This is a genomic window from Salinivibrio sp. SS2 (assembly GCF_001722075.1).
Classification (GTDB): Bacteria; Pseudomonadota; Gammaproteobacteria; order Enterobacterales; family Vibrionaceae; genus Salinivibrio; species Salinivibrio proteolyticus.
Map to the genome: position 1 here is coordinate 1 of NZ_MEBP01000012.1, position 44,587 is coordinate 44,587.

Annotated in this window: 40 protein-coding genes; 29 read left to right on the forward strand and 11 right to left on the reverse strand. The window is 50.6% G+C overall.

Annotated features, from left to right (window positions below; genetic code table 11):
- Window positions 1-40: 40 nt before the first annotated feature.
- Window positions 41-628, reverse strand: a complete 588-nt coding sequence (locus tag BGK46_RS00660) for a LysE/ArgO family amino acid transporter (RefSeq protein WP_069586577.1) — start codon at window positions 626-628, stop codon at window positions 41-43.
- Between the two features lie 155 nt (window positions 629-783).
- Between BGK46_RS00660 and BGK46_RS00665 the strand changes: the two genes are divergently transcribed.
- Together BGK46_RS00665 and BGK46_RS00670 are read left to right on the forward strand one after the other, a co-directional pair.
- On the forward strand, window positions 784-1,674 hold the full coding sequence (locus tag BGK46_RS00665) for a LysR family transcriptional regulator ArgP (protein WP_069586542.1): 891 nt from the start codon (window positions 784-786) through the stop codon (window positions 1,672-1,674).
- A 91-nt stretch (window positions 1,675-1,765) separates the two neighbouring features.
- Window positions 1,766-2,464, forward strand: coding sequence for an oxidative stress defense protein (locus BGK46_RS00670; protein WP_069586543.1), 699 nt, complete (start codon window positions 1,766-1,768; stop codon window positions 2,462-2,464).
- 67 nt (window positions 2,465-2,531) lie between these two features.
- Here BGK46_RS00670 and BGK46_RS00675 read toward each other — a convergent pair whose 3' ends face one another.
- The 3 genes from BGK46_RS00675 to BGK46_RS00685 form a co-directional block, all read right to left on the reverse strand.
- Window positions 2,532-4,079, reverse strand: a complete 1,548-nt coding sequence (locus BGK46_RS00675) for an alanine/glycine:cation symporter family protein (protein ID WP_069586544.1) — start codon at window positions 4,077-4,079, stop codon at window positions 2,532-2,534.
- A 230-nt stretch (window positions 4,080-4,309) separates the two neighbouring features.
- A complete protein-coding gene (srmB, locus tag BGK46_RS00680) occupies window positions 4,310-5,539 on the reverse strand; it encodes an ATP-dependent RNA helicase SrmB (protein WP_069586545.1) in 1,230 nt (409 codons plus the stop codon).
- 113 nt (window positions 5,540-5,652) lie between these two features.
- Window positions 5,653-6,384, reverse strand: coding sequence for a tRNA1(Val) (adenine(37)-N6)-methyltransferase (locus tag BGK46_RS00685; protein WP_254659631.1), 732 nt, complete (start codon window positions 6,382-6,384; stop codon window positions 5,653-5,655).
- 283 nt (window positions 6,385-6,667) lie between these two features.
- Here BGK46_RS00685 and brnQ point away from each other — a divergent pair, with 283 nt between their 5' ends.
- Window positions 6,668-7,972 carry a branched-chain amino acid transport system II carrier protein gene (gene brnQ / locus BGK46_RS00690; protein ID WP_077640931.1) on the forward strand — a complete coding sequence of 435 codons (1,305 nt, stop codon included), beginning with the start codon at window positions 6,668-6,670 and terminating at the stop codon, window positions 7,970-7,972.
- A gap of 62 nt (window positions 7,973-8,034) precedes the next feature.
- On the opposite strand, the gene fldB is transcribed toward brnQ, so the two are convergent.
- On the reverse strand, window positions 8,035-8,562 hold the full coding sequence (gene fldB / locus BGK46_RS00695; protein ID WP_069586546.1) for a flavodoxin FldB: 528 nt from the start codon (window positions 8,560-8,562) through the stop codon (window positions 8,035-8,037).
- 192 nt (window positions 8,563-8,754) lie between these two features.
- Between fldB and xerD the strand changes: the two genes are divergently transcribed.
- The 5 genes from xerD (at window position 8,755) to BGK46_RS00720 (ending at window position 15,646) form a co-directional block, all read left to right on the forward strand.
- Window positions 8,755-9,603, forward strand: coding sequence for a site-specific tyrosine recombinase XerD (gene xerD / locus BGK46_RS00700; RefSeq protein WP_240531951.1), 849 nt, complete (start codon window positions 8,755-8,757; stop codon window positions 9,601-9,603).
- Window positions 9,604-9,622: 19 nt separating this feature from the next.
- The gene (recJ, locus tag BGK46_RS00705) at window positions 9,623-11,353 is read left to right on the forward strand and encodes a single-stranded-DNA-specific exonuclease RecJ (protein WP_069586548.1); all 1,731 of its coding nucleotides are present in this window, start codon (window positions 9,623-9,625) and stop codon (window positions 11,351-11,353) included.
- A gap of 91 nt (window positions 11,354-11,444) precedes the next feature.
- Window positions 11,445-12,543, forward strand: a protein-coding gene (gene prfB, locus BGK46_RS00710) for a peptide chain release factor 2 (RefSeq protein WP_139130702.1) whose coding sequence is annotated in 2 segments (ribosomal slippage) — window positions 11,445-11,519 and window positions 11,521-12,543 — 1,098 coding nt in all. Because the reading frame shifts where the segments join, the coding sequence is not laid out codon by codon here.
- Between the two features lie 26 nt (window positions 12,544-12,569).
- Entirely contained in the window at window positions 12,570-14,078 is a 1,509-nt protein-coding gene (gene lysS / locus BGK46_RS00715; RefSeq protein WP_069586549.1) for a lysine--tRNA ligase, read from the forward strand.
- Window positions 14,079-14,308: 230 nt separating this feature from the next.
- Window positions 14,309-15,646: a sigma-54-dependent transcriptional regulator gene (locus BGK46_RS00720; protein WP_069586550.1), complete on the forward strand. Its 1,338-nt coding sequence runs from the start codon at window positions 14,309-14,311 to the stop codon at window positions 15,644-15,646.
- A gap of 37 nt (window positions 15,647-15,683) precedes the next feature.
- Here the strand turns inward: BGK46_RS00720 and BGK46_RS00725 are convergent, their stop codons facing one another.
- Window positions 15,684-16,112 (reverse strand): PACE efflux transporter, encoded by a 429-nt coding sequence (locus BGK46_RS00725; protein ID WP_069586551.1) that lies wholly within the window; start codon window positions 16,110-16,112, stop codon window positions 15,684-15,686.
- A 177-nt stretch (window positions 16,113-16,289) separates the two neighbouring features.
- Between BGK46_RS00725 and BGK46_RS00730 the strand changes: the two genes are divergently transcribed.
- Together BGK46_RS00730 and BGK46_RS00735 are read left to right on the forward strand one after the other, a co-directional pair.
- A complete protein-coding gene (locus BGK46_RS00730) occupies window positions 16,290-17,186 on the forward strand; it encodes a LysR family transcriptional regulator (RefSeq protein ID WP_069586552.1) in 897 nt (298 codons plus the stop codon).
- 434 nt (window positions 17,187-17,620) lie between these two features.
- Window positions 17,621-17,851, forward strand: coding sequence for a hypothetical protein (locus BGK46_RS00735; RefSeq protein ID WP_069586553.1), 231 nt, complete (start codon window positions 17,621-17,623; stop codon window positions 17,849-17,851).
- An 87-nt stretch (window positions 17,852-17,938) separates the two neighbouring features.
- Here BGK46_RS00735 and BGK46_RS00740 read toward each other — a convergent pair whose 3' ends face one another.
- Window positions 17,939-18,973 (reverse strand): NADP(H)-dependent aldo-keto reductase, encoded by a 1,035-nt coding sequence (locus BGK46_RS00740; RefSeq protein WP_069586554.1) that lies wholly within the window; start codon window positions 18,971-18,973, stop codon window positions 17,939-17,941.
- A gap of 139 nt (window positions 18,974-19,112) precedes the next feature.
- Between BGK46_RS00740 and BGK46_RS00745 the strand changes: the two genes are divergently transcribed.
- Window positions 19,113-19,415 carry a DUF6482 family protein gene (locus BGK46_RS00745; RefSeq protein ID WP_069586555.1) on the forward strand — a complete coding sequence of 101 codons (303 nt, stop codon included), beginning with the start codon at window positions 19,113-19,115 and terminating at the stop codon, window positions 19,413-19,415.
- A gap of 9 nt (window positions 19,416-19,424) precedes the next feature.
- Here BGK46_RS00745 and mutH read toward each other — a convergent pair whose 3' ends face one another.
- Window positions 19,425-20,090, reverse strand: a complete 666-nt coding sequence (gene mutH / locus BGK46_RS00750; protein ID WP_069586556.1) for a DNA mismatch repair endonuclease MutH — start codon at window positions 20,088-20,090, stop codon at window positions 19,425-19,427.
- Between the two features lie 631 nt (window positions 20,091-20,721).
- On the opposite strand from mutH, the gene rppH reads away from it, so the two are divergent.
- The 5 genes from rppH (at window position 20,722) to BGK46_RS00775 (ending at window position 26,061) form a co-directional block, all read left to right on the forward strand.
- Complete coding sequence (gene rppH / locus BGK46_RS00755; RefSeq protein ID WP_069586557.1) at window positions 20,722-21,234, forward strand: RNA pyrophosphohydrolase; 513 nt, start codon at window positions 20,722-20,724, stop codon at window positions 21,232-21,234.
- A gap of 18 nt (window positions 21,235-21,252) precedes the next feature.
- Window positions 21,253-23,514: a phosphoenolpyruvate--protein phosphotransferase gene (gene ptsP, locus BGK46_RS00760; protein ID WP_069586558.1), complete on the forward strand. Its 2,262-nt coding sequence runs from the start codon at window positions 21,253-21,255 to the stop codon at window positions 23,512-23,514.
- Window positions 23,514-24,320, forward strand: coding sequence for a sulfite exporter TauE/SafE family protein (locus tag BGK46_RS00765; RefSeq protein ID WP_139130703.1), 807 nt, complete (start codon window positions 23,514-23,516; stop codon window positions 24,318-24,320). The genes ptsP and BGK46_RS00765 overlap by 1 nt, the downstream gene beginning before the upstream one ends.
- A gap of 12 nt (window positions 24,321-24,332) precedes the next feature.
- Window positions 24,333-25,136: a prolipoprotein diacylglyceryl transferase gene (gene lgt, locus BGK46_RS00770; protein WP_069586560.1), complete on the forward strand. Its 804-nt coding sequence runs from the start codon at window positions 24,333-24,335 to the stop codon at window positions 25,134-25,136.
- A gap of 85 nt (window positions 25,137-25,221) precedes the next feature.
- Complete coding sequence (locus BGK46_RS00775; RefSeq protein ID WP_069586561.1) at window positions 25,222-26,061, forward strand: thymidylate synthase; 840 nt, start codon at window positions 25,222-25,224, stop codon at window positions 26,059-26,061.
- Window positions 26,062-26,212: 151 nt separating this feature from the next.
- On the opposite strand, the gene BGK46_RS00780 is transcribed toward BGK46_RS00775, so the two are convergent.
- Entirely contained in the window at window positions 26,213-27,361 is a 1,149-nt protein-coding gene (locus BGK46_RS00780) for a Na/Pi symporter (RefSeq protein WP_069586562.1), read from the reverse strand.
- 420 nt (window positions 27,362-27,781) lie between these two features.
- Between BGK46_RS00780 and nhaA the strand changes: the two genes are divergently transcribed.
- The 4 genes from nhaA to BGK46_RS00800 all read left to right on the forward strand — a co-directional run bounded on the left by nhaA (window position 27,782) and on the right by BGK46_RS00800 (window position 30,553).
- The gene (nhaA, locus tag BGK46_RS00785) at window positions 27,782-28,981 is read left to right on the forward strand and encodes a Na+/H+ antiporter NhaA (RefSeq protein WP_069586563.1); all 1,200 of its coding nucleotides are present in this window, start codon (window positions 27,782-27,784) and stop codon (window positions 28,979-28,981) included.
- The gene (locus BGK46_RS00790) at window positions 28,950-29,225 is read left to right on the forward strand and encodes a hypothetical protein (RefSeq protein WP_069586564.1); all 276 of its coding nucleotides are present in this window, start codon (window positions 28,950-28,952) and stop codon (window positions 29,223-29,225) included. Before nhaA ends, BGK46_RS00790 begins: the two co-directional genes overlap by 32 nt.
- Window positions 29,226-29,297: 72 nt before the next feature.
- Complete coding sequence (gene nhaR / locus BGK46_RS00795) at window positions 29,298-30,191, forward strand: transcriptional activator NhaR (protein ID WP_069586565.1); 894 nt, start codon at window positions 29,298-29,300, stop codon at window positions 30,189-30,191.
- Between the two features lie 65 nt (window positions 30,192-30,256).
- Window positions 30,257-30,553, forward strand: a complete 297-nt coding sequence (locus BGK46_RS00800; protein WP_069586566.1) for an ArsR/SmtB family transcription factor — start codon at window positions 30,257-30,259, stop codon at window positions 30,551-30,553.
- Between the two features lie 78 nt (window positions 30,554-30,631).
- Here the strand turns inward: BGK46_RS00800 and rpsT are convergent, their stop codons facing one another.
- Window positions 30,632-30,892 carry a 30S ribosomal protein S20 gene (rpsT, locus tag BGK46_RS00805; RefSeq protein WP_069586567.1) on the reverse strand — a complete coding sequence of 87 codons (261 nt, stop codon included), beginning with the start codon at window positions 30,890-30,892 and terminating at the stop codon, window positions 30,632-30,634.
- Window positions 30,893-31,179: 287 nt separating this feature from the next.
- Here rpsT and murJ point away from each other — a divergent pair, with 287 nt between their 5' ends.
- The 9 genes from murJ (at window position 31,180) to carB (ending at window position 44,386) form a co-directional block, all read left to right on the forward strand.
- Window positions 31,180-32,751, forward strand: coding sequence for a murein biosynthesis integral membrane protein MurJ (gene murJ / locus BGK46_RS00810; protein WP_069586568.1), 1,572 nt, complete (start codon window positions 31,180-31,182; stop codon window positions 32,749-32,751).
- 90 nt (window positions 32,752-32,841) lie between these two features.
- Window positions 32,842-33,783, forward strand: coding sequence for a bifunctional riboflavin kinase/FAD synthetase (ribF, locus tag BGK46_RS00815; RefSeq protein WP_069586569.1), 942 nt, complete (start codon window positions 32,842-32,844; stop codon window positions 33,781-33,783).
- A 30-nt stretch (window positions 33,784-33,813) separates the two neighbouring features.
- Window positions 33,814-36,639, forward strand: a complete 2,826-nt coding sequence (ileS, locus tag BGK46_RS00820) for an isoleucine--tRNA ligase (RefSeq protein ID WP_069586570.1) — start codon at window positions 33,814-33,816, stop codon at window positions 36,637-36,639.
- Window positions 36,639-37,142: a signal peptidase II gene (gene lspA, locus BGK46_RS00825; RefSeq protein ID WP_069586571.1), complete on the forward strand. Its 504-nt coding sequence runs from the start codon at window positions 36,639-36,641 to the stop codon at window positions 37,140-37,142. The genes ileS and lspA overlap by 1 nt, the downstream gene beginning before the upstream one ends.
- Before the next feature lie 49 nt (window positions 37,143-37,191).
- A complete protein-coding gene (gene fkpB / locus BGK46_RS00830; RefSeq protein WP_069586572.1) occupies window positions 37,192-37,623 on the forward strand; it encodes an FKBP-type peptidyl-prolyl cis-trans isomerase in 432 nt (143 codons plus the stop codon).
- A gap of 9 nt (window positions 37,624-37,632) precedes the next feature.
- Window positions 37,633-38,577, forward strand: coding sequence for a 4-hydroxy-3-methylbut-2-enyl diphosphate reductase (ispH, locus tag BGK46_RS00835; protein WP_069586573.1), 945 nt, complete (start codon window positions 37,633-37,635; stop codon window positions 38,575-38,577).
- Window positions 38,578-38,736: 159 nt separating this feature from the next.
- A complete protein-coding gene (dapB, locus tag BGK46_RS00840; RefSeq protein WP_069586574.1) occupies window positions 38,737-39,540 on the forward strand; it encodes a 4-hydroxy-tetrahydrodipicolinate reductase in 804 nt (267 codons plus the stop codon).
- A gap of 466 nt (window positions 39,541-40,006) precedes the next feature.
- The gene (carA, locus tag BGK46_RS00845; RefSeq protein ID WP_069586575.1) at window positions 40,007-41,146 is read left to right on the forward strand and encodes a glutamine-hydrolyzing carbamoyl-phosphate synthase small subunit; all 1,140 of its coding nucleotides are present in this window, start codon (window positions 40,007-40,009) and stop codon (window positions 41,144-41,146) included.
- Between the two features lie 15 nt (window positions 41,147-41,161).
- The gene (gene carB, locus BGK46_RS00850) at window positions 41,162-44,386 is read left to right on the forward strand and encodes a carbamoyl-phosphate synthase large subunit (protein WP_069586576.1); all 3,225 of its coding nucleotides are present in this window, start codon (window positions 41,162-41,164) and stop codon (window positions 44,384-44,386) included.
- A gap of 9 nt (window positions 44,387-44,395) precedes the next feature.
- Here the strand turns inward: carB and BGK46_RS17695 are convergent.
- Window positions 44,396-44,587, reverse strand: a 192-nt coding sequence (locus BGK46_RS17695; protein WP_217492712.1) for a hypothetical protein, incomplete at its 5' end; no start/stop codon positions are given.

Consider the following 44,587-nt stretch of genomic DNA (forward strand, 5'->3'; position numbering starts at 1 on the left):
CGTCAGCAATCTGAAACGGCACCCAATGGGTGCCGTTTTTTTATCCTGCGACGAGGCGCGTGTATAAACCTAAAGCGAGTTTTATCGCGACAAAAAGCATCATACTGGCCATTAAGATATCGAGCAGGCGGCGAATCGACGGGGTAGATAGCCAAGGAGATAAGCGCGCCGCCCCTGCGGATAAGCCATAAAACCATAAGCAAGAGCCGAGTAATGCGCCCACCGTAAAGGCAACACGCTCATCAAAGGCAAACTGTCCACCAATGGCACCTAGGACAACGACTGTATCCAAATAGACATGTGGATTGAGTAGCGTCACGGCTAGTGCGCCGATAATCACGGCACGTCGACCTCGGCTCATCGTGGGCGTGGATACATCGTTCTCGACAGGCTGGCGAGCATTTTGAATAAATTGCCATGCATACATAGTTAAAAATGCGATGCCGGCTAATGTAATGGTGTTGAGCAACACCGGATAGCTAGCCAGTAGTGCGCCTCCGCCAAAAATACCACTTGAAATCAGTATGATATCGCACAAAAAGCAAATGGAAGCGGTGATCATATGATGTTCACGGCTGATCCCTTGGTTAATCACGTAGGCATTCTGTGCGCCGATAGGAATAATCATGGTTAGGCTTAGCCCCAAGCCTTGGAATGCCACAAAAAAACTACTCACGGTTTGATCCTTTTATCACGAGGTATGACTCCCACTTTAAGCAGGGATGGCTATTAAGTGAACTTAATTATATTTATGGTTAATTAGTCTAACTTATGGGGGTGTGAATGGACTATCGAGGCGTAGAAGCGTTAGACGCGGTGATCACCTTAGGGGGATTTGAGCGTGCCGCTGCGGCGTTGTTTATTACCCAATCGGCGGTCTCGCAGCGGATCAAACAACTGGAGCGACAAATTGCGCAGCCTGTGATGGTTCGCGAGCAGCCGCCTCGGCTGACACCGATTGGGCAGCGTTTACTGGGTTTGTACCGGCGTGTTCAGCTTTTGGAGCAAGAGACATTGCCAGAGCTTGCTCCAGACGCGGATGGCTCCGTACTCTCGGTATCAATTGCCACCAATGCTGATAGCCTCGCGACATGGTTGCTACCGGCTCTCGCCCCCTTGTTAGCCTCGCAAGCGATTGATCTCAATTTGCTAGTTGAAGATGAGAGCCGCACCTTGAAACGGATGCGAAGTGGTGAGGCAATTGCAGCCATTAGCACAGACTCCACACCCATGCATGGATGTGATTGCCTGTATTTGGGTCGCATGGACTATAGCTGTGTGGCAACCCCTGCATTTTCACAGCGATATTTCTCCCAAGGGATTGATAGGGAGGCCTTAATGGCGGCACCCGCCGTCATTTTCGATGCACATGATGATATGCACGCGGACTTTCTTGCGTCCTATTTTGCGATGCCTGCCGCTGGGTGGCGGCGTCATATTGTTCGCTCGTCTGAGGCCTTTGTCGCGATGGCAAGTAAAAGCATGGCGTACTGTTTAATACCCCGTTTAATGGTATCAAAGCAGCTCGAGGAGGGGACTTTGATCGATGTGATGCCGGGTAAAGTCGAGGCCCGTCATCTCTATTGGCACTATTGGGCAATGGAAAGTGGTGTGTTATCGGAAATGACCCATGCTTGCCAACAAGCGGCACAGCGTGCATTAGTGCAATCTTAACCGGAAATTGACTGAACACAGGGAGCCTTTTGGCTCATCGAGAGTCTTACCTGAGTGTCAGTAAAATCGTGAACCCATTTAAGGAGACCGTATGCGTAAACTCAAAGCAATGGTGCTGTTGACCAGTGCACTGGTGATGGCGCCTGCCGCCATGGCTAGTATCGATTTTCCCCATCTTGAAATCACAGGGGTCGGTGAAGTGACAGCCAAGCCAGATATGGCGATGATCCATGTTGCTGTAGTATCAGAAAGAAAAAGCGCCAAAGCCGCTAAACTCGCTTCGGATAAGGCGGTGGCTGAGTTTATCAACCGACTGAATAAGCAAGGCGTTGCGCGTGAACAAATAGAAAGTGCGCATATTAACTTGTCACCACGTTATCAGTATCCCAAAGATAAAGCCCCAGAATTAACGGGTTACCGCGCTGAGCGTCAAGTGACGGTGACCTTAAATGATCTCACTAATCTAAACGCGGTGCTGGATGGTGCGTTAGGCGATGGTATAAACCGTATTAGCCATATTCAACTGACGAGCAGTGATTATGCCGCGTTAGAAGCGAAAGCCCGAGAGGCTGCGGTGAAGGATGCACGTGAAAAAGCAGCCGCACTGGCCGAGAGTTTAGCGTTGAAGCTGGACGGCGTATGGCAGATTCGCTATCGCTCAAGCTCGCCTCGCCCGGTCATGATGCAGGCTGAAATGCGCGGCGCCAACGCGGATGTGGCAGCCAGTTATCAAGATGCAACGATGGAAGTGCGTGATCAAGTAGATATTATTTTTCGTCTTGACGATTAATCCTGCCTCTCTTCATTAATACAAAGGGCGCCGATGGGCGCCCTTATTGCGGCTAACTAAGCGGTGGTTACGCGGTGGGATTCACCGGCTTACCTTTTCCATCTTCTGCTTGGTCGCTTTGCGTTTGTTGGCGACGAGCAAGGCGTTGTTCCCAATAGTCTGCATTCTTAATCCCTAGTTTCACAGGATCGAACGTGTAGGTCTCAACCCCTTTCGCTTGTTGTTCTTCATAGTCTTTAAGTGCTTTGAGTGCCGGTTTACCAATAAAGAAGATAATGATAATACCGACAATGTTGAGCCATGCCATCAGACCGACACCAGCATCACCAAATGCCCACGCCAGGTTCGCGCTACGTACGCACCCATAGAACACTGCTGACATCAGCACAATTTTAAGCGCAAACATCATACCGGGCACTTTGAAGGTACGGCGCAAGTAGGCAACGTTAGTTTCGGCAATATAGTAGTACGCCAAGATAGTTGTGAATGCGAAGAAGAACAGTGCAAAGGCGATAAAGGGTTTACCTAGGCCTGGCATCGCTTGTTCAATCGCTAGCTGTGTAAACTCAGGGCTGTTTGCTGCGACAGATGACGCGAGGTTTTGCACGATAAAGGCGTCACCCGCACCATGTACGTTATAAGCTCCGGTAATGATGATCATAAACGCGGTGGCAGAACAAACTAGCAGGGTGTCGATATAGACGGAGAATGATTGCACTAAACCCTGCTGTGCTGGGTGCTCGACGTTGGCAGCGGCGGCGGCATGAGGGCCTGTTCCTTGTCCGGCTTCGTTAGAGTAGACACCACGCTTTACACCCCAGCCAATCGCTGCACCGGCACCTGCCATCGGTGTAAAGGCATCGCCAATGATCATAGCAACTACACCAGGGATCTCGCTGATGTTCAGCAAGATGATCACGAACGCAATGATGATGTAAGCAAGCGCCATAAATGGCACAACGATTTGAGTAAAGTGGGCAATACGCTTTACACCACCAAAAATGATGAAGCCAAGTACAACCGAAATAAAGGCACCGGTGATGACTTTCGACACCTCTAGGGCGCCAAACATCGCGGTATCAACCATAGCCCCAGAACCAAAGGCGGTTTCTACTGCGTTACCAATGGCGTTGGATTGCACGCCCGGCAGCATCACACCACATGCAAGTAGGGTCGCGAACGCAAATAAAATGGCGTACCACTTTTGACCTAACGCTTTTTCAAAGTAGTAGGCCGGACCGCCGCGAAACTCACCGTTATCCTCTTCTTTATAAATTTGTGCGAGGGTTGACTCTGTATACGCGGTCGCAGCACCGAGAAAGGCGACGACCCACATCCAGAACACCGCACCTGGGCCACCAAATCCAATTGCGGCAGCAACCCCTGCGATATTACCGGTACCGACACGTCCCGAGAGTGAGACGGCGAGTGCTTGGAAGGACGAAATCCCTTTTGCTGAGCTTTTATTGGAGAAGAGTAAGCGCCACATTTCTGAAAAGTGACGGACTTGTGCGAAACGCGTCAAAATGGAGTAGAACAGGCCGGCACCTAAGCAGGTATAGATCAGCGCTGGACTCCAAATGATGCTGTTTAAGAAATCGACAAACGATTGCATAGTGAGTTCCTTCTACTGTGTTTGCATCATGTTGTTTTTTTATCCACCCGCATCTTAAACTGATTTGGTGCTCAATTGTTAATATTTTGTGTCATTTGACTTTTTGATGTGTGAATCTGATCGTTTTGTGTTCAGAAAAATAGGCGGGATAACAAAACAAAAGGAGGCCTTATGCGGCCTCCTTCATATAAGCGATGGACAATCAAGCAGTCTCAGCAGGTAAGGGCTGTCTAGCTCTTTTTACGCTTTTTCGGCTTTTTAGCAGAAATAGCTTTTTTACCGGTTTGCTTCTTCTTTTTCTTCTTATGCTCTGCTTTTTTATGTTTTGGCTTCAGGCCATCAATGGTGCGCTCTTTAACATCTTCATCCATGTAGCGCGAAATACGTTCCATCATCGGCTGATCATGGGCTTCTACCAATGATAAGGCCGAGCCTTTTTTACCCGCGCGTGCGGTGCGACCAATGCGGTGTAAGTAGACATCCGCGGTACGCGGTAAGTCGTAGTTAATCACGTGAGTAATATCTGGCACATCAATACCGCGTGCGGCGACATCGGTGGCCAGTAAGACGTTCACTTTACCTTCACTAAACCGGCTAATTGCATTGTTGCGTTTGGCTTGCTGCATTTCACCTTGGATCCACGCACAATCCAGTTGTTGTGACTGCATGTAATCACGCAGATCGGCTAAACGCTCGCGTGTTTTGACAAACACAATGGCGCGCTCGGCTTGCTCGGTAAGAATATGTTTCAGCAAGGCGCGTTTATGCGCGAGATCGTCACAGCGGTGATACCACTGGGTGATTTTTTTGCGCTCTCGGCGGGGTGGCTCCACATTGATAAGCTCAGGGTCGGTCAACAAGCTTTCGGTAAATCCAGTGACGCCGCGACCTTCAAGTGTGGCGGAAAACAACATGGTTTGACTGCGACGCTGACATTCATCGGAGAGACGGTTTACCGCACTGGCAAATCCCATATCGAGCATGCGGTCGGCTTCATCTAACACTAAACACTCGATGGCGCGACAGTCGAAGCGCTCTGCCTCGATGTACTCCATGAGTCGCCCCGGTGTGGCGACAACGATATCCTGTGTTTTGCCTAACTGTTCTGCATGATCTTGATAAGAAATACCACCGGTGATGGTGAAAATCTTGAGCTCTGTGTTGACTGCCAAGGCACGCGCTTCGTCAGCGACCTGAATCGCGAGCTCTCGAGTGGGGGTCAAAATCAGCACGCGCGCCGGTCCAGGCTTTTGGCGAGGAAAGTCGAGCAAGTGCTGTAGCATAGGCAACAAGAAGGCGGCGGTTTTGCCTGTACCTGTTGGCGCAGAGGCTAAAATGTCGCGTCCATCCATCCCGTGGGGGATAACCTCGGATTGGATAAGCGTTGGACGTTGATAGCCCATATCGTCGAGGGCACTGAGCAATTCAGGATCGAGCTCAAGTTCGGCAAAGCTTCGCACAGGGTTGTTCTCCAAGGACAGTTAAGAGCGGCATTATATACGTAAATCGCGTCGATATGCAGAGTATCAGTAAATAGATCATACCGAGTGACCACCAGAAAGGTGTGTACTGACTAAGGCAATTTTAGGTAAAAATCGCGCGTTAATGCAGCAAACGCGGGGGTAAAGTGGTTATGGTCATCACGTAACACTAGCGTATCAGAGATCAATGGATGCGTCGTGGGGCTGAGGGTGAAAAGTAATCGTGATGCGGATTTGCTAGGGGTCGGGTGAACGTACACCTGACGATGTAGGTGCAGACCATATTGTGTCGCATCGGCAATCAATCGCTCGCCTTCGGTAACGGGCAAGATAAGATCGGCACATCCGCTTGGGGTTAACCGCTCCGCGAGCACGTGAAGCAGCGCCTCATGCGTCAATGTGTGTGCATGCCTAGCCGTGGCACGCTTGGCATCGCGTGCGGTTTGTCCGCTGGTAAAATAGGGAGGGTTACATACGATGTGCTCAAAGCGTGTGCACGTGTGCCACTGTGTAATGTCGCCTTGTCGTAGTTGAATTTGCGCTGCAAAGGGGGAGGCACTTACGTTTTGGGTTGCACAGGCATAAGCGGCGGGATCGTATTCGATGGCGGTGAGCGATAAATGTTGAAAACGCTGCGCAAGCATCAAGCTCAGAAGGCCGGTTCCTGTGCCAATATCGAGGCTATTTTTCGCTTGTTTGGGGTCAGCCCAAGCGCCCAGCAATACCCCATCGGTACTGACTTTCATCCCACAGTTGTCTTGAGTCACGCTAAATTGTTTGAATCGAAATTCGCTCACTGGGTTGCCTTTATCCGCTTGATTCATCCTGCCCACAGAGCAGTGTTTTTTACTATTTTGTAATCAATCTGTTACTGGTTGAGGCTGTTAAAAAATATCGCTTTTAACATCACAGCCAGTTTATTGAGCTAACTGTTACTTTTAAAACAGAAGATCACAAGGTTTTGCTGCTATGGCTTTACTGTGATGGCGATCTTGTTCATTATTCTAAATTCTGCCCGTTGTATGAAACAAAATATTATAAATCTAGGTTTCAGCTGGGCGAATCATTACTCATTGCAAACACCATCTAAAGCTGTAGGAATTAATCGTGACTAAGCGTTTAAAATTAGTTGATATTTTAGCGTTAGGTTTTATGACCTTCGCCTTTTTCTTAGGCGCAGGGAATATCATCTTCCCGCCTCAAGCTGGCATGCTAGCCGGTGAACACTTCACATCCGCCATGACGGGCTTTTTGATCACGGCTGTTGGTCTCCCGCTGGTTGGTATCATTGCGGTTGCCATCGCTGGCGGCGGCTGGAAAGGCCTGACGCGTGATTTACCCTCTGGACTCGCCACGTTAATGGCGGTGCTGATTTTTATCATTATCGGTCCTGCTTTTGCTGCGCCTCGTGCTGGGCTCGTTGCTTACGAAATTGGCTTTAAGCCCTTTTTGCTCGAGCCAGGCCAAGTCGAACTGACCGCTTTCTCTATCGTCTTTTTTGCCGTTGCTATGTTTTTCTCACTCTCTCAGGGCAAATTAATAGACTCGATTGGTAAGCTACTGACTCCACTGCTATTCGCGGCGTTGGCAATTCTCGCGATTGCTGTAATTGTCAATCCTCAGGGTGACGTGGCAGCTGCGCAAGGCGCCTATGTGAACAATGCGCTGACCACAGGTTTCCTCGAAGGTTACAACACCATGGATACCTTTGCGGCCCTGATGTTCGGTATGCTGATTGTCGATGTGATTCGCAAAAAAGGCATCGAAGACAATAAAACTACCTGTATGTATCTGATTTACGCAGGCGTGATTGCGGCAGCCGGCTTGGCGTTTGTTTATATTTCTCTGTTCTATTTGGGGTCGACTGCCAGTGAAGTGGCTGCTGGGACCCAAAATGGTGGCGAAATCATGGCCGCCTACGTCAATGCATTGTTTGGTCCTGTGGGGCAAATGATTTTGGCGGCGATTATTGGCTTGGCCTGTCTCACTACAGTGATTGGCTTGGTAAGCGCCTGCGCCGATTACTTTAGCACCTTGACCCGTTGGACCTATCGCCGCTGGGTGGTTGTGGTGTCTTTAGCCTGTGCAATTGTTGCAAATGTGGGCCTTAAACAACTGATCGCGATCTCAGTGCCGGTATTGTTTGCCCTGTATCCGGTTGCGATTGCCTTGATCGGTTTGACCTTTATCCGTCGTTGGTTGCCAAACCCAGCATTGGGTTATCGTGTCGTACTTGGCGTGGCCTTGTTATTTAGCCTACTCGATGCGGTGAAAGTGATGGGTGTGGATATGAGCGCCTTTAACTTCCTGCCATTGTTCGATGTCGGCATGGCATGGTTGCTCCCGACCGTGGCGGCCATGATCGTGGCGAAATGGCTTGGGACCAGTTCGGACAAGTTCGCGCAAGCGTAACGACCTTATCCAATAAAAAAACCGCGCTCAGGCGCGGTTTTTTTGTATCAACAGGCGAGGTATCAGGCCTGTTCGAGTAACGCTTGGTATTCAACCAAAACTTGCTCGCACCAGGTGTGAATCCGTTCGTCGCTTAGGTCGTACTCGCTGTCTTCGTCTAGGGCCAAGCCAACAAACTGTTTTCCATCGTCTGTCACGGCTTTAGACGCATCAAAGCGGTAGCCTTCGGTGGGCCAATAGCCAATAAATTGCGCACCACTACCTTGCAGCTGCTGGTGGAGCATGCCCATGGCATCGAGGTACCATTCGGCATAGCCTTCTTGGTCGCCAAGGCCAAATAATGCAATCACTTTGCCTTGCAGTTGCAGACTATCAATGTCTTGCCAAACGGCTTCCCAATCTTCTTGCAGCTCACCGAAGTCCCAAGTTGAAATGCCGAGAAGTAGCAAGTCATACTCTGCCATTTTGGCCAGCGGCGTTTCTTTGACGTTGTGCAACTCAACCAAATCGTCGCCGATAAAGTCACGGATCTTTTCCGCTGCCATTTCGGTATAACAGGTGGTTGAGCCATAAAACAGACCGATTCTCATAGTTTGACTCATTTGGTTTGATTACCTGCAGTTTACCTGCTGGTGGGTAATTTGATCCAGCAAGCGGCGCCGACATTTTGTATAATGACCCGCGCTAAGTCGCGTGTGGCGCCGTTATTATTCGAGTTTTCCCCAATAAGCAGGCTGAATGTGAACAAGAATGTTGAATTAATCGAGCAGTTCCTCGATGCCATGTGGATGGAGCGGGGGCTATCGGAAAACACCCTCGGCTCTTATCGGAATGACTTGCTCAAGCTCTGCCACTGGCTTGATAGCCGTGCATTGCTGTCGGTGAGTAAACAGGACTTGCAGGATTATCAGTACTGGTTGCACGAACAAGCCTACCAGCCCAGCAGCCGAGCCCGTATGGTGTCGGCACTGCGTCGTTTGTTCCAATATCTATACCGTCAAAAACTGCGTCCGGATGATCCGAGTGCCACCTTAATTAGCCCTAAACAACCGAAACGCTTGCCGAAAGATCTCAGTGAAGATCAAATTGATGCATTACTCGATGCGCCCAATACCGACGATCCGCTGGAGCTGCGCGACAAAGCCATGCTTGAGTTGCTTTACGCCACGGGGTTGCGTGTCACTGAGCTGGTGGGCTTGACCACCGAAAATGTGAGTTTACGGCAAGGGGTGGTCCGTGTGGTCGGTAAAGGCGACAAGGAGCGCTTGGTGCCGATGGGAGAAACTGCGGTAGACTGGTTGGAGCATTATTTGGCGCACAGCCGGCCTGTGCTGCTTGGCGAAACCAGTACCGATGTCTTTTTCCCCAGTAAACGGGCGCGACAGATGACACGCCAAACGTTTTGGCACCGGATTAAGTATTACGCTCAGCTGGCAGGGATTGATAGCGACGCGCTCTCCCCGCATGTGTTGCGCCACGCCTTTGCCACCCATCTGCTCAATCACGGTGCTGATTTGCGTGTGGTACAAATGTTACTTGGCCATAGCGACCTCTCGACGACCCAAATCTATACCCATGTTGCGACTGAGCGCTTGAAGCAGCTGCATCAAACTCATCATCCACGCGGCTAACCCTGATTGGTGATTTTCCATGATAGAGATAAAACGACGAATGCCGACGGTTACGCCGGCCTTTAGTGATGATATTCCCCCTTTACTACAACGCTTGTATGCCAACCGAGGACTGCGCGAAGACAGTGAGTTAAACCGCAGTGTGGCAGGCTTGCATCAATACCAAGCGTTAACCGGTATCGAAGGCGCTGTCGCACTACTGTCGGAGGCGATCGCAACCCACAAGTCGATTATGATTGTGGGAGACTTTGACGCTGATGGTGCGACCTCGTCGGCGCTCTCGGTAAAGGCGCTTCGCATGATGGGTGCAACGCGGGTCGATTATTTAGTGCCCAACCGTTTTGACGATGGTTATGGACTGAGTCCTGACGTCGTCGATCAAGCGGCTGAGCGTGACGCTGATCTCATCATGACCGTTGATAATGGTGTGTCATCGTTGGCCGGAGTCGCGCATGCCAAAGCGCTAGGCATGCAAGTGGTAGTGACCGATCACCACCTACCTGGAGAGCAGCTTCCCGACGCAGATGCGATGGTAAACCCTAATCTAAATGACTGTGGCTTCCCGTCCAAAGCCCTTGCCGGTGTCGGGGTGGCATTTTATTTGATGCTGGCATTGCGGGCCCATTTGCGTGAACAAGGTTGGTTTGAGCAACAAGGCATTGCGATACCGAACTTGGCGGAACTGCTTGATTTGGTTGCATTGGGGACGGTGGCTGACGTAGTGGCATTGGATGCCAACAACCGTATCTTGGTGCACCAAGGCTTACAGCGCATTCGGGCAGGCCGATGTTGCCCCGGTATTCAGGCACTGATCGAAGTCGCGAACCGAAACATGGCGACCTTGGTGGCCAGCGACTTTGGATTTGCTTTAGGCCCAAGGATCAACGCGGCGGGGCGACTGGATGATATGTCGTTTGGGGTGGAGCTATTACTGAGCAACAATATCCACGCCGCGCGACGCATGGCCGCGGAGTTGGACGCACTTAATCAAACCCGCAAAGAAATTGAAGCCGGGATGAAGCAAGAAGCGGTAGCATGGTGTGAGCGCTTGATTGCTGAAAAAAGCGAACAAGACTTACCCGTTGGCCTCGCACTCTTTCAGCGAGATTGGCATCAAGGCGTGATTGGTATTTTAGCCTCGCGTCTGAAAGAGCAGTTTCATCGTCCCGTGATCGCTTTTGCCGATGGGGGCGATGGCACCATTAAAGGCTCGGCGCGTTCGATTCCAGGATTGCACATGCGCGATACGCTGGATCGGATCGATACTCAGCATCCCGGCTTGATCAAAAAGTTTGGCGGGCATGCCATGGCGGCAGGGCTGACTATCGATGAGAGTGAATTTGAGCGTTTTGCTCGTTTGTTTGATACGCAAGTACGTGAGGCAGTTAGCGAGGATGATCTCAAAGGCGTACTACTCAGTGATGGGGAACTGTCGAGTCGTGACTTGAGCATCGAAACCGCGGAGCTTATCCAGGCGGGGGGACCTTGGGGACAAGGATTTCCGGAGCCGCAATTTGATGGCACATTTAAGGTGTTACAGCAAAAGCTGGTTGGCAGTAAGCATCTGAAATTAATGGTGGAGCATCCAGACGGTGGTGCCATGATTGATGCAATTGCGTTTAATATCGATGTGCGCCGTTGGCCGGACCCGAGTGTGAAGCAGATGCGGTTAGTCTACCGGCTGGATATTAACGAGTTTCGTGGTAATCGCAGTGCGCAATTGATTGTTTCTCATCTGGAGAGTGCTTAATTGTGCGGCTTTTTCCGTCGTGCCCTGTTTATTGACCCCACAATTCGCTAAAATTCGGCGGTTAAATTTCCGCAAATGAAGATGCTTGACCATGTTTGAGATCAATCCAATCAAAAACCGCCTCGCGGACATCGCTGAACGCACCGATGTTCTTCGGGGGTATCTTTGACTACGATGCCAAGAAAGAGCGTCTAGAAGAAGTTAATGCCGAATTAGAACAACCAGACGTCTGGAACGAACCTGAGCGCGCACAAGCACTGGGCAAAGAACGTGCCTCGCTGGAAGCTGTGGTTGAAACCATTGACCAACTCACCCAAGGTGGTGAGGATGTTAACGAGCTTTTGATGCTCGCCGTTGAAGAAGACGATCAAGAAACCTTTGATGAAGTCGAGCCAGAGCTTGCCGACTTAGAAGCCAAGCTTGAGAAGCTGGAATTTCGCCGTATGTTCGCCGGTGAACACGATGCGTCAGATTGCTATATCGATCTGCAAGCCGGTTCCGGCGGCACAGAAGCGCAAGATTGGACCAACATGATGTTACGCATGTACTTGCGTTGGGCCGATGCGAAAGGCTTTAAAGCGGAAGTCATTGAAGTGTCTGAAGGTGAAGTCGCCGGCTTAAAGTCTGCCACCGTGCGCATTACAGGTGAATACTCCTACGGTTGGTTACGTACCGAAACCGGGGTGCATCGTTTGGTTCGTAAGTCACCGTTTGATTCGGGTGGTCGCCGCCATACCTCGTTTGCGTCTGCGTTTGTTTACCCTGAAATTGACGATGATATTGCCATCGACATCAATCCTGCCGATCTGCGCATCGATGTGTATCGCGCGTCTGGCGCAGGTGGTCAGCACGTTAACACCACAGAGTCTGCGGTTCGTATTACTCACGTGCCGACCAATACGGTGGTGCAGTGCCAGAACGACCGTTCGCAGCATAAAAACAAAGACCAAGCGATGAAGCAACTTCGCGCCAAACTGTTTGAGCTTGAGTTGCAAAAGCAAAACGCGGAAAAACAAGCCAACGAAGACGCGAAGTCAGATATCGGCTGGGGAAGCCAGATCCGTTCCTACGTGCTGGATGACTCACGCATCAAGGACTTGCGCACCGGGGTTGAAAACCGTAATACACAGGCCGTACTTGACGGCGATTTGGATAAATTTATTGAAGCCAGCCTCAAATCTGGCCTGTAATCACGACTTTGAGTAAAGGGTTTTCTATGACTGACCAGTTACAAGACGAAAATAAGCTGATAGCCGAGCGTCGCGCCAAACTGAATCACATCCGTGAAAACTGCAAGGCGAACGGTCATCCGAATGATTTCCGTCGCGAGCACCTTGCTGCGGACCTACAAGCTGAATTTGGCGAAAAAGAAAAAGCTGAGCTAGAAGCGCTCGATCATAAAGTGACCATCGCAGGCCGTATCATGGCGAAACGTGGTCCTTTCTTGGTGGTACAAGACGTCTCGGGCCGTATTCAAGCCTATGCCTCTAAAGACGTTCAAAAGGCACTGAAGGCCGAATACCACGGCTTGGATATCGGTGACATCATTGGTGTACACGGTGCGCTGCACAAATCCGGCAAAGGCGATCTGTATGTCAATATGGAGCGCTACCAGTTGCTGACCAAGGCCTTGCGTCCATTGCCTGAAAAATTCCATGGCTTGGCTGATCAAGAGCTGCGCTATCGTCAGCGCTATGTAGATTTGATCGTCAACGAAGAATCGCGTCAGGCGTTTCAAATCCGTTCCAGTGTAGTGACTGCTATCCGTAACTACATGGTAGAAAAACACTTTATGGAAGTAGAAACCCCGATGATGCATGTCATCCCTGGGGGCGCGACTGCACGTCCATTTATCACTCACCACAATGCGCTAGACATTGATATGTACTTGCGTGTGGCGCCAGAGCTTTATCTCAAGCGTTTGGTCGTGGGTGGTTTTGAGCGTGTGTTCGAGATTAACCGCAACTTCCGTAACGAAGGCTTGTCGCCTCGTCATAACCCAGAATTCACTATGATGGAATTCTATATGGCGTACGCGGATTACAATGATTTGATGGACTTGACCGAAGACATGCTATCGCGTGTTGCTCTCGAGGTTCTGGGGCAGTCTGTGATGCCATATGGCGAGCATGAAATTAACTTTGCCGGTCCATACCCACGCATGACCATGCTGGATGCGATCAAGCAGTACAACCCTGATCATGCTGAGATCCAAGCTCTGACCTACGAGAATGCGCAAGACCGTGATCACCTCGCGGCGATTGCTAAATCACTGAAAATCAGTGTGGAGTCATTCTGGACGGCTGGTCAGCTGATGGAAGAAATCTTTGGTGAAACCGCTGAGCCTCAGTTGATTCAGCCAACTTTTATCACTGAGTATCCTGCAGATATTTCACCACTGGCACGTCGCAACGATGATAACCCGTTTGTAACCGATCGCTTTGAGTTCTTTGTCGGTGGCCGTGAAGTGGCGAACGGTTTCTCGGAGCTGAATGACGCAGAAGATCAAGACGCACGCTTTAAAGCCCAAGTGGAAGCGAAAGACGCGGGCGATGATGAAGCTATGTACTATGATGCAGACTACATCAACGCGCTTGAGCATGGTTTGCCACCAACGGCAGGACAGGGGATTGGTATTGATCGCCTAGTGATGCTGTTTACCAACACGCATACCATCCGTGACGTTATTCTATTCCCAGCGATGCGCCCACAGCAAAACGGCTAAATCGTTAGGTTTGATGAAAAAGCGGCTTTCGAGCCGCTTTTTTTCTATCAGCGGAATCATGCCCGCGCTAAAAGCCTTATTTTATGCTGCTTTTTGCGACGAGTGACTAAAATTATACGTATTCTGACCTACTCAATGTCTCTTTATTGAGACAGAATCAGGACTGAGCCTCCTTATAATGGGGCTTTGGTTCTTCCGCAGTATCACAGACTGGATGTAAGGCAGAGGTTATGGGATTACACACAGGGAGTGAAACAAACTTGAGCTCATTGGTGGTCGTCGGGGGCCCGTATGAGCCTTGGATAGCAACCCTGGAACAAGCAGGCTGGCGGTGTCATCGTTGTTATGACTTGCGCGCAGCGCAATCTTTGTTGCAAGACATTGGCCCCTGTATTGGTATTGTTGACTTAAGCCACGATGATTTTAGCCTCAATGGCGTCGCGTCTATGGTTAACCGTAACAAGCAAGTGCGTTGGTTGGCCTTGGTACGCGAAGAGCAATTGGGGAATGAAGCAATCTGCCAGTTTATTGTCAGCTTTTGCATTGATTACTTCACCTCGCCAGTGCCGAACTCACAGTTGATGAGCACCATTGGTCACCAATTGGGGATGCTGCGTTTGGAGCGTCAGGTGTGGCCCCATCTGGGCGATCACAGTGATATGGGCTTGGAAGGCAAAAGCCCTGCGATGAAAAAGCTGCGAGATCAGGTGCGACGTGTCGCGCCGACCGATGTGTCTGTGCTGGTGGCCGGTGAGAGTGGGACAGGTAAAGAGTTGGTCGCACTGGCGATTCATAACGCCTCTACCCGCGCCAAAGGCCCGTTTGAGTCGATTAAATGCTCGGCATTGGCCGACGAGCAAATGCAGCAAGAATTATTGGGTGATGACGAGACGCCCGGAAAAATACGCCAATGCCACAAAGGCACCTTATTCTTTGATGAAATCGGTGACTTACCGCTGCACTTACAAAGCCATTTATTGCATTTATTGCAAGAGGGGATGCTGGATATCAATCACGACAAGTACAATCGTGATCTGGATGTGCGTGTTATCGCCTCAACCCATATGGATTTAGAGAAGCGGGTCGCTGAAGGATTGTTCCGCGAAGATCTGTATTACCGGCTGAATGTGTTGCGTATTAACATGCCGTCGTTGAAAGATAGGCAAGCCGATGTTACTGATTTAGCCGACTATTTTCTGCTTAAATTTGCCCGTCAATATAATACCCAAGCGCGAACGTTTTCAGAGGAAGCCAAGAGTGTATTAAGCGCCTATTCATGGCCGGGGAACGTGCGGGAGTTAATCAATCAAGTCAAACGGGCTGTGCTTCTTGCCGATCACTTGGTCATCGAAGCGGAACATCTCGATTTACCTCGCCAAGGGGACTACAAACAAAGTCTGCGCAAAATACGCGAAGAGTCAGAGCGCGATGCATTGATTGCGGTACTTGAGTCGAACAAAGGACAGGTGTCGGCAGCGGCGAGAGAGTTGGGCGTGTCGCGAGCCACCATGTATCGCTTGCTCAACAAACATAACTTGATCCCGACCCCTCGCACATTTCGTCAATAGAAAGATTGAGCTGGGCTGCTTCCGTGCAGCCTGACCATTACGCTTGGGGAGAATGGGAAGGGATCGGAAAGACTTGATCATAGACCCAGTTATAGACAAAGGCGTAAAACAAGTAGAACACAACCATACCTAAATCCATCACCACGGCTTGCCAGAGGGTCATCGAGAGCCACCACATAATAAACGGAATGGTGACCACCAAAAGCCCAGCTTCAAAAAGCACGGCGTGCAGGATTCGGATTGGCAGGGTTTTGAGGACACTGTCTCGCATCGCGAGCATGACTCTATCAAACAGGATGTTATACACATAGTTCCAACCCGTCGCGATCACGGAAAACAGTACGCCCATCACTCCCAAGTGGCCGATATCAGCCCCCAATATAAAATTGAGCCCGACTACCACTAGAATTAGGCCTATTAATTCAAAGCCAATGGCATGACGCCAGCGGTCGGCTTTTGTTCGCATTACAACCTCACACAACACAATCAATTTACGTTATTCGCGACCGATAGTGGCGACGCTAGGGAGAAGACTCCGTTTCGCCTACTATCGAGCTTCCGGGCTATTGTATAGGTAAAATCGATGTATATAAGTTAGTAACTATCGTATAAATAGATAGATAATAATTCTCGGGAGAGCTTGATGGCGTTTTCATTGGATCAATTAGCCGCGTTTGTGACGACAGCACAGACTGGCTCCTTTTCTGCGGCGGCGAGAAAGCTGGGTAAAGCACAATCTGTGGTCAGCACCGCGGTCGCGAATCTAGAGATTGATTGGGCGGTAACGTTATTCGATCGTCAAGGGCGCTACCCGGTGCTGACAGAGCAAGGTGAGGCACTGCTGGGCAAAGCGAAGCGAATTTTAACCGAAATGCAGCGTCTTCAAGCCAGCGCCGATGCGTTTGCAACCGGAGTCGAAACCCGTCTCACTATTGCTGCAGAGTCTGCCGCGATCTCGCCCAGTATTGCTGCGCGTCTGGCGGCGTTTGAACAGCAATTTCCACAGGTCGAAATTGAAATTCTCACCGCCGCTTATGTGGATGTGATTAGTTTACTTGAGCAAGGGCGCGCGCAATTAGGGCTACTGGTTCAGGAACAACAGCTGCCGACAGCCTTTGAATTTCATAACCTTGAGATGATGCGAATGTGTGCGGTTTGCAGTGCTCAGCATCCACTCGCGCGGTTAACGCACTTTGATTGGCCTGAAATTGTGAAGCATCGCCAAATTGTGGTGGCCGGACGAGATAGGCACGCGGCGCCGCGTTGGCAATATGCAGACAGTGCATGGCGAACAGAAAATTTGAGTGTGGCATTGCGTTTGGTTGAGGCGGGGATTGGTTGGGCGGAACTGCCTTTCTCACTGGTGGAAACGGCGGTTCAACAAGGTGAGTTAGTGATTTTGCCTTCCGATCTTACTCAAGATAGCTGGGAGCTTTTTGTCGATTTGGTTTGGTTGCCTCAGCAGGCCATGGGGATAGCACTGCAAGCGTTGCGCCAACAGCTTATTGCCTCAAAGGTTTACTTATCGCCCGTTCGATGAGTTTAGGGCACGAAGGGAATGAAAGTGACGGCTGATGCTGAGATAGGAACAGAATAATTATCTATTTATGTCACAGCCTTGTTAACCAGAGCAGTGCAAATACAAGGTTGATAAAAATGATAGCAGAGCATTGCGTTAAATTTGCACAATATTCGAATAAGTTATTGAATATAATGACGTGATATTGAACAATAAACCCTCAAGTCACGCAGATTCATGTGTATTTAGGAGGCAACATGACATACATACCGAGCCAAAAACAGGGTGTCATCTTTGCCTCAGCGATGGGTCGTGCCAATCATTGCGCACGAGATACCCGCTTATACATCTGACTCTGCGACCAATTGTAACTGGCCGCGGGCATAATGCGGCCAGATTGCAGTACCTCTACGTATTGTGCCTGTGGCCTCCTTTAACCAACAAGGAGAGCCATCATGACTCAACTATATTTATACCCATTAGCGCAAGCTGTTGTTCGTATTGGCGCACGTCGTCAGCGCCGCACCAACGCAAACCGTTATCGAGTTGCCAATGTTGCATTGAACCATCATTTACAGCGTGATATTGGTATCATCGCCGACCTCCAAGATGGGTTGCCTGTGAATACGCATTTCGCGGCAAAACGCTATCTTGTGACATGGCGACGACGATGGCGGTGGCTGTAATGGGTCCCAGAAAGCGGCGTTTGCGAGCAAACGCCGCCCTATCTAATCACCCTCTGCGCGGCAGCCAATAAGGCTGCCGTTTCTCGTTTAAGGGCAAGGGTTTGGATAGCGAGTAGCGATATCGTCAATCCCCGCGAGGACGTCCTCACTGAGGGTAATATTGAGGCTGTCGATATTGCTTTCTAGCTGTTTTAGCGTGGTTGCGCCAATAATATTGGAGGCAACAAAAGGGCGAGAGTTGACAAAAGCGAGCGCCATTTGCGCCGGATCCAAGCCGTGCGCTCGGGCTAACTCAACGTATTCCTGCGTCGCTTTTTGTCCTGCTTCAGTAAAATAGCGAGAAAAACGCTGATGTAAGGTACAACGCGCACCAGAGGGACGCGAGCCGCCCAAATACTTACCACTGAGGGCACCGAAGGCAAGGGGGGAGTAGGCAAGTAGCTCGACGCCTTCGTGATGACTGATTTCAGATAGGCCGACTTCAAAGCTACGGTTAAGTAAATTATAGGGATTTTGGATCGATACAATCCGCGTCAGGCTATGTTTTTCGGCTAAATGCAAATAGCTCATCACGCCCCAAGGCGTCTCATTTGATACCCCGACGTAGCGGATTTTACCGGCTTTCACCAGATCATTTAACGCATCCAGGGTATCTAGCAAGGTGACGCCGGAGTGCTCGTCTTGATACGGATAGTTCAATTTGCCAAAACAGTTATTGTGACGCTGTGGCCAGTGCACCTGATACAAATCGATGTAGTCAGTTTTTAAGCGCGATAAGCTGTCTTCAACGGCTTGATGAATGTGGCGACGATTGAGGGACATATCCTCACGAATGTAAGGCACGTTGCGTGGACCAGCGACTTTGGTGGCCAAGATCACACGATCACGCTTCCCCGACTTTTCTAACCAACTTCCAATATACGCCTCGGTTCGGCCTTGGGTGGCTTGGCTGGGCGGAACCGGATACATTTCGGCGGTATCGATAAAATTAACGCCGCGCTCAAGGGCAAAATCCAATTGCGCATGGGCATCGGCTTCGGTGTTTTGCTCACCGAAGGTCATGGTGCCCAAGCACACTTTACTGACATCTAAGGTGGAATGGGGCAGGCGGTGGTATTGCATCCTGTCTCCTTGTCTGCAATCGACCTATGGCATTCCATAGTAGAGAATTTTATTGCTCAGCAAAAGCGTTGTGGCGTCTTGCTTGACAGTTTCTCCGATCCTGCTCTTTACTGATAAAGATCACAACGAGGAGAGCATCATGAACTATGGACAACTTAAGGCATGGATGCGCGCCGACCCGCGCTCTTGCCCCCAGTGTTATGTGATGGCCCACGCCGGTGGTGCGAAATATTCCGTTGAAGTGGAGGTGAAACACCACCTCGAACCTTTGCGTGACGATGATACTGGTGAAGTGATGCAGTTTGATAATGTGGGTCAAGTGGGAGACCGCTTAAAGGCGCTGGGGATTGAACAGGGTGTATTGCGCTTGTTCGACCCTTACGACGAGTTCGCCACCGGTGATCAACCGCCCTGCAAAGAGGACATGCCGATACGCTTTTAGGCCGTTCGGTCAGCTGACGAAAAATCGGCTTAGAATATGATGGGTGAACTGGGTACGCAGATAAAAGCCACGCGGTAGGGTTTTGATCGGTTCGCCCTTTGCCCCAAACGCATCGGTGAGTGCATGGCTGTTGGCGGCTTTGGGGCGCAGCTGTAAATACTGGCCGTGACGCGCGGTAATATCATTCACCCGTCCTAAGGCAATCAAATCCATCAACTCTTCCCAATCGGCACGCAGCTGCGCGTCTTCTTCTCGACTGGGTGACCAGAGCAGGGGAGTGCCAATGCGTCGCTCTGCGAGTGGGATGGTGCGTTCTCCTTCAACCGGAACCCAAAGAACACGAGAGAGTTTGTGCCGAACATGGCTGTGTTCCCACTGTACACCACTGATCCCCGTCAAAGGCGCAACACACACAAAGGTAGTTTCGAGTGGCTTGCCATGCGCGTTAACGGGGATCGTTTTCAGCTCAATCCCCAAATGAGCAAAGTCTTGCTCGGGCTTACTTCCTGCCGTCGCGCCCAAGCAGGTTTCTAACAACATGCCTACCCAGCCTTTTTCTCGGCTCAGATCGGCCGGACAGGCGATCCCATGCTCGTGGCTGATTTCCCCTAGCGTAAAACCGGCTAAATCAGCGGCACGCTGCATGAGTTCTGATTCGGACTGTGGTGGCTGCATATAGATAGCTTTTCGGCAACGGGTAATGTTTGGCATAAGATGACCGGCATTATCGTTAAGCGTCGAGCGAGGCGCAAGGATCCTTATGGTGAAGATCAATCTGGCAGCGCTTTAGTTATCCACAGAAAGATAAGTGTTGCGTATAAAAATCACGACCATGATCATATATACAGTACCCTTTTTACCTGTGTTAGGTGAGTAACTAACGATATTGTTGGATTTTTGCGCTAACGATGTGGATAATTTACTAACTGATGGATCTTTGAGCGATCTGTGTGCAAAGGATGATCGAAAGATCGCCACAAGGATCTTTGCTGGTTTCTATGTTTTTAATATTCTGATTTATATGGGTTATTTTTATTTTTGTTTAATTATAAATCAGATTAACTGATCTTGAGCTGATGACGTTTTAGACTTTTTCGTTGCTTCTTCACAAATCTATCCACAGAAAGCGTGAATAAATGTGCGCAAACTCTCATTGCTATGTTTATAACTTCCTGTTAGGCCCTAAGTTATCCTCAGATGACGACGAGTGCGCAAAAACACAGGTTAATCCACAATGTTTGTTTACCCTTAGCGGCTTTTTGTGAAAAAATCAGACTCAGTAGAGATTTATCATTGAGGTCGTCCAGTGATTGATGGCGATGGCTATCGTCCCAATGTGGGGATAGTAATATGTAACGGCCACGGTCAGGTTCTCTGGGCTCGTCGATATGGTCAGCATTCATGGCAGTTCCCGCAAGGCGGGATTGATGATGGGGAAAGTCCCGAACAAGCCATGTTCCGTGAGCTTTACGAAGAAGTGGGGCTGACCAAAAAAGATGTCCGCATCTTGGGTACTAGCCGTCATTGGCTACGTTATAAGCTCCCGAAACGTTTGGTGCGTTGGGACTCCAAGCCAGTCTGTATTGGGCAAAAACAAAAATGGTTTTTGTTGAAGCTGGAATGCGATGAGTCGAAAGTGAATGTGTCCCGCGGGGGAACCCCGGAATTTGATGGCTGGCGTTGGGTCAGTTATTGGTATCCGGTACGTCAGGTTGTGTCTTTCAAACGCGAAGTATACCGCCGTGCAATGAAAGAGTTTGCGCCGTTAGCAATGCCTTTTAAGGAGCGTAAGCCTCGACGTCGGAACAAGCGAGGGTAACGTTTAAGGAGGAAGCCGGTGCTGACACAGCTTAGAAATATTGTTCAGAGCGTAGCCTCATCGGCGGATCTTCATCAGGCGCTGCAAACCCTAGTGCAGCAAACCTGTGTTGCGATGCATACCGAGTGTTGCTCTGTGTACCTTGCCAATCCCGAGCAAGCTAGCTTTGATCTGATGGCCACTCAAGGCTTGGATCCTGCCGCGCAAGTCTCACTGTCTTTTGGTGAAGGCTTGGTAGGATTAGTTGGCGAGCGCGCAGAACCGATCAATCTAGCCCATGCGCGCGAGCATCCCGCGTTTAAACCTTTCCCTGCCACAGGGGAAGATGCCTTCCAGTCTTTTCTAGGTACGCCCATTATCTATCGTAAAACGGTACTGGGCGTACTGGTGGTTCAGCAACACCAGCCGCGTCAATTTGACGAAAGTGAAGAGTCGTTTCTTGTCACTCTCGCCGCGCAACTGGCCGTAGTGTTTGCCCATGCAGATGCACAAGGCGGATGGCTGAATGCATCACAGTCACCCGTGTTGTTGGAAGGCGTTCCCGCATCACCTGGGGTGGGAATTGCGAATGCATGGTGTGATGATTCTCAACCACGGTTAGAGGACATTGCACCGGCCAGCTGTTTGCATGTTCAAAAAGAACTCGATCGTTTAGATGCCGCATTAGATGATGCGTCAGTGGAGTTCCGTCGCCTTAGAAAACGCTTTGATAAGGAGCTACAAAAAGAAGCACTGGCGATCTTTGATTTATTTGTCCATTTGCTCAACGATCCTATGCTGCGCGAGGATATGACCCTACGTATCCAACAGGGCGACGAAGCCGCGTGGGCGGTCCGACAAACGGTGGAAACCTTTTCATCCCGTTTTGCGTCCATGGATGATCCCTATCTTAAGGCACGGGCTTCCGATGTGAAGGAGCTCGGCCAGCGGTTACTCTATTTTCTTTCTGAAGCCTCGAGCAATCATCAACCCATCTCGTCACCTATCGTCTTGCTTGCCCGTGAACTGACGGCTGGCATGCTGGCTTCTATTCCACGTGCGCTACTCGCGGGGGTCGTAGCCGAAGAGGGCGCGGCGAACTCCCATGCGGCCATATTGGCAAGGGCACTTGGTATTCCGGCGGTGATGGGAGTGAGCTTTTCCGCGCCAAGACTCCATAATAAATCGGTGATCTTGGATGGTCACAAAGGGCTGTTGATGATTGAGCCCGCCGCACCTTTGCTGAAGGAATATCAGCAGCTGGTTCAAGCGGAAGTCAGTTTGCAATCGACTTTAGATACGGCACTAGCCTCGCCTGGAAAAAGCCAAGATGGCACCCGTATCCAGATCCATTTGAACGCTGGTTTGAGCGCCGACAGTAGCATCGCCATCAACCAAGGTGTCGATGGGGTGGGCTTGTTTCGGACCGAAGTGCCTTTTTTAATGCAGCGCCGTTTTCCTTCCGAGGACGAACAGGTCAAACAATACCGTGCGATTTTAGCCAGCTACCCAGATAAACCGGTGGTGATGCGCACCTTGGATATTGGCGGGGATAAGCCATTACCCTATTTGAGTGTCGATGAAGATAACCCGTTTCTTGGCTGGCGCGGCATTCGTTTTACCTTAGATCATCCCGATATTTTTCTGATCCAAGTGCGTGCGATGCTGCGTGCCAGTTTGGGTTTGGATAATTTGAAACTCTTATTGCCGATGATCTCCGGTGTGAATGAATTGCTGGAAGCGAAAGCGTTAATTGCGCGCGCGTTTGAGGAAGTACGCCAAGAGGCACAGTTGGCGGGAGAAGTTCTGGCGAAACCGCTGCTTGGCATTATGGTTGAGGTACCCTCGGTGCTGTATCAGCTCGATGGGATCGCGCAAGAAGTCGATTTTCTTTCCGTTGGCACTAACGATTTAACGCAGTATTTGTTGGCCGTGGATCGCAACAATGCCCGCGTCGCCAACATCTTTGATGCGCTCCATCCTTCCGTACTTCATGCGCTGAGTTTGATTGCGACCACCAGTGATCGCCATCAATTGCCGGTGAGCGTATGTGGTGAACTGGCTGGCGATCCGGTGGGCGCGGCATTATTAGTGGGGCTGGGGTATCGCCAATTGAGTATGAATACGCGTAATGTGGCGAAGATTAAGTACTTGCTCAGTCGTCTTTCCTTACCGCGCTTACAAAAGCAAACCGAGCAGATGCTTAGTTTGAGTGAACCCGGACAGGTCCGTACCCAGATGGAAGGCTTTTTAGCCGGACAAGGTTTGGATGCGCTGGTTCAAATTGGACGGATGCGATGATCACCACCGCAACCTTGTTATTAGCGTTTATTTGTATGCTGTTGGGGGCGTTAGTTGGCACACTCTCCGGGCTCCTTGGCATTGGCGGTGGCTTGGTGGTGGTGCCGGCGTTAAGCTTTTTGCTGCCATTATTTGGTCTGTCTGCTGATATCGTCATGCCGATGGCGCTGGCGACATCGTTGGCTACCATTGTCTTAACCTCCAGTGCCTCAGCGTGGCGCCATTTTCGTATGGGCAATGTGGATATGCGTGCGGTCAGAGCCCTGGTTCCAGGGATGATGCTAGGCGGCGTATTAGGTGCCTCATTGGCAGATAAACTTCCACCCGATTGGCTGCCACGTATCTTTGGCGTCATCGTGCTGACCATGGCGATGCAAATGTTGCTCAGTCGTCCCCAAGTCACCCTCCGCCCTTTACCGTCTCCATGGCGAATATCTCTGGCGGGTACCATGATCGGTACGCTATCAAGCTTGGCTGGCATTGGCGGCGGATCCTTTACCGTCCCTTACTTGCACTGGCGTGGGGTCACGATGCACAAAGCGATTGGCAGCTCTGCACTTGGCGGCGCCGTGCTCGGGTTGGCTGGGATGGTAAGTTTTGTTTGGTTGGGCTGGCGACAGACGGAACCCTTACCCGCACTCAGTGTCGGATATTTGTATTTGCCCGCCTTGCTGGGTGTGGTGTCGACTTCCGTGTTGATGACACGCGTTGGCGCCACGCTCGCGGTAAGGCTTCCGACGCGGCAAATAAAACGTATTTTTGCTGGCTTTCTTGTTATTGTCGGCGCAAGCATGTTGTTGAAGTAAAGGATGGAATCCATGACAGAAGGTTACATTACCTTTCCGTCGATAGACCCGATATTAGTCGAGCTTGGCCCGATTGCCATTCGCTGGTACGGACTGATGTATTTAGTTGGTTTTGTGTTTGCCCTATGGCTCGCCAATCACCGTGCTACGAAACCGAACAGTGGTTGGAGCAAAGAGGAAGTCAGCGATTTACTGTTCGCGGGTTTTCTTGGCGTCGTACTGGGCGGTCGCATCGGTTACGTATTGTTTTATCAATTTGATGCGTTTGTTGCCGACCCCTTATTCTTGTTTAAAGTGTGGACTGGCGGTATGTCCTTCCATGGCGGCTTGCTTGGCGTCATCGTGGCCATGGCATGGTATGCGCGTAAAACCCAACGTCATTTTTTCACCGTGGCTGATTTTATTGCGCCGCTCGTTCCTTTCGGTTTAGGCGCGGGGCGGTTAGGCAATTTTATTAACGGTGAACTTTGGGGGCGTGTTACCGATGTGCCTTGGGCGATGATCTTCCCCACCGGCGGTCCTTGGCCGCGTCACCCTTCCCAGCTTTATGAGTTTGCACTCGAAGGGGTGGCGTTGTTTGTGATCCTCAATCTGTTTATTCGCCGTTCTCGTCCTATGGGGGCGGTATCGGGATTATTCTTAGTCGGGTATGGCACGTTCCGCTTTATCGTCGAATACTTCCGTGAGCCGGATGCGCATCTTGGATTGTTTGGTGACTTGTTCAGCATGGGGCAGTTATTATCATTGCCGATGGTCGTTGCCGGGGCGCTCATGATGGTCTGGGCGTACCGACGAGGCTCTGTTGCGGCTCGGTGATTAACGTCGAGTAATCAGATATACTATTGACCACACCAAGGCACCGCGGGCGGTGCCTTTTGTTTGTCCAACGATAGGAAACACTATGAAGCAGTATCTAGCTTTGATGCAGGATATTCTTGACAATGGTACGGATAGAGGCGACCGCACGGGTGTAGGTACACGTTCAGTGTTTGGACGCCAATTACGGTTCGACCTTGCTGAAGGTTTTCCACTGCTCACGACCAAAAAGCTTTATACCCGCGCCATTATCCACGAATTACTGTGGTTTCTTAACGGCGAGACTAACATCCAATACTTACAAGACAACAAAGTACGTATTTGGGATGAGTGGGCGACAGAGCAAGGCGATCTAGGGCCAGTTTATGGCGCCCAGTGGCGCTCATGGGCGTGTCCTGATGGTTCGACGGTTGACCAAATTGCGCAGCTGGTGGAGCAAATAAAAACCAAACCACATTCGCGCCGTCATATCATTACGGCGTGGAACCCCGCAGACTTACCCGACGAGTCTGTCAGTCCCTCTGAGAACGCGGAGCAGGGTAAGATGGCCCTTGCCCCTTGCCACTGTCTTTTTCAGTTCTACGTGGCCGATGGCAAGCTCTCATGCCAGCTTTATCAGCGCAGTGCCGATTACTTTTTAGGAGTACCGTTCAATATTGCCAGTTACGCGTTGCTAACGCATATGATTGCACAGCAATGTGATTTGGCAGTGGGCGATTTTGTCCATACGTTTGGCGACGTGCACCTTTACCACAATCATCTGACCGATGAGATTGTGTATGAGCAGTTAAAGCGCGAGCCGCGAGGGTTGCCAACACTGACGATTAAGCGCAAACCTGCCTCCATCTTCGACTACAAGCTTGAAGATTTTGAGATTGAAGGTTACGACCCGCATCCAACCATTAAAGCGCCGATTGCCATTTAATGACGTAGGACACATTCATCAGCAAAAACGCAGCCAAGTCGCTGCGTTTTTTTATGCCTAAAGCGCGGTCTCTACGTGGCGGTTGCGGTTCATAACAAAAAAGCCACCGCGAGGAGCGATGGCTTTGATTCGATAAGCGTCTGGATGGGCGTTATTGCGACAACAGCACAATCCCGCCGGGTACTACCACGAATACCAGTGTGATGTAGGCCAGGACCGCCATTTTCGATTTCGCGGCCAAGTGACCCAGCCATTCTGCGCCTTTTAGTGGCAACTCACGCAATACCGGGATACCGAAGATGAGCGCCGTAGCGAGAATATTAAAGCAAAGATGCACGAGCGCAATTTGCAGCGCGAACACCGCGAATTCACCGGTGACGGCAGTCGCCGCAAGCAATGCAGTAATGCAGGTACCAATGTTTGCACCCAGGGTAAAGGGATAAACATCGCGAATTTTTAACACGCCAGTGCCAACCAGCGGAACCATCAAGCTTGTAGTGGTGGATGAAGACTGTACCAGTACAGTGACCACTGAGCCTGAGAAGATGCCATGCAATGGACCACGACCAATCGCGTTTTTCAGCATGTCTTTGGCACGACCGACCATCAGCTTCTTCATCACCTTACCCATCACAGTGATGGCACATACGATGGCAAAGATACCTAAACCGATCATCAGCAAGCCACCTAGGTTGCCGGGTAGAACCGACTCCAAAGGAGACTGCACCATGTTCACAGCAGGTTTGGTCAGCGGTTTAACGAAATTCAGCCCTTTGATGCTCATGTCACCGGTTTGTGACAGTGGCGAAACCAACCATAGTGACAACTTGTTTAGCAAGCCGAACATCATTTCGAGTGGCAAGAATATAGCCACGGCGAATAAGTTGAAGAAATCATGCACCGTGGCGCAACTGAATGCACGACGGAACTCTTCTTTGCAACGCGCATGGCCCAAGCTCACCAAGGTATTGGTGACTGTGGTGCCCACGTTTGCGCCCATTACCATTGGAATCGCTGTTTCAACCGGCAAGCCGCCTGCAACCAGACCAACGATAATAGAAGTAACCGTACTTGACGATTGGATCAGCGCCGTGGCGGCAATCCCTATCATCAAGCCAGCTACGGGGTGAGAAGCAAATTCGAATAAGGTCTTGGCCTCATCGCCCACGGCTAATTTAAAGCCGCTCCCTACCATGGCAACCGCCACCAGTAGTACATAAAGCATGACGGCGAGCTTGGTCCAACGGAACCAGTTCGAGGAGCTTTGGGTTGCCTCTACCGCTGTAGCATGGGGAGTCATAAGTTATCTCCGTGACAATTCGATGTCGGTTTTGTGTCAAAGCAAAATCAGCGGCGATAGTAAGAAGGGAATATTTCAGAAATATGACACAAATACTGCAGTGTTCATAAAATCCGATCTGGGTCGATGGGGTGGTAGGGTTAGATGGGGTTATGTCTATGATTATAATTAAAATTTAGGCCGTGTCACCCAAGTAGAAAAAACCGATATAAAAAATGTAACAACAACAAAGCGATTGCCACTATGCTAAATGGTGGACGGTAAAATTCGTTGACAAATGTTTAGACTGCGAATAAATCAATAGTAAGTGAGATTTTACATCGGTTTTTCCGATGTTTACTATCAGAACAAACGATTTTTAGAAAACGGGTCTGGCTGTCTAGACTACGGAAATCCACTTTTTTTGTATGGAGTGCTTAAATGACTGATGTCATTCGTCAGTTTCTAAAAATGGAATCTGCAGGAGGTATTGTGCTGATTATTGCGGCTGTGCTAGCGATGTTCGTGGCGAACTCGGATCTACAGCCTTTATATGACAGCACGCTTCATACCTATGTTGCAGGTCTGTCCGTGGGTCACTGGATCAACGACGGCCTGATGGTGATTTTTTTCCTGCTGATTGGTTTAGAAGTTAAACGGGAATTAATCGAAGGGGCGTTAAACACCAAAGATAAAGCCACTTTCCCTGCCGTTGCGGCGGTGGGCGGTATGTTGGCACCCGCGCTGGTTTTTCTAGCGTTTAACTGGGGTGACCCGCTTGCTGTGTCCGGTTGGGCGATCCCAGCAGCCACTGATATTGCCTTTGCCTTAGGTGTATTAGCGCTCTTGGGGAACCGTGTTCCTCTGGCACTTAAAGTGTTCTTATTAGCACTCGCGATAATCGATGACTTGGGCGTCATCGTGATTATTGCTCTGTTTTACAGCAGCGACCTTTCCATCATGGCGCTCGCCAGTGCCTTTGTCGCAACCCTAGTGCTGGTTGGGATGAATATGCGCAATGTCACCAATATTGCCGCCTATATTGTGGTTGGTTTGGTGCTTTGGTTCAGTGTCTTACAGTCAGGCGTGCATGCGACACTCGCGGGTGTGGTATTAGGTTTTGCGATTCCGTTGAAGGGCAAAACAAAGGATGCGCCGTCACCACTGAAAAAGCTCGAACATGCATTGCATCCTTATGTATCGTATCTGATTCTGCCGATATTTGCGTTTGCTAATGCCGGCGTCTCGCTTGATGGCGTCTCGCTAGCAAGCTTGACCGAAATGCTGCCTCTCGGCATTGCGTTAGGTCTGCTGATTGGTAAACCGCTCGGTATCTTTACCTTCAGTTGGGCAGCCGTAAAACTTGGTATTGCGAAAATGCCGGCAAGAGTGACATTCTCACAAATCTTTGGGGTGTCCTTACTGTGTGGTATTGGTTTTACAATGTCGATTTTCATCTCGTCACTGGCCTTCGTCGGTGTGAATGGTGAGTTCGTCACATTCTCTCGACTCGGGATCTTGATAGGATCAACCTTGTCGGCAGTGATTGGCTACTTGGTTCTGCATTTTATGTTGCCGCCAGCCAGCGCCTTTGAAGAAGGAGACGAAGATGAAGAAAATGGAGTTAGCGTTGATTACTAGTCTGTTGGGTGTCTCGGGAACGGCGCTTGCGGCCAATTACGAGACATATTGCCAAGGCAACAACGACAACAGCCAAGTATGCGAGGCCTACCTTGCAGGTGTCGAGGACGGCAAAGCGGCGGCGTCCGCTGATGCAGAGTCTACGCGCGACGCGGATAGCGCAAGCTTCTCAGAGCGAGCATTGGAACATCGCGCCGGTGAACGCGTAAGAAAGCCACTGGATAAAGACGATATGAAAAACTAACCCATTTATTTCGCTTGAAGGCGCCAAGTTGGCAGCGTAAGCTGCTGGCTTGGCGTTTTTTTATGGCAAGTCATGGCGCATCTTAATTACAACCACCTTTACTATTTTTGGATGGTCTGCAAGCAAGGCTCGATTACCAAAGGTGCCGATAAGCTTTGTTTAACTCCCCAAACGGTCACTGGACAAATCCGAGCACTCGAACAACGACTTAACGGGAAGCTGACTAAGCGAAACGGCCGGCATGTTGAGCCTACAGAGTTGGGTCAGCTGGTGTTTCAATATGCGGATCGTATGTTTGGTTTGAGCTACGAAATGCTCGATATTGTAAATTACAGTCAGCAAGAAAATGTCCTGTTTGACGTCGGTGTCGCCGATGCATTATCCAAGCGGTTAGTCAGTCAGGTTTTACTCCACGCAGTACCTGACGATAACGCAATTCATTTGCGCTGTTTTGAATCGACACATGAAATGCTGTTAGAGCAATTGTCCCAGCACAAATTGGATATGATTTTGTCGGACTGTCCGGTTGATTCGACGCAGCAAGCGGGGTTATTCAGCGTCAAGCTGGGCGAGTGCAGTATGAGCTTGCTCTCCTCTCACCCAGATATATTGGCCGATATACCGCTTGCCACACTGCTTGCGAGCCAGAAATTGTTGATCCCAAGCCGCGCGACAGCGATGGGTCGCAAACTGATGCAGTGGTTTGATCAACAAGGTATTGTTCCTAATATTTTGGGGGAGTTTGATGATTCCGCGTTAATGAAAGCGTTTGGGATTAGTCATCAGGCATTGTTTATCGCTCCCAGCTCGTATGCCAATGAGATAAGTAGCCTAGGTTATGCTGCTCCGATTGCAAACCTAGAGACGCTCAAGGAAGAATACTACGTGATTTTTGCCGAGCGAATGATTCAGCACCCCGCCGTCAAACGGATTTGCGAAGCCGATTACAGCCACTTATTCGTTTAGTTACAAGCTTGTGGTGAGATCGTGCTAGACTCGAGCAAGGTGGTAACAATTGAAGTGGAAGTCAAATGGATTTAGCCCAAATGCAACAAAACGGGCCGAAAGCGGTAAGCTTGCTGAAAGCCATGGCAAACGAAAAGCGTCTGTTTATTCTGTGCTATTTACTACAAGGCGAACTTTCGGTTGGACAGTTGGTTGAACGGGTGCCTTTGAGCCAATCGGCCTTATCCCAACATCTTGCTTGGTTACGTAAAGACGGTTTGGTGGATACACGAAAAGAGGCGCAAACGGTCTATTACTCACTGAAAAGTGAAGAAGTGAAAGCGGTGATCCAGCTATTACACGATCTGTATTGCGGTGATTGATAAAGCACATCAATCACCGCGCAATAAAAAAACCGGCCGAGGCCGGTTTTTTTATGCATGATGCAAAGCAAAAAGCTATTACAGCGCTTTGATTTGTGCTGCGAAGCTTGCTTTGTAACGTGCTGCTTTGTTCTTGTGGATCAGGCCTTTGGTGGCTGAACGATCAAGAATAGGCTGTACTTGCGCAAAAGCAGCAGTTGCCGCTTCTTTGTCGCCTGCAGCGATAGCAGCAGCAGTTTTCTTCATATAAGTGCGCATCATAGAGCGACGGCTTGCGTTGTGCTGGCGACGCTTCTCAGATTGGATCGCACGCTTCTTAGCAGATTTGATATTCGCCAAGGGTCTAACTCCCAAATCTTTTGTTCGGTGACATTTCAAGGCGGAGGACTATGCCTCTTTTTGCCTCTATTGTCAATTCATTTGTGCAAATATCCGCCGCCCCAAGGTAGTGTTGGCGCTGCGGGGTTATCACGGTTAATATGGCGGCTGATTCTATCAGCATTTCAGGCTCTACGTCACCTTTATTTCCGTTTCGCGTGTCATTATCGCTTGGCCTGCATGAGTGAGCGAGCATCAACACGCATGGGGTGGCGCACAATAGAGGCACGTGTTTTCAAGAGGTAACCGTGAGTAAGCGACTATTACGCTCTGGGCTAATCGTTAGCACCATGACACTGGTGTCCCGCGTGTTGGGGCTGGTGCGGGATGTGGTGATTGCCAACTTGATGGGGGCAGGGGCTGCCGCCGATGTGTTTTTCTTCGCCAATAAAATCCCTAACTTTTTGCGTCGTTTATTCGCAGAAGGTGCGTTTTCACAGGCCTTTGTCCCCGTATTGACTGAATATCAGGCGCTGGATAAAGACGATAATCATCGGACGCAATCTCGCGAGCTGGTTGCCAATGTTGTCGGTACCTTGGGTGGGTTAGTGACGATTGTCACCTTGCTCGGTGTCATTGGCTCGCCTGTGTTGGCGGCGTTATTTGGGACCGGTTGGTTTGTCGACTGGCTGGATGGCCGCCCTGACGGGGCCAAGTTCGAGTTAGCGAGCTTGATGCTGAAAATTACCTTCCCGTACTTGTGGTTTATTACTTTCGTGGCGCTATCGGGCGCCATCCTAAATACGCTCAATAAGTTTGCCGTTTCGAGCTTTACCCCTGTATTCCTCAATGTTGCGATTATTGCCGCGGCGATTTGGCTGTCGCCCTATCTTGCACAACCTGAAATCGGTTTAGCGGTCGGGGTCTTTATCGGTGGATTGGTTCAGTTACTGTTTCAGCTTCCTTTCTTATCGCAAGAGGGCATGCTGGTAAAACCCAAGTGGGGATGGCACCATCCTGGTGTGGTAAAGATCCGCAAACTGATGATCCCGGCTCTTTTTGGGGTCTCGGTGAGCCAGATTAACCTATTGTTTGATACCTTCATTGCCAGCTTTTTGATGACAGGCTCCATCAGTTGGCTGTATTACTCCGATCGTTTACTCGAGTTTCCGTTAGGCTTATTTGGCATTGCCATTGCGACCGTGATCCTGCCGGCGCTTTCCCAGCGTCATGTCGATAAATCGCCCACCCAATTTGCTGCCACTATGGATTGGGGAGTGCGCATGGTGTTGTTGCTGGGTATTCCTGCCATGGTGGGGTTGATTTTGTTAGCAAAGCCGATGCTGATGGTACTCTTTATGCGAGGCGAATTCGGTGTCGACGATGTGCAAGCGGCCAGTTTATCGCTGGAGGCCTATGCCTGTGGATTGGTCAACTTTATGTTGATCAAAGTCCTCGCGCCCGGTTACTACGCACGACAAGACACCAAAACACCGGTGAAATTTGGTGTGATTGCCATGATAAGCAATATGGTGTTTAACGCTATCTTTGCCTATTTGTTCAGTTATGTTGGCCTTGCGATTGCCACGGCGTTATCGGCACTGATCAACGCGGGCTTGCTTTATCAAGGCCTACACCGTGCTGGTGTTTACCGTTTGTCTCGAGCGACGGCTTTATATATTGGCCGTTTAGTGGTTGCGGTAGCAGCAATGGTGGCGGTGTTAATGACACTGATGCCGACATTAAATGGCTGGGTCGAGATGTCACTGTCGATGCGCAGCATGGTGTTGGCTGGACTGATCCTCGGTGGCAGTGTGGTGTATTTATGCACCGCACTATTATGCGGTGTGCGACTTGGTGATATTCGTCATCGCGGGTAATTCAAGGGTCGGATGTGAATCCAGGGCTGATTGCCGGCCCTGACTAGTATATAATCCGCCAGTTTCAATAGTTCAAATAGTCAGCAGGCGATGGAATTAATCCGAGGTATCCATAACATACGAGCGCGCCACCGAGGTTGTGTCCTGACCATCGGTAACTTTGATGGTGTCCATTTGGGACATCAGGCGGTGTTGCGCCAAGTCGTGGAAAAGGCCCGAGCGCTGAACCTACCTGCGACTGTGATGTTGTTTGAACCGCAGCCGTTAGAGCTGTTTAAAGGTGAAAAAGCGCCGGCGCGCCTATCGAGGTTGCGAGATAAATATACCCAGTTAGCGAAGCTGGGCGTTGACCGCCTGCTGTGCGTGAATTTCACCCCTGCATTTGCGGCCATGAGTGCTGATCACTTTGTTGACCGCTTGTTGGTCGAACAATTGGGTGTTAAGTTTCTGGTAGTTGGCGATGACTTTCGTTTTGGTTTGAAGCGAAGCGGTGATTTTGCGCGCCTCGCACGAGCAGGCCAGGAACATCACTTTGATGTGGTCAGTACCGAAAGTTTTTGCGTCAGTGACCGCCGAGTGAGCAGTACGGCGATTCGCGATGCGTTAGCCGCAGGCCATCTTGCCGAGGCGGGTGACATGTTGGGGCGACCTTACAGCATCTGTGGGCGTGTCGCGCATGGGCGTAAGTTAGGGCGCACGATTGGCTTCCCGACCGCCAATGTACTGCTAAAACGCCGCGTTTCCCCGGTTTCAGGTGTGTATGCCGTACAAGTGGAAGGCGCCGTGACCGGACAGCGGTTACCCGGCGTGGCTAACGTTGGTGTACGGCCGACGGTCGACGGTGTACGCCAGCAGCTCGAAGTCCATCTATTTGATCAATCAATCGATTTATATGGCAAACAGTTGGAAGTTTATCTTTTGCATAAACTTCGCGATGAAACCAAATTCGCGTCTATTGACGCACTAAAAATGCAAATTCAACGAGATGCATCAGCTGCGCGTGCGTGGCTGGCTGATGTGAATAATGTCTAGAGTGTAACCTCCATACGGAATCAATAATCAATGAGTGACTATAAAGATACCTTAAACCTGCCGGAAACTGCGTTTCCGATGCGAGGTAATCTTGCTAAGCGCGAGCCTGATATGCTCAAGCGTTGGTACGATGAAGATCTGTACGGTGCTATCCGTCAAGCGAAGAAAGGCAAAAAAACATTTATTTTGCACGACGGTCCTCCGTACGCGAACGGCAACATTCATATTGGTCACTCAGTTAATAAAATTCTCAAAGACATTATTATTAAATCAAAAACGCTAGCGGACTACGACGCACCGTATGTACCTGGCTGGGATTGCCACGGCTTGCCGATTGAGCTGATGGTAGAGAAAAAAGTCGGTAAACCCGGTCAAAAAGTCTCAACCGCTGAGTTCCGTGAGAAGTGCCGTGAATATGCAGCCAAACAAGTGGAAGGCCAGAAGGCGGACTTTAAACGTCTTGGTGTTTTAGGTGAGTGGGACAAACCTTACCTGACCATGGACTTCAATACCGAAGCCAGCATCATCCGCGCGTTGGGTAAAATTGCCGCCAATGGACACTTGCACAAAGGCTTTAAGCCGGTGCACTGGTGTACGGATTGTGGCTCGGCCTTGGCAGAAGCTGAGGTGGAATATCAAGATAAAACCTCGCCATCGATTGATGTGATCTTTCGTGCGGTTGACGAGCAAGCTCTGATCAGTGCCTTTAACCTCGCCGGTGATCATCAAGGTGAAGGCGAAGTGGGGGTGGTGATCTGGACCACGACGCCTTGGACCTTGCCTGCTAACCGTGCGGTAGCGGTGGCCGGTGACCTTGAATATGTTTTAGTACAAGTTGAAGGTGAGCAACCTAAGCGCCTTATCGTCGCGGCCGAACTGGTCAAAGAGGTGATGGATCGTGCGGGTATTGAGCATTATCACAACCTCGGCTTCTGTAAAGGTGACGCGCTTGAACTTAAACGCGTCAAACACCCATTTTACGATTTTGATGTGCCTGTGATCTTGGGTGATCACGTCACGACAGAGTCGGGTACGGGCGTGGTACACACCGCACCTGGCCACGGCCAAGAAGACTTTGTGGTTGGTCAAAAATACGATCTTGAAGTCGCGAACCCAGTGGGTAGCAACGGAGTCTATTTACCGGATACTCCACTGTTTGCCGGCCAACATGTCTTTAAAGCCAACGATAGTGTGATTGAAGCGCTGAAAGCGCACGATGCACTGCTGCATCACCACGCTTATGAGCACAGCTACCCGCACTGCTGGCGTCACAAAACGCCAATCATTTTCCGCGCCACACCGCAGTGGTTTATCTCGATGGAGAAAGCCGGCCTGCGTGACAAAGCGTTGCAAGAGATCAAAAACGTTGATTGGATCCCTGAGTGGGGCCAAAACCGTATTGAGTCGATGGTCGATGGTCGCCCTGATTGGTGTATTTCACGTCAACGTACCTGGGGCGTGCCGATTGCGCTATTTGTTCACAAAGAAACCGCAGAGCTTCACCCTGACACGTTGAACTTGATTGAACAAGTTGCTGCACGTGTTGAGAAAGTGGGAATTCAAGCTTGGTGGGATCTGGATCTGAATGAACTGTTGGGTGATGACGCTGAACAGTATGAGAAAGTCCTCGATACGCTGGATGTTTGGTTTGACTCTGGTGCGACCCACTACGCGGTGGTTAACCAGCGCGACGAGTTTAACGGCCAAGAAGCGGATATGTACCTCGAAGGGTCAGATCAGCATCGTGGTTGGTTCCAGTCTTCGTTGATGACTTCGGTGGCAATCAAAGGCAAAGCACCGTATCGCAAAGTGCTGACTCATGGTTTCACGGTTGATGGCAAAGGCCGCAAGATGTCGAAATCACTGGGGAATACTGTCTCGCCGCAAGATGTGATGAACAAACTGGGCGCCGATATCCTGCGTCTGTGGGTGGCGTCAACCGACTACACCGGTGAGATCACGGTATCGGATGAGATCCTAAAACGTAGCGCTGATGCGTATCGCCGAATTCGTAATACTGCACGCTTCCTGCTGGCAAACCTGCATGGTTTTGATCCTAAGCAAGACAGTGTCGCTGCCGATGATCTGGTGGCGGTTGACCGCTGGGCGGTTGGGCGTGCATTAGCCGCACAACAAGAGATCACCGAAGCGTTTGAAGCTTGCAACTTCCACCAAGTCACCCAACGCTTGATGCAGTTCTGCTCGATTGAGATGGGTTCTTTCTATCTGGATATCATCAAAGATCGTCAGTACACCGCGAAAGCGGGGAGCCACGCGCACCGTAGTTGCCAAACCGCACTGTTCCACATTGTCGAAGCGCTGGTACGTTGGATGGCACCGATTATGTCGTTCACGGCAGATGAGATCTGGAATGAAATGCCTGGCGAACGCGGCAAGTTTGTGTTCACCGATGTCTGGTATGACGGCTTGTTTGGCTTAGAAGACGATGCCGTGCTCAATAATGCATTCTGGGCAAAACTGCTGGATGTGCGTGCCGCGGTGAATAAAACCCTCGAGCAGGCCCGTAATGACAAGGTCATTGGTGGTTCACTTGAAGCCGAAGTCACGCTATACGCGCCGGCGGAGTTTGCGCAAAAGCTGCAAATGATGGGCGATGAGTTACGCTTTGTGCTGCTGACCTCGAAAGCGACAGTGATCGCTGGTGAGGCGCCATCCTCTGCGACGCAAACGGATGTCGAGGGGCTATCTGTTGACGTTGTGGCGTCTGAAGCGAAAAAATGTGACCGCTGTTGGCACCATGTTGCTGATGTGGGCACGATCGAAGGACACGAAGAAATTTGTGGCCGCTGTGTGACTAACATTGCAGGAGAAGGCGAAACTCGCCAATTTGCGTGATGACCTCTCACTCACTCTCGCAATCAGGATGGCGCTGGCTTTGGCTGGCGCCTCTGGTTTTCGTTTTAGACATTGGTAGTAAGTGGCTGGTGATGAACACCATGGGCTATGGTCCCGCGAACCGCATTGAATTACTGCCGTTTTTTAATCTTACCTACGTCCATAACCATGGTGCGGCATTTAGCTTTTTAAGCGATGCAGGCGGTTGGCAGCGTTGGCTTTTTAGCGTTATCGCGTTAGGCGTGAGCGGCTTGCTGACATACTGGATGCGAGTGACACCGGCAAGTAAGCGCATGCTCAATATCGCCTATGCCATGATTATCGGTGGGGCATTGGGTAACTTATTTGATCGCCTCGTTCATGGCTATGTGATCGATTTTCTCGACTTTTTCATTGGCAATTCACATTGGCCGGCTTTTAATCTCGCTGACTCAGCCATTTGTGTTGGCGCCGTTTTAGTGGTGCTAGATAGTTTTCGTCATGAGCAGTCATCGGCGACCTAGGGGTCGCTCGTAGTAATTAGCCCAACACGACTTTCGATAAGGACAGATCATGAAAGCGATTAGCGCATCCAGCGAAGTATTGATGCACTTTACCATTAAGCTTGAAGATGGCTCGGTCGCCGACAGCACCCACAATGCCGGAAAACCCGCTAAGTTAGTGATGGGAGACGGCAGCTTGACCGAGAACTTTGAGCGTTGTCTGTTAGGGCTGCATGAAGGGGAGCAAAGCAGCTTTACGCTGGCACCTGAAGATGCATTCGGCCAGCCAAACCCGGATAATATCCACTATATGGACCGCCGTCAGTTTGGGGGAGACACGCCTGCTGAAGTGGGTGCCATCATTGCGTTTAGCGGTCCTCAAGGACAAGAAATTCCCGGTATCGTGACCGAGGTTAGTGGCGAATCTGTGACGGTCGATTTCAATCATCCGTTGGCAGGGAAAACCGTGATTTTTGACGTAGAAATAATCAGTGTGCAATAAGGCAAAGTCATGAAGATCCTACTTGCGAATCCCCGAGGCTTTTGTGCTGGTGTCGATCGCGCGATCAGCATCGTTGAACGTGCTTTGGAAATTTATCAGCCTCCCATTTATGTGCGCCATGAAGTGGTGCATAACCGATTTGTGGTGGAAGGCCTAAAGCAACGCGGCGCGGTGTTTGTGGAACAATTAAGCGAAGTGCCTGATGACAGCATTGTGATCTTCTCGGCCCACGGTGTATCGCAAGCGGTGCGCAATGAAGCCAAATCCCGTCAACTGACGGTGTTTGATGCAACTTGCCCCTTGGTGACCAAAGTACATATGGAAGTGGCGCGAGCCAGCCGTAAAAATATGGAAGTGGTACTGATTGGTCATGCTGGACACCCCGAAGTGGAAGGCACTATGGGTCAATATGCCAGTGAAACCGGCGGTATGTACTTGGTTGAAACGCCAGCGGATGTGCACACGCTTCAAGTCAACGACCCAGATAACTTGCATTATGTGAGTCAAACCACGCTGTCAGTGGACGAAACCGCTGATGTGATTGATACCTTGCGTCAGGTTTTCCCCAATATTCAAGGCCCACGCAAAGATGATATCTGCTACGCGACCCAAAACCGTCAAGATGCAGTGCGTGATCTTGCCCAAAGCTGTGATGTGATGGTGGTGGTGGGCTCGAAGAATAGCTCGAACTCAAACCGTCTCCGCGAGTTATCGGAAAAACTGGGAACCCCGGCGTACTTGACCGACTGTGCGGAAGACATTGATCCTGCGTGGTTCGAGGGTAAGCACACGGTTGGGATCACCGCTGGCGCCTCGGCACCAGAAGAATTGGTTGACTTGATCATCGCCCGCGTGAAGGCGTTGGGCGCCACCGAGGTAGAAAACCTGAGTGGCCGTGAAGAAAACATGTTCTTCGAAGTGCCGAAAGAGTTACAAATTCGTGAGGTGACCTAGTCACCCATCGACAAAATTAAAGGGAAGCGAAGGCTTCCCTTTTTGTTAGCATGCTTCTGGGCCACTCCCAGCAATATACAAGCTGAAACGAACGCGCTACAGTGATGGGTTAATGGATAGGTGGCCAGCGCTGCTGGTGAAGTAGAAGAGGGGAGAACCATGGTACGTATTGCCATTGCTGGTGCAGCCGGCCGTATGGGACGCAATCTTATTCAAGCGGTTACGCAATACACAGGCGCAACATTGGGGGCGGCGAGTGAGCGGCCTGAATCAAGCTTGATTGGGACGGATGCAGGGGAACTGGCGGGTGTGGGCCGCCTCGGCGTACAAGTGGTGGACGATCTGGCCAAAGTGGCGGATGACTTTGATGTGATCATTGATTTTACCGCACCCGCGGCCACACTCGCGAACTTGGCGTTGTGCCAACAAAAAGGCAAGCAGTTGGTGATTGGAACAACTGGATTTGATGACGCACAAAAGCAAACCATCCAAGATGCCTCAGAAGCGACGGCAGTGGTGATGGCCCCCAATTACAGTGTCGGCGTGAACCTTGTATTTAAACTGCTTGAACAAGCCGCCAAAGTGATGGGTGAGGAATGCGACATTGAGATTGTTGAGGCGCATCACCGCCATAAAGTGGATGCGCCATCGGGCACAGCACTGGGAATGGGAGAAGCCATTGCCGGAGCGATGGGAAACCAGCTGAGTGATGTCGCTGTGTATGCCCGAGAAGGGATCACTGGCGAGCGTAGCAAAAATGAAATCGGCTTTGCCACTATTCGCGCTGGCGATATCGTGGGGGAGCATACCGCCATGTTTGCGGATATTGGCGAGCGTGTTGAAATCACGCACAAAGCGTCAAGTCGTTCCACCTTTGCCAAGGGAGCGGTCCGTGCCGCGGTATGGCTCAATCAACACCAGCAAGGTTTTTATACCATGCAGGATGTACTTAACCTTAAATAATTATGCATCGCGCTTCGGCGCGATGTTTTTTTATCCCCCTTTCTTTTTCTCATGCAATGCACTTCATATTGTCGTAATTTTTGCTTTGTTTTCCCCTTGTTGACAGCATTTCGACGCGATAACTCTTCCAGTTATGATCTTTGTTGCGCGGTAAACGTTTGCGCACGCCAGTTTTATGTTTCTCTCTCGGTTTGGGTAAAAAAGTTATTCCTCTGCCAGTTTATCTAGCTCTTTGGTTTAAAAACACAGACAAGATTGTGCTTTATCTTGCTTAGGTGGCCTGTTTTTCTTGAGTGCTTAGTAAATACAATAAAAAGTAGCACGCATTATTGACAGCCAAACCTCGCATCTCTAGAATGCGCGCAATTTGTCAAAATTCAGCTTGACGTGAGTTTTGATCTTAGATGGAATACGTGAATGCAACGTTAGTCGTAAAAAGTGCATTTCTATATAACTGGAGGTTGTCTTGAGCAAGTCTGCGCTCTTAGTCCTAGAAGATGGGACAGTGTTCCACGGTACCCCGATCGGCGCTGATGGCACCGCGGTGGGAGAAGTGGTTTTCAATACCTCGATGACGGGGTATCAAGAAATATTAACCGACCCCTCTTATTCCCGTCAGATCGTAACACTTACCTATCCCCATATTGGCAACACCGGCACCAACACCGAAGACGAAGAATCCTCCCAAGTCCACGCCCAAGGCCTCGTCATTCGCGATCTTCCCCTGTTAGCTAGCAATTTCCGCAATCAACAATCCCTCTCTGATTACCTCAAACAACACAACATTGTTGGCATCGCCGACATTGATACACGCAAACTCACTCGTTTGTTACGTGAAAAAGGGGCGCAGAATGGTTGTATTGTGGCCGGAGAGAGCGTTGATGAAGCGCTGGCGCTGGCCAAGGCGAAAGATTTTCCGGGCTTGAAAGGGATGGATCTTGCCAAAGAAGTGACGACGCAGGAGCGTTACAGCTGGACGCAAGGGTCATGGCAGCTGCATCAGGGCCTACCAGATGCATTGCCGGACAATGAATTGCCTTACCATGTTGTCGCTTACGACTTTGGTGCCAAGCGCAACATCTTGCGCATGTTGGTCGACCGCGGCTGCCGTTTGACTGTGGTACCGGCAACCACCCCGGCAGACGAAGTGCTGGCGATGAATCCCGATGGTGTCTTCTTATCTAATGGCCCTGGCGATCCGGCGCCGTGTGATTATGCGATTGCGGCCACCCAAACCTTCTTAGCGGAAGGCGTGCCATTATTTGGTATTTGCTTGGGGCACCAAATCTTGGCGCTAGCGAGCGGTGCGAAAACGGTCAAAATGAAGTTTGGCCACCATGGTGCTAACCATCCGGTGAAAGATTTAGAGCGTGGGGTGGTGATGATCACCAGCCAAAACCACGGCTTTGCCGCAGACAATGACAGCTTGCCTGACACATTACGTGCGACGCATGTGTCCTTGTTCGATGGCAGCTTGCAAGGGATCCATCATACCGAGAAGCCAGCCTTTAGCTTCCAAGGGCACCCTGAAGCAAGCCCAGGGCCACATGATGCTGCGCCCCTTTTCGATCACTTTATCGACCTCATCAAACAACACCGCGCCTAATTGGAGTCGTTGAGCATGCCAAAACGCACAGACATCAAAAGCATTCTTATCCTGGGCGCAGGCCCAATCATTATTGGCCAAGCCTGCGAGTTCGACTATTCAGGGGCACAAGCGTGTAAGGCGCTGCGTGAAGAAGGGTATCGTGTCATTCTGGTGAACTCGAACCCTGCCACCATCATGACCGACCCAGAAATGGCCGATGCGACCTACATTGAGCCGATTCAATGGCAGGTTGTGAAACACATCATCGACAAAGAGCGTCCTGATGCAATTTTGCCGACCATGGGCGGACAAACCGCACTGAACTGTGCGCTGGATCTCGAGCGCCACGGCGTACTCGCCGAATTCGGTGTGGAGATGATCGGCGCCACCGCAGATGCAATTGATAAAGCCGAAGACAGACACCGATTTGATGAAGCCATGCGTAGCATTGGCCTTGAGTGTCCGCGTGCAGGGATTGCCCATAGCATGGATGAAGCCTACAAGGTTTTAGATGAAGTCGGTTTCCCTTGCATCATCCGTCCTTCTTTTACAATGGGAGGAACCGGAGGCGGGATCGCCTACAACAAAGAAGAGTTCGAGGACATCTGTGAGCGCGGTCTCGACCTGTCCCCCACCAATGAGCTTCTGATTGATGAGTCGTTGATTGGTTGGAAAGAGTATGAAATGGAAGTGGTGCGGGATAAAAATGATAACTGCATCATTGTTTGTTCGATTGAAAACTTCGATGCCATGGGCGTCCACACCGGCGATTCCATTACGGTGGCACCTGCGCAAACGCTGACCGACAAAGAATATCAATTGATGCGAAATGCATCACTGGCGGTGCTGCGTGAAATTGGTGTTGAGACGGGCGGCTCGAACGTACAGTTTGGTATTGACCCTAAAACTGGACGCATGGTCATCATCGAGATGAACCCACGTGTGTCACGCTCATCCGCACTCGCATCAAAAGCCACCGGTTTCCCGATTGCCAAGGTGGCGGCTAAGCTTGCTGTCGGCTTTACCCTTGATGAGTTGATGAACGACATCACAGGCGGTGCGACTCCGGCTTCTTTTGAGCCGACCATCGACTATGTCGTGACCAAAATTCCGCGCTTTAACTTTGAAAAATTTGCCGGTGCGAATGACCGTTTGACCACGCAAATGAAGTCAGTGGGCGAGGTGATGGCAATTGGCCGTAACCAGCAAGAGTCACTGCAAAAAGCCTTGCGTGGTTTGGAAGTGGGCGCGTCAGGTTTTGATGAGATGGTGAACTTGGACGACGATGACGCCCTGACTCGCATTCGTCATGAGCTCAAAGAGCCAGGTGCAGAACGTATTTGGTACATTGCGGATGCGTTCCGAGCCGGCATGTCAGTTGATGGCGTCTTTAATCTGACGAACATCGACCGCTGGTTCTTGGTGCAAATTGAAGACATCGTTAAACAGGAACAACAAGTTCGCGAGCATGGCTTTGCGGGGCTTAATGAAACCGCATTGCGCCAGCTAAAACGCAAAGGGTTTGCCGATGCGCGTCTTGCCAAATTACTGGGTGTGTCTGAAATTGAAGTCCGCAAGTTGCGCGATAAATTCAACATTCATCCTGTGTACAAGCGCGTAGATACCTGCGCCGCGGAGTTTGCGTCAGATACTGCGTACATGTACTCCAGCTATGACGAGGAGTGTGAGTCGCAGCCAACCGACAAGAAAAAGATCATGGTATTGGGCGGTGGTCCGAACCGCATCGGTCAAGGCATTGAATTCGATTACTGTTGCGTGCACGCGTCTCTGGCGCTACGTGAAGATGGCTATGAAACCATCATGGTTAACTGTAACCCTGAAACCGTCTCGACCGATTACGATACGTCCGACCGTCTCTACTTTGAACCTGTGACGCTTGAAGATGTATTGGCGATTGTACGTGTTGAGCAACCGGAAGGCGTGATTGTGCAATACGGGGGGCAAACGCCACTCAAATTGGCACGTGACCTTGAAGCGGCTGGGGTACCGATTATTGGCACTAGCCCAGATGCGATTGACCGCGCGGAAGACCGTGAGCGTTTCCAAGATGCCGTACAGCGCCTTGGGCTCAAGCAGCCGGCGAATGCAACGGTGACCGCGTTAGAGCAAGCGGTTGAAAAAGCTAAAGACATTGGCTACCCACTGGTGGTGCGTCCTTCCTATGTTCTAGGTGGACGAGCGATGGAAATTGTGTATGACGAGACCGATCTGCGTCGTTACTTTAACGAAGCCGTAAGTGTGTCGCACGAATCCCCAGTATTGCTCGACCATTTCCTCGACGATGCCACGGAAGTGGATATTGATGCGGTGTGTGATGGTGAAACCGTAGTGATTGGTGGCATCATGGAACACATCGAGCAAGCGGGTGTGCACTCCGGTGACTCGGCCTGCTCACTGCCGGCTTACACCCTCAGCGATGACATTCAAGACCGGATGCGCGAGCAAGTGCGTAAGTTGGCGTTGGAGCTGGGGGTCAGTGGCCTCATGAATACGCAGTTTGCGGTTAAAGACGATGAGATCTACCTGATTGAAGTGAACCCGCGTGCCGCACGAACGGTGCCATTTGTGTCGAAAGCGACCGGTGTGCCACTCGCCAAAATTGCAGCGCGTGTGATGGCGGGCCAATCACTGACTGAGCAAGGCTTTACCCAAGAGGTGATCCCGCCTTACTACTCAGTCAAAGAAGTGGTGTTACCCTTCAACAAGTTCCCCGGTGTTGACCCATTGTTGGGCCCTGAAATGCGTTCAACCGGTGAAGTGATGGGAGTTGGCGACACCTTTGCTGAGGCGTTCGCTAAAGCGGATTTAGCTTGCGGGAAAGCCTACAGCGAAGGGGGACGCGCACTGCTATCGGTACGTAACAATGACAAGCAACGTGTGGTCGACTTGGCCGCTAAGCTGCTGAAATTAGGGTTTGAGCTAGATGCCACTCATGGGACAGCCGTGATTTTGGGCGAAGCGGGTATCAATCCTCGATTGGTCAACAAGGTTCACGAAGGACGCCCTCATATTCTTGACCGGATCAAGAACGGTGAGTACAGCTACATTGTGAATACCACCGAAGGACGCCAAGCGATTGAAGACTCGAAAGTGCTACGTCGTGGCGCACTCGCTGCCAAGGTGAACTATACCACCACACTGAATGCTGCTTTTGCCACTTGTATGGCATTGACGGCGGCAGACATGAGCAAAGTCAATTCGGTACAAGCGCTTCATGCGCGCGTATTGAATAAGTAAAAGACGTACTCATACAGACAGCGCCCACCATCCGGTGGGCGCTTTTTTTGTTTGCCCAGCGAAGCTGGCAAACCCGTCAGGTTGAAAGAAACCTGAATCGCCCCGACTGAGGGGAAGATAATCCGACTCGCAAGGGCGTTGCTGGCCAACGGCAGGGTCTGAAGGAAGCGAAAGGAAGTTAGAGACAAACGAAAGTGAACC

Bases quoted from the DNA above. Each gene is read 5' to 3' on its own strand.
- BGK46_RS00670 (WP_069586543.1), top strand. From the start codon at position 1,766: ATGCGTAAACTCAAAGCAATGGTGCTGTTGACCAGTGCACTGGTGATG.
- lspA (WP_069586571.1), top strand. From the start codon at position 36,639: ATGACCTCTCACTCACTCTCGCAATCAGGATGGCGCTGGCTTTGGCTG.
- BGK46_RS00800 (WP_069586566.1), top strand. From the start codon at position 30,257: ATGGATTTAGCCCAAATGCAACAAAACGGGCCGAAAGCGGTAAGCTTG.
- fldB (WP_069586546.1), bottom strand. From the start codon at position 8,562: ATGAGAATCGGTCTGTTTTATGGCTCAACCACCTGTTATACCGAAATG.
- ileS (WP_069586570.1), top strand. From the start codon at position 33,814: ATGAGTGACTATAAAGATACCTTAAACCTGCCGGAAACTGCGTTTCCG.
- carB (WP_069586576.1), top strand. From the start codon at position 41,162: ATGCCAAAACGCACAGACATCAAAAGCATTCTTATCCTGGGCGCAGGC.
- recJ (WP_069586548.1), top strand. From the start codon at position 9,623: ATGATAGAGATAAAACGACGAATGCCGACGGTTACGCCGGCCTTTAGT.
- lgt (WP_069586560.1), top strand. From the start codon at position 24,333: ATGACAGAAGGTTACATTACCTTTCCGTCGATAGACCCGATATTAGTC.
- BGK46_RS00740 (WP_069586554.1), bottom strand. From the start codon at position 18,973: ATGCAATACCACCGCCTGCCCCATTCCACCTTAGATGTCAGTAAAGTG.
- BGK46_RS00730 (WP_069586552.1), top strand. From the start codon at position 16,290: ATGGCGTTTTCATTGGATCAATTAGCCGCGTTTGTGACGACAGCACAG.
- BGK46_RS00685 (WP_254659631.1), bottom strand. From the start codon at position 6,384: ATGAATCAAGCGGATAAAGGCAACCCAGTGAGCGAATTTCGATTCAAA.
- BGK46_RS00665 (WP_069586542.1), top strand. From the start codon at position 784: ATGGACTATCGAGGCGTAGAAGCGTTAGACGCGGTGATCACCTTAGGG.
- nhaR (WP_069586565.1), top strand. From the start codon at position 29,298: ATGGCGCATCTTAATTACAACCACCTTTACTATTTTTGGATGGTCTGC.
- BGK46_RS00790 (WP_069586564.1), top strand. From the start codon at position 28,950: ATGAAGAAAATGGAGTTAGCGTTGATTACTAGTCTGTTGGGTGTCTCG.
- BGK46_RS00780 (WP_069586562.1), bottom strand. From the start codon at position 27,361: ATGACTCCCCATGCTACAGCGGTAGAGGCAACCCAAAGCTCCTCGAAC.
- BGK46_RS00735 (WP_069586553.1), top strand. From the start codon at position 17,621: ATGACTCAACTATATTTATACCCATTAGCGCAAGCTGTTGTTCGTATT.
- ispH (WP_069586573.1), top strand. From the start codon at position 37,633: ATGAAGATCCTACTTGCGAATCCCCGAGGCTTTTGTGCTGGTGTCGAT.
- BGK46_RS00745 (WP_069586555.1), top strand. From the start codon at position 19,113: ATGAACTATGGACAACTTAAGGCATGGATGCGCGCCGACCCGCGCTCT.
- dapB (WP_069586574.1), top strand. From the start codon at position 38,737: ATGGTACGTATTGCCATTGCTGGTGCAGCCGGCCGTATGGGACGCAAT.
- BGK46_RS00725 (WP_069586551.1), bottom strand. From the start codon at position 16,112: ATGCGAACAAAAGCCGACCGCTGGCGTCATGCCATTGGCTTTGAATTA.
- BGK46_RS00720 (WP_069586550.1), top strand. From the start codon at position 14,309: ATGGGATTACACACAGGGAGTGAAACAAACTTGAGCTCATTGGTGGTC.
- fkpB (WP_069586572.1), top strand. From the start codon at position 37,192: ATGAAAGCGATTAGCGCATCCAGCGAAGTATTGATGCACTTTACCATT.
- xerD (WP_240531951.1), top strand. From the start codon at position 8,755: ATGTGGATGGAGCGGGGGCTATCGGAAAACACCCTCGGCTCTTATCGG.
- mutH (WP_069586556.1), bottom strand. From the start codon at position 20,090: ATGCAGCCACCACAGTCCGAATCAGAACTCATGCAGCGTGCCGCTGAT.
- BGK46_RS00675 (WP_069586544.1), bottom strand. From the start codon at position 4,079: ATGCAATCGTTTGTCGATTTCTTAAACAGCATCATTTGGAGTCCAGCG.
- ribF (WP_069586569.1), top strand. From the start codon at position 32,842: ATGGAATTAATCCGAGGTATCCATAACATACGAGCGCGCCACCGAGGT.
- lysS (WP_069586549.1), top strand. From the start codon at position 12,570: ATGACTGACCAGTTACAAGACGAAAATAAGCTGATAGCCGAGCGTCGC.
- BGK46_RS00660 (WP_069586577.1), bottom strand. From the start codon at position 628: ATGATTATTCCTATCGGCGCACAGAATGCCTACGTGATTAACCAAGGG.
- nhaA (WP_069586563.1), top strand. From the start codon at position 27,782: ATGACTGATGTCATTCGTCAGTTTCTAAAAATGGAATCTGCAGGAGGT.
- BGK46_RS00775 (WP_069586561.1), top strand. From the start codon at position 25,222: ATGAAGCAGTATCTAGCTTTGATGCAGGATATTCTTGACAATGGTACG.